The sequence below is a fragment of the Streptomyces nigra genome (assembly GCF_003074055.1).
GTDB lineage: Bacteria > Actinomycetota > Actinomycetes > Streptomycetales > Streptomycetaceae > Streptomyces > Streptomyces nigra.
Genome location: NZ_CP029043.1, coordinates 2,225,088 through 2,281,590, shown reverse-complemented (window position 1 = coordinate 2,281,590; position 56,503 = coordinate 2,225,088). Strand labels below are relative to the sequence as shown.

48 protein-coding genes, 3 tRNA genes and 1 pseudogene (2 of these 52 only partly in view) are annotated in these 56,503 nt (G+C 73.7%); 17 read left to right on the top strand and 35 right to left on the bottom strand.

The window, feature by feature from the left end:
- From DC008_RS10570 to DC008_RS10555, 4 genes and pseudogenes are all read right to left on the bottom strand, one after another.
- A pseudogene (locus tag DC008_RS10570) lies at window positions 1-83 on the bottom strand (class F sortase) (it extends 546 nt beyond the left edge of the window).
- 144 nt (window positions 84-227) lie between these two features.
- Entirely contained in the window at window positions 228-746 is a 519-nt protein-coding gene (locus DC008_RS10565; RefSeq protein WP_108706753.1) for a hypothetical protein, read from the bottom strand.
- A 267-nt stretch (window positions 747-1,013) separates the two neighbouring features.
- Window positions 1,014-1,940, bottom strand: a complete 927-nt coding sequence (locus DC008_RS10560) for an aminoglycoside phosphotransferase family protein (protein ID WP_108706752.1) — start codon at window positions 1,938-1,940, stop codon at window positions 1,014-1,016.
- A 111-nt stretch (window positions 1,941-2,051) separates the two neighbouring features.
- Complete coding sequence (locus tag DC008_RS10555; RefSeq protein WP_108706751.1) at window positions 2,052-3,698, bottom strand: M4 family metallopeptidase; 1,647 nt, start codon at window positions 3,696-3,698, stop codon at window positions 2,052-2,054.
- Window positions 3,699-3,799: 101 nt separating this feature from the next.
- Here DC008_RS10555 and DC008_RS10550 point away from each other — a divergent pair, with 101 nt between their 5' ends.
- Entirely contained in the window at window positions 3,800-4,270 is a 471-nt protein-coding gene (locus DC008_RS10550; RefSeq protein ID WP_108706750.1) for a gamma-glutamylcyclotransferase family protein, read from the top strand.
- On the opposite strand, the gene DC008_RS10545 is transcribed toward DC008_RS10550, so the two are convergent.
- Window positions 4,230-6,395 carry a molybdopterin oxidoreductase family protein gene (locus tag DC008_RS10545; RefSeq protein WP_108710638.1) on the bottom strand — a complete coding sequence of 722 codons (2,166 nt, stop codon included), beginning with the start codon at window positions 6,393-6,395 and terminating at the stop codon, window positions 4,230-4,232. The two genes, DC008_RS10550 and DC008_RS10545, sit on opposite strands and share 41 nt — an antisense overlap.
- Before the next feature lie 103 nt (window positions 6,396-6,498).
- Window positions 6,499-7,176 (bottom strand): SanA/YdcF family protein, encoded by a 678-nt coding sequence (locus DC008_RS10540; protein WP_108706749.1) that lies wholly within the window; start codon window positions 7,174-7,176, stop codon window positions 6,499-6,501.
- Window positions 7,177-7,399: 223 nt separating this feature from the next.
- On the opposite strand from DC008_RS10540, the gene DC008_RS10535 reads away from it, so the two are divergent.
- From DC008_RS10535 to dnaG, 4 genes are all read left to right on the top strand, one after another.
- Window positions 7,400-8,269, top strand: a complete 870-nt coding sequence (locus tag DC008_RS10535) for a sirohydrochlorin chelatase (protein WP_108706748.1) — start codon at window positions 7,400-7,402, stop codon at window positions 8,267-8,269.
- 46 nt (window positions 8,270-8,315) lie between these two features.
- Complete coding sequence (locus tag DC008_RS10530) at window positions 8,316-9,569, top strand: deoxyguanosinetriphosphate triphosphohydrolase (protein WP_108706747.1); 1,254 nt, start codon at window positions 8,316-8,318, stop codon at window positions 9,567-9,569.
- Window positions 9,570-9,686: 117 nt separating this feature from the next.
- The gene (locus DC008_RS10525) at window positions 9,687-10,952 is read left to right on the top strand and encodes an NAD(P)/FAD-dependent oxidoreductase (RefSeq protein ID WP_108706746.1); all 1,266 of its coding nucleotides are present in this window, start codon (window positions 9,687-9,689) and stop codon (window positions 10,950-10,952) included.
- A gap of 29 nt (window positions 10,953-10,981) precedes the next feature.
- Entirely contained in the window at window positions 10,982-12,886 is a 1,905-nt protein-coding gene (dnaG, locus tag DC008_RS10520) for a DNA primase (RefSeq protein ID WP_108706745.1), read from the top strand.
- On the opposite strand, the gene DC008_RS10515 is transcribed toward dnaG, so the two are convergent.
- Complete coding sequence (locus DC008_RS10515; protein ID WP_425276566.1) at window positions 12,857-13,558, bottom strand: hypothetical protein; 702 nt, start codon at window positions 13,556-13,558, stop codon at window positions 12,857-12,859. The two genes, dnaG and DC008_RS10515, sit on opposite strands and share 30 nt — an antisense overlap.
- Before the next feature lie 102 nt (window positions 13,559-13,660).
- Between DC008_RS10515 and DC008_RS10510 the strand changes: the two genes are divergently transcribed.
- Window positions 13,661-14,953 carry an RNA polymerase sigma factor gene (locus tag DC008_RS10510; protein ID WP_108706744.1) on the top strand — a complete coding sequence of 431 codons (1,293 nt, stop codon included), beginning with the start codon at window positions 13,661-13,663 and terminating at the stop codon, window positions 14,951-14,953.
- A gap of 38 nt (window positions 14,954-14,991) precedes the next feature.
- Here DC008_RS10510 and DC008_RS10505 read toward each other — a convergent pair whose 3' ends face one another.
- From DC008_RS10505 to DC008_RS10490, 4 genes are all read right to left on the bottom strand, one after another.
- Complete coding sequence (locus DC008_RS10505) at window positions 14,992-16,920, bottom strand: ABC transporter ATP-binding protein (protein WP_108706743.1); 1,929 nt, start codon at window positions 16,918-16,920, stop codon at window positions 14,992-14,994.
- Window positions 16,920-18,653 carry an ABC transporter ATP-binding protein gene (locus DC008_RS10500; RefSeq protein WP_108706742.1) on the bottom strand — a complete coding sequence of 578 codons (1,734 nt, stop codon included), beginning with the start codon at window positions 18,651-18,653 and terminating at the stop codon, window positions 16,920-16,922. The genes DC008_RS10505 and DC008_RS10500 overlap by 1 nt, the downstream gene beginning before the upstream one ends.
- Before the next feature lie 179 nt (window positions 18,654-18,832).
- The gene (locus DC008_RS10495) at window positions 18,833-20,281 is read right to left on the bottom strand and encodes a xylulokinase (protein ID WP_108706741.1); all 1,449 of its coding nucleotides are present in this window, start codon (window positions 20,279-20,281) and stop codon (window positions 18,833-18,835) included.
- Between the two features lie 47 nt (window positions 20,282-20,328).
- On the bottom strand, window positions 20,329-20,637 hold the full coding sequence (locus tag DC008_RS10490; protein WP_055620812.1) for a hypothetical protein: 309 nt from the start codon (window positions 20,635-20,637) through the stop codon (window positions 20,329-20,331).
- A gap of 162 nt (window positions 20,638-20,799) precedes the next feature.
- On the opposite strand from DC008_RS10490, the gene DC008_RS10485 reads away from it, so the two are divergent.
- The 3 genes from DC008_RS10485 (at window position 20,800) to DC008_RS10475 (ending at window position 21,207) form a co-directional block, all read left to right on the top strand.
- Window positions 20,800-20,872 (top strand) — tRNA-Asn (locus DC008_RS10485).
- Between the two features lie 5 nt (window positions 20,873-20,877).
- Window positions 20,878-20,950, top strand: a tRNA-Asn gene (locus DC008_RS10480).
- A 180-nt stretch (window positions 20,951-21,130) separates the two neighbouring features.
- A tRNA-Ile gene (locus DC008_RS10475) sits at window positions 21,131-21,207 on the top strand.
- 47 nt (window positions 21,208-21,254) lie between these two features.
- On the opposite strand, the gene DC008_RS10470 is transcribed toward DC008_RS10475, so the two are convergent.
- The 7 genes from DC008_RS10470 to DC008_RS10440 form a co-directional block, all read right to left on the bottom strand.
- Window positions 21,255-22,994: a VanW family protein gene (locus DC008_RS10470; protein WP_108706740.1), complete on the bottom strand. Its 1,740-nt coding sequence runs from the start codon at window positions 22,992-22,994 to the stop codon at window positions 21,255-21,257.
- Between the two features lie 196 nt (window positions 22,995-23,190).
- Window positions 23,191-24,303 (bottom strand): DUF475 domain-containing protein, encoded by a 1,113-nt coding sequence (locus tag DC008_RS10465; protein WP_108706739.1) that lies wholly within the window; start codon window positions 24,301-24,303, stop codon window positions 23,191-23,193.
- Window positions 24,304-24,402: 99 nt separating this feature from the next.
- Window positions 24,403-24,687: a DUF1876 domain-containing protein gene (locus DC008_RS10460; protein ID WP_108706738.1), complete on the bottom strand. Its 285-nt coding sequence runs from the start codon at window positions 24,685-24,687 to the stop codon at window positions 24,403-24,405.
- A gap of 358 nt (window positions 24,688-25,045) precedes the next feature.
- Window positions 25,046-26,080 carry a rod shape-determining protein gene (gene mreB, locus DC008_RS10455; protein WP_108706737.1) on the bottom strand — a complete coding sequence of 345 codons (1,035 nt, stop codon included), beginning with the start codon at window positions 26,078-26,080 and terminating at the stop codon, window positions 25,046-25,048.
- Window positions 26,081-26,524: 444 nt separating this feature from the next.
- Complete coding sequence (locus DC008_RS10450) at window positions 26,525-27,868, bottom strand: carboxyl transferase domain-containing protein (RefSeq protein WP_108706736.1); 1,344 nt, start codon at window positions 27,866-27,868, stop codon at window positions 26,525-26,527.
- Window positions 27,865-29,307 (bottom strand): acyl-CoA synthetase, encoded by a 1,443-nt coding sequence (locus DC008_RS10445; protein WP_108706735.1) that lies wholly within the window; start codon window positions 29,305-29,307, stop codon window positions 27,865-27,867. Before DC008_RS10445 ends, DC008_RS10450 begins: the two co-directional genes overlap by 4 nt.
- 74 nt (window positions 29,308-29,381) lie before the next feature.
- On the bottom strand, window positions 29,382-30,767 hold the full coding sequence (locus DC008_RS10440; RefSeq protein ID WP_108706734.1) for an SLC13 family permease: 1,386 nt from the start codon (window positions 30,765-30,767) through the stop codon (window positions 29,382-29,384).
- A gap of 197 nt (window positions 30,768-30,964) precedes the next feature.
- Here DC008_RS10440 and DC008_RS10435 point away from each other — a divergent pair, with 197 nt between their 5' ends.
- The gene (locus DC008_RS10435) at window positions 30,965-31,672 is read left to right on the top strand and encodes a FadR/GntR family transcriptional regulator (RefSeq protein WP_108706733.1); all 708 of its coding nucleotides are present in this window, start codon (window positions 30,965-30,967) and stop codon (window positions 31,670-31,672) included.
- Here the strand turns inward: DC008_RS10435 and DC008_RS10430 are convergent.
- Both DC008_RS10430 and DC008_RS10425 read right to left on the bottom strand, forming a co-directional pair.
- Complete coding sequence (locus DC008_RS10430) at window positions 31,669-32,274, bottom strand: O-methyltransferase (protein ID WP_108706732.1); 606 nt, start codon at window positions 32,272-32,274, stop codon at window positions 31,669-31,671. The genes DC008_RS10435 and DC008_RS10430 overlap by 4 nt on opposite strands.
- Window positions 32,275-32,315: 41 nt before the next feature.
- On the bottom strand, window positions 32,316-33,377 hold the full coding sequence (locus DC008_RS10425) for a MerR family transcriptional regulator (RefSeq protein WP_108706731.1): 1,062 nt from the start codon (window positions 33,375-33,377) through the stop codon (window positions 32,316-32,318).
- 135 nt (window positions 33,378-33,512) lie between these two features.
- Between DC008_RS10425 and DC008_RS10420 the strand changes: the two genes are divergently transcribed.
- Window positions 33,513-34,379: an ATP-grasp domain-containing protein gene (locus tag DC008_RS10420; protein ID WP_108706730.1), complete on the top strand. Its 867-nt coding sequence runs from the start codon at window positions 33,513-33,515 to the stop codon at window positions 34,377-34,379.
- Here DC008_RS10420 and DC008_RS10415 read toward each other — a convergent pair.
- From DC008_RS10415 to pgfA, 10 genes are all read right to left on the bottom strand, one after another.
- A complete protein-coding gene (locus tag DC008_RS10415; protein ID WP_425276534.1) occupies window positions 34,376-34,984 on the bottom strand; it encodes a hypothetical protein in 609 nt (202 codons plus the stop codon). The two genes, DC008_RS10420 and DC008_RS10415, sit on opposite strands and share 4 nt — an antisense overlap.
- Window positions 34,959-35,777: an FkbM family methyltransferase gene (locus DC008_RS10410; protein WP_108706728.1), complete on the bottom strand. Its 819-nt coding sequence runs from the start codon at window positions 35,775-35,777 to the stop codon at window positions 34,959-34,961. Before DC008_RS10410 ends, DC008_RS10415 begins: the two co-directional genes overlap by 26 nt.
- A 28-nt stretch (window positions 35,778-35,805) precedes the next feature.
- Window positions 35,806-36,015: a Trm112 family protein gene (locus tag DC008_RS10405; protein WP_108706727.1), complete on the bottom strand. Its 210-nt coding sequence runs from the start codon at window positions 36,013-36,015 to the stop codon at window positions 35,806-35,808.
- On the bottom strand, window positions 36,012-36,917 hold the full coding sequence (locus DC008_RS10400) for a hypothetical protein (protein ID WP_108706726.1): 906 nt from the start codon (window positions 36,915-36,917) through the stop codon (window positions 36,012-36,014). Before DC008_RS10400 ends, DC008_RS10405 begins: the two co-directional genes overlap by 4 nt.
- A 23-nt stretch (window positions 36,918-36,940) precedes the next feature.
- Window positions 36,941-37,678, bottom strand: coding sequence for a class I SAM-dependent methyltransferase (locus DC008_RS10395; RefSeq protein WP_108706725.1), 738 nt, complete (start codon window positions 37,676-37,678; stop codon window positions 36,941-36,943).
- Window positions 37,675-39,051, bottom strand: a complete 1,377-nt coding sequence (locus tag DC008_RS10390; protein WP_108706724.1) for a condensation protein — start codon at window positions 39,049-39,051, stop codon at window positions 37,675-37,677. The genes DC008_RS10395 and DC008_RS10390 overlap by 4 nt, the downstream gene beginning before the upstream one ends.
- Window positions 39,048-43,370 carry a DUF3367 domain-containing protein gene (locus DC008_RS10385; protein WP_108706723.1) on the bottom strand — a complete coding sequence of 1,441 codons (4,323 nt, stop codon included), beginning with the start codon at window positions 43,368-43,370 and terminating at the stop codon, window positions 39,048-39,050. Before DC008_RS10385 ends, DC008_RS10390 begins: the two co-directional genes overlap by 4 nt.
- A complete protein-coding gene (locus DC008_RS10380) occupies window positions 43,367-44,146 on the bottom strand; it encodes a class I SAM-dependent methyltransferase (RefSeq protein ID WP_108706722.1) in 780 nt (259 codons plus the stop codon). Before DC008_RS10380 ends, DC008_RS10385 begins: the two co-directional genes overlap by 4 nt.
- Window positions 44,127-45,287, bottom strand: coding sequence for a glycosyltransferase family 4 protein (locus tag DC008_RS10375; RefSeq protein ID WP_108706721.1), 1,161 nt, complete (start codon window positions 45,285-45,287; stop codon window positions 44,127-44,129). The genes DC008_RS10380 and DC008_RS10375 overlap by 20 nt, the downstream gene beginning before the upstream one ends.
- A 222-nt stretch (window positions 45,288-45,509) precedes the next feature.
- Window positions 45,510-46,496, bottom strand: coding sequence for a cell envelope lipid trafficking protein PgfA (gene pgfA / locus DC008_RS10370; protein WP_108706720.1), 987 nt, complete (start codon window positions 46,494-46,496; stop codon window positions 45,510-45,512).
- 205 nt (window positions 46,497-46,701) lie between these two features.
- Here pgfA and DC008_RS35405 point away from each other — a divergent pair, with 205 nt between their 5' ends.
- A complete protein-coding gene (locus DC008_RS35405) occupies window positions 46,702-46,854 on the top strand; it encodes a hypothetical protein (RefSeq protein ID WP_164492285.1) in 153 nt (50 codons plus the stop codon).
- 2 nt (window positions 46,855-46,856) lie between these two features.
- Window positions 46,857-48,104 carry a PucR family transcriptional regulator gene (locus tag DC008_RS10365; RefSeq protein ID WP_108706719.1) on the top strand — a complete coding sequence of 416 codons (1,248 nt, stop codon included), beginning with the start codon at window positions 46,857-46,859 and terminating at the stop codon, window positions 48,102-48,104.
- 5 nt (window positions 48,105-48,109) lie between these two features.
- On the opposite strand, the gene DC008_RS10360 is transcribed toward DC008_RS10365, so the two are convergent.
- Window positions 48,110-48,679 carry a DUF2269 family protein gene (locus DC008_RS10360; RefSeq protein WP_164492284.1) on the bottom strand — a complete coding sequence of 190 codons (570 nt, stop codon included), beginning with the start codon at window positions 48,677-48,679 and terminating at the stop codon, window positions 48,110-48,112.
- A gap of 187 nt (window positions 48,680-48,866) precedes the next feature.
- On the opposite strand from DC008_RS10360, the gene DC008_RS10355 reads away from it, so the two are divergent.
- Together DC008_RS10355 and DC008_RS10350 are read left to right on the top strand one after the other, a co-directional pair.
- Window positions 48,867-49,640 carry an IclR family transcriptional regulator gene (locus DC008_RS10355; RefSeq protein WP_108706718.1) on the top strand — a complete coding sequence of 258 codons (774 nt, stop codon included), beginning with the start codon at window positions 48,867-48,869 and terminating at the stop codon, window positions 49,638-49,640.
- Window positions 49,637-50,485, top strand: coding sequence for an SMP-30/gluconolactonase/LRE family protein (locus DC008_RS10350; RefSeq protein WP_108706717.1), 849 nt, complete (start codon window positions 49,637-49,639; stop codon window positions 50,483-50,485). Before DC008_RS10355 ends, DC008_RS10350 begins: the two co-directional genes overlap by 4 nt.
- Here DC008_RS10350 and DC008_RS10345 read toward each other — a convergent pair whose 3' ends face one another.
- The 3 genes from DC008_RS10345 to DC008_RS10335 are packed head-to-tail and all read right to left on the bottom strand — an operon-like array spanning window position 50,486 to window position 53,731.
- Window positions 50,486-51,892 (bottom strand): FAD-dependent oxidoreductase, encoded by a 1,407-nt coding sequence (locus DC008_RS10345; protein ID WP_208645840.1) that lies wholly within the window; start codon window positions 51,890-51,892, stop codon window positions 50,486-50,488.
- Window positions 51,885-53,120, bottom strand: coding sequence for an MAB_1171c family putative transporter (locus DC008_RS10340; protein WP_374207439.1), 1,236 nt, complete (start codon window positions 53,118-53,120; stop codon window positions 51,885-51,887). The genes DC008_RS10345 and DC008_RS10340 overlap by 8 nt, the downstream gene beginning before the upstream one ends.
- A complete protein-coding gene (locus DC008_RS10335) occupies window positions 53,117-53,731 on the bottom strand; it encodes a toxin-antitoxin system, toxin component family protein (RefSeq protein ID WP_208645839.1) in 615 nt (204 codons plus the stop codon). The genes DC008_RS10340 and DC008_RS10335 overlap by 4 nt, the downstream gene beginning before the upstream one ends.
- 234 nt (window positions 53,732-53,965) lie before the next feature.
- Between DC008_RS10335 and arfA the strand changes: the two genes are divergently transcribed.
- Both arfA and DC008_RS10325 read left to right on the top strand, forming a co-directional pair.
- Window positions 53,966-55,474 carry an arabinosylfuranosidase ArfA gene (arfA, locus tag DC008_RS10330; RefSeq protein ID WP_108706715.1) on the top strand — a complete coding sequence of 503 codons (1,509 nt, stop codon included), beginning with the start codon at window positions 53,966-53,968 and terminating at the stop codon, window positions 55,472-55,474.
- A 222-nt stretch (window positions 55,475-55,696) separates the two neighbouring features.
- Window positions 55,697-56,356, top strand: coding sequence for a DUF4360 domain-containing protein (locus DC008_RS10325; RefSeq protein ID WP_108706714.1), 660 nt, complete (start codon window positions 55,697-55,699; stop codon window positions 56,354-56,356).
- A 95-nt stretch (window positions 56,357-56,451) separates the two neighbouring features.
- Here the strand turns inward: DC008_RS10325 and DC008_RS10320 are convergent, their stop codons facing one another.
- Window positions 56,452-56,503, bottom strand: partial view of an Hsp70 family protein gene (locus DC008_RS10320; protein ID WP_108706713.1) — the end only. The gene runs 1,784 nt beyond the window's last position; the window shows 52 of its 1,836 coding nt (coding positions 1,785-1,836); the start codon falls outside the window, past its right edge; it ends in the stop codon at window positions 56,452-56,454.

Here is a 56,503-nt window from a genome sequence, read left to right as displayed (position 1 = left end):
TCCTCGGCGGAGCCGTCGGCCAGCAGCAGCACGGCACAGCCGAGGGCCAGCACACTGACCGCGGCTATCGCGGCGTCGCCCATCCTGCGGTCACTGCGCACCTGTGCCACCTGTACCTCCTGAGACTCTCCTCATCCGCCCTCGTCCCCCTCCGGGCCGCGAGGGGCGTCGGACCCGGAGGGGGAGGGGACGTGCGGTACCGGCGGACGGACAGCGGAGGGTGTCCGTCAGATCCCGTCGCCTCTCGCCCGGCGATGCAGGAGCCAGGTACCGCCCGCGGCGGCGACGGCGAGAGCCGTCACACCGGCCGCGGTCTGTACGGGGTCGCGGCCGAACGCGCCGCCGACCCCCGTCTTCACACTGCCGCGCGGATGCGTCTGCCCGCGCGGCGCGGTCAGCGTCACCTCGAGGTCGCCGGTGACCTTCCGGCCGCCCTCCGCGCAGGTCGCGACGATCTCGTACGTCCCCGGCTGCGCGCTCGGCGGCACGCGGAACCGGCCGGCCGCCTGCTCGTCGTGCGTGCTGGGCGACAGCGTGAACGTTCCGGCGCCGACCGCGCTGGCGTCACCGGCGGCGGCGCCCCGCGGGCAGAACTCCGTGTGCACGGTGACCTCCCCGCCCGGCTCGACCGAGGACGGGAACACCTCGAGGCCGCCGCTGTCACCGCCGTACGCGGGACCGACGAGAAGCCCCACGGAACCGGCGGCCAGCGCGGCCCCGGTCAGCAGACGGGCGGTACGTCGCATCGATGCTCCTCCGAGTGGGAGCACGGCCCGCGGCATCCCCATGTGCCGCCGTCTCGGCCGAGTCCCTGCCCTTCCGAGGAAAGTCGCAGCGGCGCGCGGGCGCTTGTCGAGAGCGGTCCGGGGGAGGGGTGGACGGGTGCCGCACGACCCGCCCGTGAGCCCGGCACGGACGCCGTTTCAGCAGGTCACCGGGGCAGCGGCGGAATCACCGGAAGCGATTCGGTTGTCCGGGGGGACACGCGTGTGAACGGGTGACGCGGGCCGGCGTCACCGGTCGGCCAGCACCTCGGCCACCGTCCGCCGGGCCACGGCCGCCAGCACCGGGTTGGTGCCGTTGCCGCAGACCTCGCCGTAGTAGTGCTCGGCGGTCAGCCCGAAGCGCAGGGCCCAGCCCCGGCCCCGTTCCCAGGTGGCGTCGTCCGCGCCGGCCGCCGCGCGGAAGACCTCGCGGGTCCCGGCGTCGAGGACGGCCCAGGCCGGCAGGAGGTCGGCGGCCGGGTCGCCGGTGCCGAAGCAGCCGAAGTCGATGACGGCGGTGAGCCGTCCGGAGGAGGTCAGCAGATTGCCCGGCAGGAGGTCGCCGTGCAGCCAGACGGGGGCGCCGCCCCAGTCGGGGACCCGGAGCACGTCCTCCCAGACCCCGGTCGCCGCCCGCGCGTCCAGCGCGCCCGCCGCCCCCAGGTCACGGATCGCGGCCCGTACGTCCGCGTCGCCCGCGCGGACCGGGCCGCCCCGGTACGACGGCGGGCCCCCGGCGGCGTCCACCGAGCGCAGCGCGGCCACGAAACGCCCCAGCTCCCGGGCTGCCGCGGTGAGATCGGCGGGCGGGGCGTCGAAGGCGTCGGTGCCGTCCAGCCAGGCGTACACCCCCCACGGCAGCCCGTACCCGGCGCCCGGCTCGCCCAGCGCGAGCGGCGCCGGAACCGTGAGCGGGAGGTGCGGGGCCAGCCGGGGCAGCCAGTGGTGCTCCGTGCCGATCTGCCGCGCCCCACCGGGCAGCCGGGGCAGCCGTACGACGAGGTCGGGGCCGAGGCGGAACATCGCGTTGTCCGTCCCGGCGGACGTCACGCGCCGCACCCCGAGCCCCGCCCAGCGCGGGAACTGCCCGGCGACCAGCCGCTCCACCAGGCCCTCGTCGACGTCCAGTTCGTCGGCGTGCATACGGACCGGCGGCGACTCGGGGCGGGACGGCATACGGCTCCTCGGGGCACGCGGACGGACGGGACGCGCCGCCAAGGTACGGGTGCACACAGCGGCGCGGCCAGCCGTTTTCGCACCGGCCGGCCGCGCTCATCTCCCATGCGGTCAGGCCACGTTCACGGCCTTCCAGGCGGCGGCCACCGCCGCGTACTCCGCGCCGCCGGTCCCGTACAGGTCCTTCGCCGCGTTCAGCGTGGCCGTGCGGGCGCCCGCGTAGGTCGTGGAGGACGTCATGTAGACCGTCAGCGCCCGGTACCAGATCTTGCCGAGCTTGGCCCGGCCGATCCCGGTGACCGTGGAGCCGTCGCAGGTGGGGGAGTCGTACCGGACGCCGTTGACGGTCTTGGCGCCGCTGCCCTCGGCCAGCAGATACGCGAAGTGGTTGCCGACCCCGGAGGAGTAGTGGACGTCGAGCTGTCCCGTGGAGGAGTCCCAGCAGTCCGCCGACTGCCCGTCCCGCGAGGGCTTGTCCATGTAGCGCAGAGCGTCCCGGCCGAGCCCGGAGCGCACGACCCGCTCGCCGATCAGATAGTCGCCCGGCTCGGAGGAGTTGTCCGCGTGGAACTCGACCAGTGTGCCGAAGATGTCGGAGGTCGCCTCGTTCAGCCCGCCCGACTCGCCCGAGTAGGTCAGGGCCGCCGTCTTGGACGTCACGCCGTGCGACATCTCGTGCCCGGCGACGTCCAGCGAGACCAGCGGGCCGAGCTGGGTGCCGTCACCGTCGCCGTAGGTCATGCAGAAGCAACTGTCGTCCCAGAAGGCGTTGTTGTACTTGTTGCCGTAGTGCACGCGGTTGAACGAGCCCTTGCCGTCACCCGCGATGCCGTTGCGGCCGTGCACGTCCCGGTAGTAGTCCCAGGTGACGTCCGTGCCGTACTGCGCGTCCACCGCGACCGTCGAGCGGTCGCCCGTGGTGCCGTCGCCCCAGTGGTCGTCGGCGTCGGTGAACACCGTGGCCGGGGCGCGGTTCAGACAGACCGTCAGAATGCACAGGTCCGTCTTGTTCGCGGCGTCGCCGGTGTACGTGTTCCCGCGCGTCGGGTCCTTCAGCCGGTACGCCGGCTGGGAGCCCGAGGTGGTGAGCGGGACCGTGCCCGAGTACAGCGACCTGCCGTCGCCGTTCGCGGTCTCGATGCCGTCCCACGCGTCGATCCGGGCGCCGGTGCGGGCGTCGGTGAGCACCGTGCGGGCGACCGGGTTGCCGAGGGAGTCCTGGGCGACGGCGTCGGTCCGCCAGGCCAGCTTCGGCGTCCCGTGCAGGGCGTCGACGACCAGCTCCGGCCGGGCGGTCAGCCGGCGCAGTGTCTGCCCGGCGTTGGCGGCGCGCAGCACGCCCGCCGCGAGGTCGGCGGCCTTCGGTGCGGCGATCCGGGGGGTGACGCCGGTCAGGGAGAGGGCCTCGCGGGTGGCGCGGGAGGCGCCCCGGTAGGTGCCGTCCTTCGCCAGGTGGACGACGAAGTCGCCGCCGAGGACGGGCAGTCCGCGGTAGGTGCGGTCGTAGCGGACGTGCTGGGTGCCGTCGGTGTCGACGACCACGTCCCGCACGGTCGTGTCCTGCCGGGGCGTGAGGCCCAGGGCGTCCGGGAGGTCCGCGAGGACCGCCGCCGCGTTCTTCCGCGCGGTGGCCCGGGTGGGCGTCTCCACCGCGCCGGCGGTGGGGGACAGGGCGGTGGCCATCAGGGCGGCGACGGCGACGGCGACACCCGCCGCGGCCGGACGGGGACCCTTGAAGTACAGCCGTATTCGGCTCATCGCTCTCCTTGATCTCGGCGGTGACCAAGATTCAAGAGGGCGTGCACATGCCATGGCCAGGGTGAGGTCGTGGAGGTGTGTGAGGGGTCAGAATCGGTTCCGTGACCCCTTCTCCCCGACTGCCGTTCTTCGTCTACGGCACCCTGCGCCCCGGCGAGCCCCACCACGACACGCTGCTGCGCGGCCGCACCCTCGCCGAGGAACCGGGACGCCTGCGCGGAGCACTCCTGTACGACGGCCCCGGCTACCCGTACGCCGTGGAGGAGCCCGGCGCCGGCACCGTCGAGGGCGACCTCGTCACCGTCCGGCCCGACGACTATCCCGACCTGCTCGCCGCGCTCGACCGGCTGGAGGAGTACCGCCCGGGCGACCCGCGCAACCTCTACGAGCGGGTCGCCCGCGAGGTGCGGCGCACCGGCGACGGCACAGTGGTCCGGGCCTGGGTGTACGTCGCCGCGCCCGCCGTCGCCGCCCGGCTGCGCGCCCACGGCACACCGCTGGCGAGCGGTGACTGGAAGGCGCGCCGAGTCTCTAGCGGTCGACCGTCTCCAGGCGCACCGCGCACGTCTTGAACTCCGGCATCCGGGACGTCGGGTCGAGCGCCGGGTTGGTCAGGGTGTTGGCGCGGCCCTCGCCCGGCCAGTGGAACGGCATGAACACCGTGTCGGGGCGGATGGTGGTGGTGACCCGGGCCGGTGCCACCGCCCGGCCCCGGCGCGAGACCACGGCCACCGGTTCGCCCTCGGCCACCCCGAGCCGTGCCGCCAGCCGCGGATGCAGCTCCACGAACGGCCCCGGCGCCGCGCTGTTCAGCTCCTCGACCCGCCGGGTCTGCGCACCCGACTGGTACTGGGCCACGACCCGGCCCGTCGTCAGCAGCACCGGGTACTCCTCGTCGGGCTCCTCGGCCGCCGCCCGGTGCGCGACCGGCACGAACCGGGCCCGCCCGTCGGGCGTCGCGAACCGGTCCAGGAACAGCCGGGGCGTGCCCGGGTGCGGGACGGCCCCCGACTCGTCGCCGGCGGCGTCGTCCTCCCGGGCCGGGTCGTCCACGTGCTCGGTCACACCGTCGCCGTCCGGCGGTGCGGGGCACGGCCAGAAGACGCCGTTCTCCTCCGCCAGCCGCTCGTAGGTGATCCCCGAGTAGTCGGCCGGACCGCCCGCGCTCGCCCGGCGCAGCTCCGCGAAGACCTCCTCCGCGTCCACGGGGAAGCCCTTCTCCAGGCCCTCGTCCGCGCCGAGCCGCGCCGCGAGCTCGTGCAGCACCTCCAGGTCGCTGCGCACCCCCGGCGGCGGGTCGATCGCCCGGCGGCGCAGCAGGACCCGGCCCTCCAGATTCGTCGTCGTCCCCGTCTCCTCCGCCCACTGCGTCACCGGCAGCACCACGTCCGCGAGTTCGGCCGTCTCCGACAGCACGACGTCGCACACGGCGAGGAAGTCCAGCGACCTGATCCGCTCCTCGACATGGGCGGCGCGCGGCGCCGACACCACCGGGTTGGACCCCATGAGCAGCAGCGACTTGATGTCGCCGCCGAGCGCGTCCAGCAGCTCGTACGCGCTGCGGCCGGGCCCTGGGAGCCGGTCCGGGTCCACGCCCCACACCCCGGCGACGTACTCGCGGGCCGCCGGGTCGTCCAGCTTGCGGTAGCCGGGCAACTGGTCGGCCTTCTGGCCGTGTTCGCGCCCGCCCTGCCCGTTGCCCTGCCCGGTCAGACAGCCGTAGCCGGACAGTGGCCGGCCCGCCCGGCCCGTCGCCAGGCACAGGTTGATCCAGGCGCCCACCGTATCGGTGCCCTTGGACTGCTGCTCGGGCCCGCGCGCGGTCAGCACCATGGCGTGCTCCGGCGCGCAGAACATCCGGACCGCCTCGCGCAGTTCGGGAACGGACACCCCCGTGATCCGCTCCACGTACTCCGGCCAGTGCGCCATCGCGGCGGCCCGCGCCTCCTCCCAGCCGGCCGTGCGCGAGCTCACGTACTCCTCGTCGACCCGGCCCTCGGCGACGACCAGGTGCAGCAGCCCGAGGGCCAGCGCGAGATCGGTGCCGGGGCGCGGCGCGAGATGCAGGTCGGCCTGCTCGGCGGTCCGGGTGCGGCGCGGGTCGACGACGATCAGGGTGCCGCCGTTGTCGCGCAGCTCCTGGAAGAACCGCAGCGACGGCGGCATGGTCTCCGCGAGGTTGGAGCCGACGAGGATCACACAGCCGGTCCGCGGGATGTCCTCCAGCGGGAACGGCAGCCCCCGGTCCAGGCCGAACGCCCTGATCCCGGCGGCGGCCGCCGACGACATGCAGAACCGGCCGTTGTAGTCGATCTGCGAGGTGCCGAGCACGATCCGCGCGAACTTGCCGAGGCTGTACGCCTTCTCGTTGGTCAGCCCGCCGCCGCCGAAGACCGCGCACGCGTCCGGGCCGTGCTCGGCGCGGGTGCGGGCGAGCCCCTCGGTGATCCGGTCCAGCGCCTCCGGCCAGCTCGCCTCCACCAGCGCGTCGCCCGACCGCACCAGCGGCGTGGTCAGCCGGACCCCGGAGGCCAGCACCGCGGGCGCCGTACGGCCCTTGCCGCACAGCGCGCCCCGGTTGACCGGGAAGTCCGGGCGCTCGACCACCGCGACGCCCCCGTCCTGCGTGGGCGTGAGGTTCATACCGCACTGCAGGGCGCAGTACGGGCAGTGCGTGGGCGTCGCGATGTTCGGCATGCCGTTCAGCGTGCGTCGCACGTGTTACATACGCGCAGGCTCCCCGGTTACACGAGCGGCACGGCGACCTCCCCGCGCGCCGGGTGCCACCGTGAGGCCCCGGTCACCTGGCCTGCGCCAGCGCGTCCGCGACCCCGGTCTCGCGGCGCCCGAGGAAGCGGGGGTCCGGTTCGACGACCGCGTCCAGCGCCGCCTTGCCCGCCGCGAACAGCTCCCGCACCCCGCCGTAGTAATAGGTGACGTCGTGCCGGGCGGCCACGCCGACGCCGTACGAGGTCACCCCGGCCTCCTGGCAGAGCGCCACCGCCCGCCGGATGTGGAAGTCCTGGCTGATCAGCACCGCCTCGTCGACCCCGAAGATCCGCTTGGCCCGGACACAGGAGTCCCAGGTGTCGAAGCCCGCGTAGTCGCTGACGATCCGGGCGTCGGGCACCCCGTGCCGGACCAGGTACGCCCGCATCGCGTCGGGCTCGTCGTAGTCCTCGCGGCTGTTGTCCCCGGTGACCAGGACGACCTCGATCCGTCCCGCCCGGTACAGCTCGGCCGCCGCGTCCAGACGGTGCGCGAGATACGGGGAGGGCTCGCCGTCCCACAGCCCCGCCCCGAAGACGACGGCGACATCGGTGCGCGGCACGTCCGCCGCGGTGCGCAGCCGGCCGTCCGTGGCCAGCCGCGTCCAGGTCGCCGGCAGCAGGGCCAGGACACTCACCGCCGTCACGGCCTGCACCAGCCGTCGGCGCCCGGCACGGGTGCGCGGCAGGCGCGGCCTCCGCAGACGCATCCGCCGGCCCCCTCCCCGGGCGGCTCCCCGTGAGCCCCCGCCTCAAGGGACGCCCCCGCAGCGGGCACGGTTCACCCGCCCCGGCGTGACCGGCCTCACGCCGGTCGACGGAACCGCAGGTCAAGCCGCCTCACACCGGCCCGGGGCCGGACCGTGAACCGGTCGTAAGAACCCGTCATTCCCGTGAAACGGGACAGCAACCTCGCCCCGCCACCATCGGTCCATGACGGCGTCGAACCCCGTGCACGACCAGTCCCCGACGGCCCCCCTCGACAGTACGGCGCACCTCATGAACCGGATCAGCAGCCAGCTCGCCCGCCAGCTCAGCCTCGTCGGCCCCGACGGCAGGCGCCGCCCCGAGCCCCCCGCGCTCGTCGTCGTCGCCCACGGCAGCCGCGACCCGCGCGCCCTGCAGACGGTGACCGCGCTGCTCGACGAGGTCCGGGCGCTGCGCCCGGGACTGCCGGTCCACCTCGGGCACATCGAGCTGAACGAGCCCCTGCTCGCCGACACCCTCGCCGCGCTCGGCGACCGCGAGACGGTCCTGGTGCCGCTGCTCCTCGGCCGCGGCTACCACATCAAACGGGACATCCCCGAGACGGTTGCCGCGTCCCGGGTCCGCGCCCGGTTCGCCGGAGCGCTCGGCCCGCACCCGCTGCTCGCGGAGGCCCTGCACGCCCGCCTGACCGAGGCCGGCTGGCACGCCCCCGAGGACGAGGCCACCCGCCGCGGGACCGCCGTCGTCCTCGCCGCGGCCGGCTCCCGAGACCCCGAGTCGAAGCTGGACACCTCCCGCACGGCCCGCCTCCTCGCGGCCCGCCTCGGCGTCCCCGTCGTCCCGGCCTACGCCACGACCGCGTCCCCGTCCGTCCCCGACGCCCTCGCGGCGCTCGCCGCGCGAGGCCGCACCCGGGTCGCGGTGGCGTCGTACTTCACGGCCCCCGGCCGCTTCGCGACCCAGTGCGCCGAGGACGCCCCCTGGATCGCCTCGGCCCCCCTGGGCACCCATCCGGCCGTGGCCCGCCTCCTCCTCCACCGCTACGACCACGCGACCCCCTCGACGGCACCGACACGGGAACTGGCCACCGCCTGACCCGCCGACGGCGCCCACCCCGCTCCTCTGGTCGTACTGTCGACGCATGTACTACGACGAGTCGGCAGTCGAACGGTGGGCCCCGGAACCCGACAAGCGCCCCGGGCGCACGGCCTTTCAACGGGACCGCGCCCGTGTGCTGCACTCGGCCGCGCTGCGCAGGCTCGCCGGCAAGACACAGGTGGTGACCCCCGGCACCCACGCCAACGCCTGGGACCCCAGCCCCCGTACCCGCCTCACCCACTCCCTGGAGTGCGCCCAGGTCGGCCGGGAACTCGGCGAGGCCCTGGGGTGCGACCCCGATCTGGTGGAGGCCGCCTGCCTCTCCCACGACCTCGGCCATCCCCCCTTCGGGCACAACGGCGAGGTCGCCCTCAACGAGTTCGCCGAGGACTGCGGCGGTTTCGAGGGCAACGCCCAGTCCCTGCGGCTGCTCACCCGGATCGAGCCCAAGCGGTTCACCCCGGAGGGCTCCGTCGGCCTCAACCTCACCCGGGCCACCCTCGACGCCGCCACCAAGTACCCGTGGCCCCGCGGCGGCCACCCCACCGACCCGCACTCGCGGAAGTTCGGCGTCTACGAGGACGACCGGCCCGTCTTCGACTGGATCCGCAAGGACGCCCCCGGCACCCGCACCACCTTCGAGGCCCAGGTCATGGACTGGGCCGACGACGTGGCGTACTCCGTGCACGACGTCGAGGACGGACTGCACGCCGGTCACATCGACCCCAACTATCTGCACGCCGAGCCGGAGAGGCAGGCCGTCTTCGCCGTCGCCGTCGGCCGCTACGTCCCCGCGGACACCGACCCGGAGGAGCTGGCCGCCGCCCTCGACCGGCTCCAGGACGAACCCTGGTGGCCGCACGGCTACGACGGCTCGGCCGTCGCGCAGGCCCGCCTCAAGGACGCCACCAGCCAGCTCATCGGCCGCTTCTGCCTGGCCGCCGAGGGCGCGACGCGTGCCGCGTACGGCGGCGGACGGCTCACCCGGTACGCCGCCGAACTCGTCGTGCCCAGGGCGGCCCGGATGGAGTGCGCGGTCCTCAAGGCCGTCGCCGACCGGTACGTCATGCAGCGCGCCGAGCAGGAGCGGCTGCGCGCCGACCAGCGGGTCGTCGTCGCCGAACTGGCGGAGGCGCTCACCGCCCGCGCCCCCGACGGACTGGACCCGCAGTTCCGCGCCCTGTTCGACGCGGCGGGCGACGACCGGGCCCGCAAGCGCGTCGTCGTCGACCAGATCGCCAATCTGACGGACGCCTCGGCGCGCGCCCTGCACGCCCGGCTCGCCGGGCGGACCTGACCCCCCGCCCGGGCACCCGAAAGTGACCCTGCGTGGCCTGATCGGGTCACCCCCCCCTTCCCGCATCACGCTGCGTGCGGGACGCTCGTGGGGCGGCACCTTACGAGGAGGCATGAAGTGGTCGACGCGGATCAGACATTCGTCATCGTCGGAGGCGGCCTGGCCGGCGCCAAGGCGGCCGAGACACTCCGCGCGGAGGGCTTCACCGGGCGGGTGATACTGATCTGCGACGAGCGCGACCACCCCTACGAGCGGCCCCCGCTGTCCAAGGGGTACGTCCTCGGCAAGGAGGAGCGCGACACCGTCTTCGTGCACGAGCCCGCCTGGTACGCGCGCAACGACATCGAGCTGCACCTCGGCCAGACCGTCGACGCCATCGACCGTACGGCGAAGACGGTCCGGTTCGGCGAGGACGGCACCGTCGTCCACTACGACAAGCTGCTCCTCGCGACCGGCGCCGAGCCCCGCCGCCTGGACATCCCCGGCACCGACCTGGCCGGCGTGCACCATCTGCGGCGGCTCGCCCACGCCGAGCGCCTCAAGGGCGTCCTGACCTCCCTCGGCCGGGACAACGGCCACCTGGTGATCGCCGGCGCCGGCTGGATCGGCCTGGAGATCGCGGCGGCGGCCCGCGAGTACGGCGCCGAGGTCACCGTGATCGAGCACGGCCCGACCCCGCTGCACGGCGTGCTCGGCCCCGAGCTCGGCGCGCTCTTCGCCGAGCTGCACCGCGAGCACGGGGTGCGGTTCCACTTCGGGCGGCGGCTCACCGAGATCGTCGGGCAGGACGGCATGGTGCTGGCCGCCCGCACCGACGACGGCGAGGAGCACCCGGCGCACGACGTCCTCGCGGCCATCGGCGCCGCCCCGCGCACCGCCCTCGCGGAGGCCGCCGGCCTGGAGATCGCCGACGCCGCGCACGGCAGGGGCGTCGTGGTCGACGAGCGGCTGCGCACCTCCGACCCCGACATCTACGCCGCCGGGGACGTGGCCTCCTTCCCGCACGCCCTGTTCGACACCCGGCTGCGGGTGGAGCACTGGGCGAACGCGCTCAACGGCGGCCCGGCCGCGGCCCGCGCCATGCTCGGGCGGGACGTCGTCTACGACCGTGTGCCCTACTTCTTCTCCGACCAGTACGACCTGGGGATGGAGTACAGCGGATGGGCGCCCGCCGGGTCGTACGACGAGGTCGTGATCCGCGGGGACGCCGGGAAGCGCGAGTTCATCGCGTTCTGGGTCAAGGCCGGACGGGTGCTCGCCGGGATGAACGTCAACGTGTGGGACGTGACCGAACCGATCCAGAAACTGATCCGCTCCAGGGCCCGGGTGGACACCGATAACCTGGCGAACCCCCACATTCCACTCGAAGACCTCATCCCTTGAGTGTCCGACCGGCCCCGTAGAATTCACGCGTGGCAGGACGGATCAACGACGACGACGTGAAGGCGGTACGGGACGCGGTCCCGATCGACGCCGTCGTCTCCGAGTACCTCCAGCTGCGCAACGCCGGCGGCGGGAATCTGAAGGGGCTGTGCCCCTTCCACGACGAGAAGTCGCCGTCCTTCCAGGTCAGCCCCAGCAAGGGTCTCTTCCACTGCTTCGGCTGCCAGGAGGGCGGCGACACCATCACCTTCGTGATGAAGGTGGACCACCTCTCCTTCTCCGAGGCCGTCGAGCGCCTCGCCGCCCAGGCCGGCATCACCCTGCGCTACGAGGAGGGCGGCTACAACCCCTCCCACCAGCGCGGCGAGCGCATCCGTCTGGTCGAGGCCCACAAGATCGCCGCCGACTGGTACATGGAGCAGCTGGCGACCAGTCCGGAGGCCGACACCGGCCGCCAGTTCCTCGCCGAGCGCGGCTTCGACCAGGCCGCCGCCCAGCGCTTCTCCGTCGGCTACAGCCCGCAGGGCTGGGACCACCTCACCCGCTTCCTGCGCGGCAAGGGCTTCACCGACAAGGAGATCATCCTCTCCGGCCTGGCCCAGGAGGGCCGCCGCGGCCCCATCGACCGCTTCCGGGGCCGCCTGATGTGGCCGATCCGCGACATCGGCGGCGACGTCGTCGGCTTCGGCGCCCGCAAGCTCTACGAGGCGGACAACGGCCCGAAGTACCTCAACACCCCCGACACGGCGATCTACCGCAAGTCCCAGGTCCTGTACGGCATCGACCTCGCCAAGAAGGACATCGCCAAGGCGTCCCGCGCGGTCGTCGTCGAGGGCTACACCGACGTCATGGCCTGCCACCTCGCCGGGGTCACCACGGCCATCGCGACCTGCGGCACCGCCTTCGGCGGCGACCACATCAAGATCCTGCGCCGGCTCCTGATGGACAACGGCTCGGCCCGCGTGATCTTCACCTTCGACGGCGACGCCGCCGGCCAGAAGGCCGCCCTGCGCGCCTTCGAGGACGACCAGAAGTTCGCCGCCGAGACGTACATCGCGATCGCCCCCGACGGCATGGACCCCTGCGAGCTGCGCCTCGCCAAGGGCGACGACGCCGTTGCCGACCTGGTCGAACCGCGCACCCCGCTCTTCGAGTTCGCGCTGCGCCAGATCGTCGTCCGCTACGACCTCGACACCCCGGCGGGCCGCGCCGCCGCCCTGGACGAGGCCGCCCCGATCGTCGCCCGCATCAAGAACAGCGGCGCGCAGCACGAGGTCGCCGTCCAGCTCGCCGGCATGCTCGGCATCCTCGACACGCAGTTCGTGGTCAAGCGGGTCGCCCAGCTCGCCCGCTGGGCCCGCGACCGGGGCGGCCGCGGCCCTGCCCCCTCCTCCCGGGGCCGGCAGCAGCCGTACGACGCCGCGCCCCGGCCCCGCGCCACCGGCCCGGCCCTCACCCTGCGCAATCCCGTCTACGCCACCGAGCGCGAGCTGCTCAAGCTGGCCCTCCAGCGCCCCGAGCTGGTCTCCCCGGCGTTCGACGCGTACGGCGTCGACGAGTTCACCGCCGCCCCCTACGCCGCCGTCCGCCAGGCGATCATGGACGCGGGCGGCGCGGAGTACGGCATCCAGGACCCGCAGGAGTATCTGGTCCGCGTCCGTGACGCCGCCCCCGACGACCAGGTCCGGGCGATGGTCACCGAGCTCGCCGTCGAGGCGATCATGCGCAGGACCGTCGACGAGAACTATGCGGGCGAACAGCTCGTGACCGTCCGCCGCCGCGCCGTCGAGCGCCGCGTCCGCGACATCCAGAGCCAGCTGACCCGCCTCGGCGCGGGCGGCGACCCGGCCCAGCTCGCCGCCGTGCAGAACGAGCTGTGGGTCCTCCAGCAGTACGACCAGGCCCTACGCACCCACGGCGCCACCGCCCTCTGACCGCCCGGCGAAGGCGGGCGCCACCGCCCGCTTCAGCCGCTCCACGAACGCCCGCTCGTCGTCCGCATACTGCCGATACTCGGTCACGAACTCCCGCTCCACGTCCACCACATCGAGCCCCGCCAGCTCGGCCGGCAGCCGCTCCAGCTCCCGACGGGCGCCCGTGGCGTCCACCCCGCGGCACCGCTGCGTCACGAACCGCTCGTGCCGGGCGCCGACGGTCCGCCGCGCGTTCCACGACAGATGCGCGCCGTACGGCACCACCCGGGCGGTCAGCGCCCCGAGATCCGTGCCCGCGGGCAGCCGCAGCTTCACATGGTGCTCGAAGTACTGCCCACCGCCGCACGGTCCGGCCGGCACCTCCGGCGCCCAGGGCGCCGACTCGACCTTGACGCGCACCGGGACGAACCCACCCGCCCGCAGCCGGGCCGCGCCCTCCTCCGCGCTCGCCTGCGCCGCGGCCCGTGAGGGCGCGCCGGTCAGCGTGAGCATCGGCTGCGACGGCGTACGGTCGCGCGCCAGTTCGATGACGGTGAGCTTCAGACCCTCCGCGGCGGCCCAGCGACGCAGCCGCCCGGTCTCCGCCGCGTCGGCGCAGCGCACCGTCACATGGGTTTCGTACAAAGATCCGGACACCGTCGCATGGTGTCGGAGCCCGCTCAGTACGGGCATCAGGGTTTCGCGCGGCCATATCCACGTGGTCACGAGTCGAACGCAAAAAGTCACCGCACGCCCCTCGTGGCGGTGATGTGTCGTACCCCACACTGGGGGGCGGTGCCTGAGTCCTCGGAGCGCGGCCGGTCCGTCCCCCACGGATCCCACACCCCCGCGGTTCCGCTCATCGCGTACGGGACGGACAGCGGCGAGGCCGCCGACTCCGCCCTCGAAGCAGCGCTGCCGTACGCCTCGGCAGCGATCACCCTGGAGGTCGCCCCCGTGCAGACCCAGACCCTCGTCGAGAACGACACCCGTACGGACGGCGCGGCGCCGGACGCGGACGACGGCGTGCTCGCCGCGGTCCCCCCGCAGAGCCGCGTCGCGCACCACCCGGAGAGCGAGCCGCAGGGCCCACCCGACCCGCCCGCGGAGGCGCTCGACGACGCCACCGAGCCGGTCGAGGCACCGCTCCCGGCCCGGGTCCGCCCCGACACCAGCGGACCCACCTCCGACCTGTTCCGCCAGTACCTGCGGGAGATCGGCCGTATCCCGCTGCTCACCGCGGCCGAGGAGGTCGAGCTCGCCCGGCGCGTCGAGGCCGGCCTGTTCGCCGAGGAGAAGCTCGCCCGCACACCCGACCTGGAGAGCCGGCTCGCCCAGGACCTGGACCGGCTGGTCGTCATGGGCCGGATGGCCAAGCGGCGGCTCATCGAGGCCAATCTGCGGCTCGTCGTGTCCGTCGCCAAACGGTACGTCGGACGCGGCCTGACCATGCTCGACCTCGTGCAGGAGGGCAACCTCGGACTCATCCGCGCCGTCGAGAAGTTCGACTACGCCCGCGGCTACAAGTTCTCCACCTACGCCACGTGGTGGATACGGCAGGCCATGTCCCGGGCCCTCGCCGACCAGGCCCGCACCATCCGGGTGCCCGTACACGTGGTCGAGCTGATCAACCGGGTCGTCCGCGTCCAGCGGCGCATGCTCCAGGAACGCGGCTACGAACCCACCCCGGAGGAGGTCGCCGCCCATCTCGACCTGCCGCCCGAGCGGGTCAGCGAGGTGCTGCGCCTCGCGCAGGAGCCCGTCTCGCTGCACGCCCCGGTCGGAGAGGAGGAGGACGTCGCCCTCGGCGACCTCATCGAGGACGGCGACGCCACCTCGCCGGTGGAGTCGGCGGCGTTCCTGCTGCTGCGCGAGCACCTGGAGGCGGTGCTGTCGACGCTGGGCGAGCGCGAACGCAAGGTCGTGCAGCTGCGGTACGGGCTCGCCGACGGGCGCCCGCGCACCCTGGAGGAGATAGGCCGCATCTTCGGCGTGACCCGGGAACGCATCCGCCAGATCGAGTCCAAGACCCTCAACAAGCTCCGCGACCACGCGTTCGCGGACCAGCTGAGGGGCTATCTGGACTGAGAAGGGGCCGTCCCACGACGGCGGCCCCCTCCTGCCCCCTAGTCGACCTCCGCGACCGCCTGCGCGAACTGCGCCTTGTACAGGCGCGCGTAGGCCCCGTCCGCCGTCAACAGCTCGGCGTGCGCGCCCTGTTCGACGATCGCGCCGTTCTCCATGACGAGGATGGTGTCCGCGTCCCGGATCGTCGACAGCCGGTGCGCGATGACGAACGACGTCCGCCCGTGCGCCAGTTTGGCCATCGCCTTCTGGATCAGCACCTCGGTACGGGTGTCGACGGACGACGTCGCCTCGTCCAGCACCAGGATGACCGGGTCCGACAGGAACGCCCGCGCGATCGTGATCAGCTGCTTCTCGCCCGCGCTGACCCCCGACCCCTCGTCGTCGATCACCGTGTCGTACCCGTCGGGCAGCGTACGGATGAACCGGTCGGCGTGCGCGGCCCGCGCCGCCTCCTCGATCTCGCCGCGGGTGACGTCCCGGGCCGCCCCGTACGCGATGTTCTCCGCGATGGTGCCGCCGAACAGCCAGGTGTCCTGGAGCACCATGCCGATCCCGGACCGCAGTTCGTCCCGGGACATCCGCGCGATGTCGACGCCGTCCAGCGTGATCCGCCCCGACGACACGTCGTAGAACCGCATCAGCAGATTGACCAGCGTCGTCTTGCCGGCGCCGGTCGGGCCGACGATCGCGACCGTGTGCCCGGGCTCCACCGTCAGCGACAGATCCTCGATCAGCGGCTTGTCCGGCTCGTACCGGAAGGACACGTGCTCCAGCGCCACCCGGCCGCGCAGCTCCTCCGGCCGCACCCCCGGCACCGGGTCCGCCGACTGCTCCTCGGCGTCCAGCACCTCGAAGATCCGCTCGGCGGACGCCACACCGGACTGCACGAGGTTCGCCATCGACGCGACCTGCGTCAGCGGCATCGAGAACTGCCGCGAGTACTGGATGAACGCCTGCACATCGCCGATGGACAGCGCGCCCGACGCGACCCGCAGCCCGCCGACCACCGCGACCAGCACATAGTTGAGGTTCGACACGAACAGCATCAGCGGCTGCATGATCCCGCTGTTGAACTGCGCCTTGAACCCGGCCTCGTACAGCGCCTCGTTCTGCTCGGCGAACTGCCGCGCCGACTCCTCCTGCCGGCCGAACACCTTCACCAGGGTGTGCCCGGTGTACATCTCCTCGACATGCGCGTTGAGCCTGCCGGTCGTGCGCCACTGCTGCACGAAGTGCGGCTGCGACCGCTTGCCCACCCGGGTGGCCACGACGAACGACAGCGGCACGGTCACCAGCGCGACCAGCGCCAGCAGCCACGACACCCAGAACATCACGGCCAGCACACCGATGATGGTGAGCACCGAGTTGATCAGCTGGCCCATCGACTGCTGCAGCGTCTGCCCGATGTTGTCGATGTCGTTGGTCGCCCGGGACAGCACCTCGCCGCGCTGCCGCTTGTCGAAGTACGACAGCGGCAGCCGCGACAGCTTCGTCTGCACGTCCTCGCGCATCCGGTACATCGTGCGGTTCACGGCCCGGTTCACCAGCCGCGTCGCCACGGCCATCAGCAGACCCGCGGCGGCGAACACCGCGAGCGCGACCAGCAGGACGTTCCCCACGGCCGTGAAGTCGATGCCCTGGCCGGGGGTGAAGTCGGTGCTGCGCAGCATGTCGGCGATCCGGCCGTCACCGCGCTCCCGCATCGCCGCGAGGACCTGCTCCTTGGACATCCCGGGCTCGAACTGCCGCCCGACGATGCCCGCGAAGACCAGGTCGGTGGCCTTGCCGAGGATCTTCGGCCCGGCGACCGACAGACCCACGCTCACCACCACGCACAGCAGCAGCACATAGATGGTCAGCCGCTCCGGCGCGAACCGCGCCACGAGCCGGCGGCCCGACCCCTTGAAGTCCAGCGAACGCTGGTCGGGACCGCCGCCGGCCATCATCCGTCCCATGGGCCCGGCCATCAGGCGGCCTCCGCTTCCGTCAGCTGGGAGAGCACGATCTCCCGGTAGGTCTCGTTGTCCGCCATCAGCTCGTGGTGCCGGCCGGTGCCGACCACCTGCCCCTCGTCCAGCACGACGATCCGGTCCGCGTCCCGGATCGTCGCCACCCGCTGGGCGACGATGACGACGGTCGCCTCGGCGGTCTCCCGCGACAGCGCCGAGCGCAGCGCGGCGTCCGTGGCGTAGTCGAGGGCGGAGAAGGAGTCGTCGAACAGATAGATCTCGGGGCGCTGCACCAGCGTCCGCGCGATCGCCAGGCGCTGCCGCTGCCCGCCGGAGACGTTCGTGCCGCCCTGCGCGATCGGCGCGTCCAGCCCGCCCTCCAGCCGCTCGACGAACTCCCTGGCCTGCGCCACCTCCAGCGCGTTCCACAGCTCGTCGTCCGTGGCGTCCGGATTGCCGTACCGCAGATTGGTGGCCACCGTGCCCGCGAAGAGGTACGGCTTCTGCGGCACCAGGCCGACGGTGCGGGCGAGCAGCCGCGGGTCGATCCCGCCGACGTCCTCGCCGTTCACGAGGACCCGGCCCTCTGTCGCGTCGAACAGCCGGGGCACCAGCCCCAGCAGGGTCGACTTGCCGCTGCCGGTCGAGCCGATGACGGCGGTCACCTCACCCGGCCGGGCCTCCAGGTCGATCGACGTCAGCACCGGCTCCTCGGCGCCCGGATAGCGGAAGCCCGCGCCCCGGATCTCCAGATGCCCGTGCCGGCGCAGCTCGGTCACCGGAGCCTTCGGCGGGACCACGCTGGAGGAGGTGTCCAGGACCTCCTGGATGCGCTCGGCGCACACCTCGGCGCGCGGCACCATCATGAACATGAAGGTGGCCATCATCACGGACATCACGATCTGCATCAGATAGGCGAGGAACGCCGTCAGATCGCCGATCTGCATCCCGCCGCTGTCGATCCGGTGCGCGCCGAACCACACCACCGCGATGGACGACAGGTTCACCACCGTCATGACGATCGGGAACATCAGCGCGAGCAGCCGGCCGGTGCCCAGCGCCATGTCGGTGAGCTCCGTGTTGGCCTTCCGGAACCGCTGCTGCTCGTAGTCGTCGCGGACGAACGCGCGGATCACGCGGTTGCCGCTGATCTGCTCGCGCAGCACCCGGTTCACCGTGTCCAGCCGCACCTGCATCGCCCGGAACAGCGGCCGCAGCCGGCGCACGATCAGCGTCACACAGATGCCGAGCACCGGGACCACAGCGACCAGCACCGCCGACAGCGGCACGTCCAGACCGAGCGCCAGCACGATCCCGCCGACGCACATGATGGGCGCCGACACCATCAGCGTGAACGTCATCAGCGCCAGCATCTGCACCTGCTGGACGTCGTTCGTCGTCCGCGTGATCAGCGAGGGCGCCCCGAACTGGCCCACCTCGCGCGCCGAGAACGACTGCACCCGGTCGAAGACGGCGGCCCGCACGTCCCGCCCCAGCGCCGAGGCGGTCCGGGCGCCGTAGTACACGGCACCGACGTTGCACACCACCTGCGCCAGCGAGATGCCGATCATCAGCGCCCCGAAGGACATGATGTAGCCGGTGTCGCCGTTGACGACGCCCTTGTCGATGATGTCGGCGTTCAGGGTGGGCAGATAGAGGGTGGCGCAGGTCTGCAGGAACTGCAGCAGCACCAGCCAGCCGATGGAACGGCGGTAGGGCCTGAGGTAGGTCCGCAGGAGTCGTATGAGCACGCTGCTTCTCTCGCAGTGGTCGGGTCGGCGACGGGGCGCGGGCTTGGTTGCCCCTGGCCCCTATCGTCCGACACTCCCGCCGCGTTACCTCAACCGATTAAGCCGTCGGCGCCGCTCCGTACGGCCTTACGGGTACGGCTTCCTACCGGTCTCTTACCTTCCGCACCCCACTCGGCCCGCTACCGGAACGCCCCGGGATGCGTCTGCTCGCGCACCGACACGTACTGCTGGCGCACCGCCTGGCCGACCGCCAGCTCGTCGCCGGGGTCCAGCACCTGCGCCGCCGGGCCCTGCCAGAGCGGCGGGGTCCGCGGGTCGAGGGTGCCCTGGGTGGCGCCCAGCGCCCACGCCGCCTGCCGCGCGGCACCGATCGCCGCGTAGTCCGCGGGCTGCGGTACGACGACCTGCGCGCCGAACAGCGACGGCGCCGCCGCCTGCACGGCCGGCAGCTCGGCGGCCGCCCCCAGCAGGAAGACCCGCCGCACCTCGACACCCCGGCCCCGCAGCACGTCCAGCGCGTCCGCGAGCCCGCACAGCATGCCCTCGAACGCCGCCCGCGCCAGATGCTCCGGCTTCATCGACTCCCGGCGCAGCCCCGACAGGGTGCCCGCGGTGTGCGGCAGATTCGGGGTCCGCTCACCCTCCAGATAGGGGAGCAGCACCAGCCCGTGGGCCCCCGGCGTCGACTTCATCGCCAGGTCGGACAGGCTCTCCAGGTCGGGCAGCGAGAGGAGTTCGGCGGTGCCGCGCAGCGTGCGCACCGCGTTGAGCGTGGTGACGACCGGCAGATGCATACCGGTCGCGTCGGCCAGCGAGGTGATCATCCCGGAGCCGTCCATGAGCGCCTCGGGGTGGACGGCCATCACGGACCCGGACGCGCCGAGCGAGACGACCGCGTCGCCCAGCCCGATGCCGAGCCCGAACGCGGCGGCCATGGTCTCGCCGGTCCCGGCGGAGATCAGCAGCCCCTCCGGGGTCGTACCGGCCGCCTGCGAGGGGCCGATCACCTCCGGCAGCATCGCCGGATGGCCGAGAGCCAGCTCCACCAGATCGGAGCGGTACGCACCGCCCGCCGCGGACCAGTAGCCGGTGGAGGACGCCCCGCCCCGATCGGTCGTACGGCGCACCGGCCGGCCCAGCAGCTGCCACACCAGCCAGTCGTGGGCCTGCAGTAGGACCGCGGTGCGCGCCGCGTGCTCCGGCTCGGTCTTGGCGAGCCAGCGCAGCTTGGTGACCGGCTGCGCCGCCTGCGGCACACACCCCACCGCCTGCGCCCACGCCTCGCGCCCGCCGAGCGCGTCGATCAGATCGGCCGCCGCGACCTGGGCCCGCTTGTCGCCGCCGACCATCGCGGGACGCACGGTGTTGCCCTGCGCGTCCACCGGCACCAGCGCGTTCTGCTGCGCGGACACGCCGATGGCCTGGACGCCCTCGAGGAGGCCGCCGCCGGCGGCCTCACCGAGGGAGAGCAGCCACGCCTGCGGGTCGACGTCGGAGGGGCGCGCACCGTCCGGCGACTCCACCGGGTGCGGGGCATAACCCTGCCTGAGCACGGCGCCCGAGTCCGTGTCACAGACGACGATGCGAGTGAAATCGGGCGAACTGTCCAACCCGGCGACTATCCCCATGGGCCAAATTGTGCCGCAGGGCGGCGCCTGCTCGGGCCGCGGGCCGCTCAGGTGTTGCTGGTGCCCCAGTCGTCCTCGGCGCCTCCGTTGTGGGCGCTGCGTTCGCGGAGGTTGCGGACGCGATCGGCGACGGACGCGGGAACGCGGTCCCCGACCTTGTCGCTGACCGTGTGGTACGCCTTGCCCGCGAAGACCCGGCCCTGCTGGGCCGCCGTCTCGGCGGTGTTGCGCACCGCCGGGTTGTGCGAGATCTCCCGGGCCGTCTTCTTGAGCTGCTCGTAGCGCTCGCGTCCGGCGCGAGTGCCGAGCACGTAACCGACGGCGAGTCCGACGACGAACGTGAGCCGGTAGCGCATGGCGGCCACCCTTCCCTTTGCCTAGGTCCCTGATGCGGCGTCGGCGCCCCGGGGGGAACCGATTGGCGGAGCACCCCCCTGCTTGCGCTAATGTATGTGTCGCAGCGAGCGCACGCCCCCTGGCGAATACCCAGGTAGGTACGTTCGATGCAAACGAGGCATTCCTCCGTAGCTCAATTGGCAGAGCAGCCGGCTGTTAACCGGCAGGTTACTGGTTCGAGTCCAGTCGGGGGAGCTCGGTCCTCCGTAGCTCAATTGGCAGAGCAGCCGGCTGTTAACCGGCAGGTTACTGGTTCGAGTCCAGTCGGGGGAGCATGCTGAACGAGGACCCCCGTCGGGGTCCTTTTTCATGCCTTCCCACCTGCGGCGGGAACCGTGCAGGTCGCAGCGGTGTCCTTCAGGGCATGCGAAGTCGACCATACGAAGCAGGAGATCGTATGAGCGGCTATGCTGCGGCAGACGGCGCGCACACATGTACGCGACACGCCGCTATGGGGCGGTAGCTCAGCCGGTTAGAGCAGCGGACTCATAATCCGTCGGCCGTGGGTTCGAGTCCCACCCGCCCCACCAGGCGCCACCCGTGCAGAAACGATGCGACCAGGCCGTTGCCGGGAGGATCACTCGCAGACGATCTCGTTCCGCGGGTCGTAGTGCGTGCGGAACGGCTCCCGCTTCACCACGCGGCCGTCCTGGACGAAGACCCGCTGCACGGTCACGTCGAATCCCTCCAGCGGAGTCTGGGGGACGCACCGGTCGCCGCTCAGGACCTTGCGCTCGGGCTGCTTCACGTTGGTGCGCGGGCCCTTCACGGAGCCGATCTCGTCGTACTTGCGGGTGCCGAGGAACGAGATCGTCACCGAGTGGTCGGTGGACTGGGCCTGGATGTAGAGGGCGTGCCCGGAGTCGTTGGCGAAGCGCAGGTCCAGGCTGCCCCAGGCGACCGTGGCCTCCCGGCCCTCCGGGTAGCGCTCGATGTAGAAGGAGTGGGCGCCGTGCTCGACGGGCTTGACGCCCGCGAACCACAGCGCGTTGAAGACGGTCGTGGCGACCGCCGAGACACCGCCGCCGGGCGCCTTCCGGAACTCGTCGTCGTAGATCATGATGCCGTCGACGAAGCCGTTCTCCGGGGTGCGTTCGCCGACCCTGCGGTTGAAGCTCCAGGTCTCGCCCGGCATCACGACCGAGCCGTTGATCAGCTCGACCGCGCGGCCGATGTTCCGGGTGCGGTACGGGGCCGGGTCGAAGTTCACGGTGAACGACGACATCTTCTCGCGCAGGCCCAGCCGGTCCACGTTGGCCCGGGTGACCTGAGGCTCGCTCACCCGGGTGGCGATCTCGCCGCTGCGGGCGGCGCCCCGGTTCGTCAGCAGCGGCAGTACGGCCTTGCCCAGCGCCTTGTCGGTGACCACATGGCCCGCGTGGCCGTCCTGGACGACGCCGACCCGGTCGCCGACCAGGCGCAGCTCGGCGTTGGCGGCCCGGGTGGGCAGGGCGGACAGCGGTTTGGCCACCGCCGGGTCGGCGCGCAGCCCGGCCGCGTCCAGCTTCGGTACGAGCTTGCCCGTGTCGTCCGGGCGCATCGTCAGATACCGGCCCAGGACGGGCTGCTCGACGGTGAAGCGGTGGTCGGCGGCGGTCAGGGTGACCGGGGCCGACATGGCCGGCTCGGCGAACTCGCGCACCGCACGGTCGACCTCGCGGTCCGTCACCTTCGGCGCGGTCGCGCGGGCCGGCAGCTTCGTGACGGCCCGGGCGTCGCCGCGGGCGAAGGCGTCGCGCAGCGGGCCGACGGCCGCGTCCGTGTCCAGGGCGTAGCCCTGGTGCGGGGCGACCCGGTGGACCTCGCCGTCCTCGAAGGTGACGCCGCCCTCGCGGACCTTCTGGTCGGCGTCCCGCGCGACCTTCTTCAGTTCCGCGTGCGCCTTGTCCTCGTCGACGCTCACCGAGGGCTCGACCGGGCCGCCCGAGCGGAACAGGCCGCCGATCACGGTGAACGGGTCGAGGGCGCCGCTGCGGCTCGCCCGGTCGACGGTGGCCTCGTGGTCGAAGGTGATGCCCAGGCGGCGCGGGTCGACGGTGCCCTCGCGGTCGCCGACCGTGACCCGCAGGCTGCGGGCGGCGGCCGGGGCGAGGCGGTCGTCCAGCCGGTGCACGGCCTCGGCGCGGCCCAGCCCGCCGATGTCGACACCCCGCACCGTCGTCCCGTCCTCTATGTCCCCGCCCGCGGCGAGGAGCCCCGCGAGATACAGGCCGCCGAAGCCGACGGCGAGGGTGCCGCCGGCCAGGGCGTACGGACGGACGGAGGCCACGCGGGACGACGGGCCCTTTCGCGGCGAGGAGGGGGCGCGCAGACGCATGGAACTCCCGGGCGGACGGATCGGCTGGACGGAGCGTCGCTCGATGCGGCGCTGTGCGCGAAGGCAAACACATCCACCTAGCCATAAGCGGATGAAAACGCCTATGTCGAACACCACGTATGGTCCGGATCACGCCGGAGCCGTAGCCGCCCGGCCCCGTGAACACGCCCTCACGCCGTGCGTGGCGTGATCCGACTCACGGCCCCGTCGGGGCTTCCCCGGCCGCCGCGAGTGCCCTGTTGCGGCGGACGGACGCGAGGAAGGAGGAGGCGATGAGGACCACGCCGACCAGGCCGGTGACGACCTCGTTGAGCTCGTACCGGATGGTGACCAGCAGGATCACCGCGAGCGCGCCGATGGCGTAGTGGGCGCCGTGCTCCAGGTACACGTAGTCGTCCAGGGTGCCCTGGCGGACCAGGTAGACCGTGAGGGAGCGGACGTAGAGGGCGCCGATGCCGAGGCCCAGCGCCATCCAGAAGATGTGGTTCGTGATCGCGAAGGCGCCGATCACCCCGTCGAAGGAGAACGACGCGTCCAGGACCTCGAGGTAGAGGAAGAGGAAGAAGGCCGCCTTGCCGGCGAGGGCGGCCACCGGGCGTCCGCCCCCGGCGCGGGCCCGTCGCTCCTCCTCGTGCTCGCGCTCCTCCTCCGCCTCGATGCGGTGCTCGAAGTGCGAGGACAGACCGCCGACCGCGAGATAGGTGACCAGGCCGGCGACGCCCGCCAGCAGGACGGTGGCCGCCTTGTCCGCGTGGCCCGTGCTGACGTGCGCCTGTCCGGCGACGGTCGTGGCCGCCACCAGCAGCACGATCAGCGCCGTACAGGGCGCCAGCAGGTCGATCCGCCCGAGCCGGGCGAGCGGGCGCTCCACCCAGGTCAGCCAGGTGATCTCGCGCTCCGCCAGGATGAACTCCAGGAAGATCATCAGCAGGAACATGCCGCCGAAGGCGGCGATCGCCGGATGCGCGTCGGTGACGAGGGCCTCGTAGCGGTCCGGGTCGTCGACCGCCAGCCGTACGGCCTCGACGGGACCGACCCTGGCGCTGATCGCGACGATCACGACCGGGAACACCAGCCGCATCCCGAACACGGCGATGAGCACGCCGACGGTCAGGAAGATCCGTTGCCAGAAGGGGTTCATCCGCTTCAGGATCCCGGCGTTGACGACCGCGTTGTCGAAGGACAGGGAGATCTCCAGCACGGACAGGATCAGCACGACCCCGAACGCCTCCCAGCCCCACACCCAGGCCGCGAAGACGAGGCCGAGCACCGTGACGCCCATCGACCAGCCGAAGGTCCTCAGCAGCATCGCTCTCCAGGGGGTCGGGCGGCGCCGAGGGCGCGCGGCGGACGGACGACGGTCACACCAGTACCAGGGGGATCACCGGGTAAACCGGGCCGTCGCGGCTCAGGGGCGTTCCCAGGCTCCGCCCGTCGTCCGCTCGGCGGGACCGGCCAGAGCGACGATGTCGTCGTCGGCGACCTCGTGCAGCCGCAGCGCGAGGTCCTCCAGGGCGCGGCAGGCGGCCAGCTCGTCGCCGATCTCGGGGACGGGGCGGTCGACGGGGTTGCGGTGGGCCGCGCCCCGGCCGGTCACGGTCGAGGTGTCCGGGGTGGTCAACACGGCCTCGGCGACGGTGTCGTCGCCGTCCTCGGTGATGTGGATGTGGACGGTCCAGTTCTTGTCATCCATCGAGATCACTTCCGTGGGAAGAGTGCCCTATGGACGAGCGTGCGCCTGTTCCCCCGGCGGGGTCCACTCCGCCCGCGGGAAGGGGCGTCTCCGCCCGTGGGAGGACGCCCGCTTCCAACCGCTCCCCCTGCGGAGGCATGACAAGTGCCTGCGTGGGCACGATGTGCCGAAAGGTTGCGGAGAGAAGGCTGGTCGCAACGGACCCGGAGACGAGGAGGGCGCCATGAAGGGCCAGACGTACGTTCGCGTTCGGGTCACCCGCCGGCCGTCCGCCCCCCGGGACACCAGGGGCGAGATCGACCGGCGCACTCCCTCGGGCCGGATCCTTCCGTACTGAGACCTGCTGAGACCGGGCCGCTCAGGTCGCCGGGGCCAGCTCCAGCGGCTCGATCCGGCCCTCCAGCATGGTGCCCAGGCCCTGTACGGCGCAGACGTCGGGCCGCTCCGCGATGTGCACGGGCATGCTGGTGGCCTGCCGCAGCATCTCGTCGAAGCCGGGGAGCAGGGCGCTGCCGCCGACCATCATGATCCCGCGGTCGGCGAGGTCGGCGACCAGGTCGGGCGGGCAGTCGCGGAGCACCTTGCCGATGCTGTCGAGGACGGCGGTGAGCGGGGTCTGGATGGCGTCCCGCACGGCGGCGGTGTCGACCCGTACGGAGCGGGCGAGCCCGGTGCAGACGTCCCTGCCGTGGATCTCCGTGGAGGCGGGGCCCTGCGCGGTCAGGCCGTTGCCGGACAGCGCCAGCTGGAGCGGGCGGACGTTCTGGCTGGGCAGCATCAGCTCGTGCTGGTGGCGCAGGTGCTGCACGATCGCGTGGTCCACGGCCTCGCCGCCGACCCGGACCCGCTCGGCGGCCACGATGCTGCCCAGCGACAGCACGGCCACCTCGGTCGCGGCCGCCCCGCACACCATGATCATGCTGGCCTCGGGCTGCTCGACGGGCAGTCCGCAGCCGACGGCGGCGGCGATCAGCGTGTCCACCAGCTCCACCCGGCGGGCGCCGAGGCCGACCAGCGTCTCGATGGCGGCGCGCTGGGCGAGTGGGTCGGCGTCGTGCGGGGTGCAGACGGCGGCCCGCAGGAAGGGCCGGCGGCGCAGACTGCGGCGCATCTTGTCGCCCAGGAGGTGACGCAGCATCCGCTGCGCCATCTCGATGTCGACGACGGTGCCCCCGGAGACGGGCCGTACGACGCGGATGTAGTCCGGGGTGCGGCCGGTCATCCGCTCCGCGAACTCGCCGACCGCGATGAGCGCGCCGGTACGGGTGTTGACGGCGGCGGCCGAGGGCTGGTCGACGACGAGACCGGCCCCCTTCACGTAGACGCGGGTCCTGGCCGCCCCCAGATCGACGGCGAAGTGGCAGCGTCGCAGCTGTTCCAGCGTGGCGGTCATGGCGGTCCTCCCGAGAGCGCGAACCAAGGGTCCGCCGGGTGGGTGGCGGGCCTCGCGTGGGGTGCGTGGTCGTGTGGTCGCAAGGCCGTTGGTGTGCCGGCCTCCCTCGCATCGTGCGGGCCGCCGGGCGGGCGGCGCCTTCTGGAGGGGGCCGGGTGGGGTGCCGCTGAATGGGGGTTTCTGTCCCTGAGGGGGCGTCAGGCGGCGTGTCGCAGCACGGGGAGCGGGGCCGGGTCGGGTACGGCCGCGGAGGGTGCCCGCGACCGTACCCGTGTCGCCACCAAGGGCTGTCCCGTGATTCCCGGCGGGCGCGCGACGCCGGCCACGGCACCTCGCCGCGTTGTCAGGTCGTCCGCGTACATCCGGTATGCGGACGGCCCTCCGCCTTGCGATGCACCGCATCCGGCGCCGCACGCTGATCCACCGGGAATCACGGGACAGCCCTTAGCTTCCGACGACGCTCAGGATCACGCCCGCCTCCACCAGGTCCTGCGGGCGCAGACGGAGCTGGTCCGCCGTCGCGTCGACCTCGTCGGGGCCGCGCTTGAGGATCGCCGCCGCGAGCTCCGGCGCGATGACGGAGAAGTAGCTGTCCGGTGTGGCCCAGGTGTTGCCCGGTGCCGCGAGGGCGAGCGCGCCGCCCGAGCCGCCCTCGCCGATCAGCAGGGTCGTCACCGGCGTGCGGACCGACGCCAGCACCGTGAAGAGGTCCGCGATGGCCGCGCCGACGCCCTGGCGCTCCGCCTCCGCGTCGTTCGCCGCGCCCGGCGTGTCCACCAGGGTCAGCACCGGGATGCCGAGCCGGTCGGCGAGCCGGATCAGCCGTGCCGCGGTGCGGTATCCGGCGGGGCGGGTGGCCGTCCCGGTCTGCGCGGCGTACGCGACCGTACGGCCCTCGTGCTCGCCGAAGCCGCACAGCATGCCCTCGGGGTCCGCGCCGCCGCACCGGTCGCCGGTGACGGTGACGCGGTGCGCGAAGTAGGCGTCCAGATAGCGCGCGGCGCGTGGCCGCTCGGGGGAGCGGGCCCGGCGTACGGCGTCCCGGCCCGAGTCCGGCGCAGCGGTGCCGCCGAGCGCGCGTGGCGGGGGTGCCGCCGCCTGGGAGGGCGCCGTCAGCAGCCGTAGCCAGCGGCCCAGTTCGCGGCGCAGCAGGCCCGGCCGGACCAGCGCGTCGATCGCGCCGGACGCCAGCTGGGCCTCGGCCGTGTAGGCGGCCGGGTCGGCGTCCGGCGGGCGGACCCGGGAGCCCGCGAAGCCGACCTGGGCTCCGGGCAGCGCGAGCGTGACGTCGGCGCCCGCGCCGAGCGTGGCCCAGCCGCCGCCGGTCGTCGGGTCGCGCAGCACCGCGATCTGCGGCAGCCCGGCGGCCCGGGTGAGTGCGGACTCGCGGGCCACGCGCTGCAGCTGGGTGAGCGCGTGCATGCCCTCCTGCATCCGGCTGCCGCCCGTCGCCACCAACGGCACCACCGGCAGGCGGTGTTCACGGGCGTGCCGGTACGCCGCCTCCAGCCGGTCGCCGGTGCGCACGCCGAGCGAGCCGCCCAGATAGCCGAACTCGAAGGCGATCAGCACCGCGCGGGTGCCCTCGACGCTTCCGGTGCCGCACACCACGGACTCCCGCTCGCCGGTGCGGGCGGCGGCCAGGGCACGGGCGTCGCCGTACCCCTCCCAGTCCAGCGGGCCGTCGGGCCGGTCACCGGACGCCGGGCCGCCGTCGCCGGGACCCAGTTCGGTGAAGTCCTCGGCGACCAGGGCGATGACCTGGCGGGCCGTCAGGCGCTCCGTCATGCGCCCAGCGCCCGCTTCATGATCTTCCCCATGTCGTTGCGGGGCAGGACGTCCAGGTAGTGGACGCGGCGCGGGCGCTTGTGCGGGGCCAGCCGCCCGGCGACATGATCGGCCAGCTCGTCGGCCGACGGGGGCGCCTGCGGGTCCGCCGGGACGACCCAGGCCACGATCCGCTCACCGAGGTCCGCGTCCGGCTCCCCGGTGACGGCCGCCTCCCGCACCCCGGGGTGCTCCAGCAGTGCGTTCTCGATCTCCCCGGCGCCGATCTTGTAGCCGCCGCTCTTGATCAGGTCGGTGGCCTTGCGGCCGACGATCCGGACGTAGCCGTCGGGGTCGCGCACCGCCACGTCGCCGGTGCGGAACCAGCCGTCCGCCGTGAAGGCGTCCCGCGTGGCGTCGGGCCGGTTGAGGTACTCGGTGAACAGGTTCGGGCCGCGCACCTGGATCTCGCCGACGCTCTCCCCGTCGTACGACGTCAGCGGGGTGCCGTCCTCCTCGACCAGCCGCAGCTCCACCCCGGGCAGCGGGACGCCGACCGTGCCGGCCCTGCGCTCGCCGTCGGCGCGCACACTGGTGTTCATCAGCGTCTCCGTCATGCCGTACCGCTCGACGACCCGCTGCCCGGTCGCGGCCGTGATCCGCTCGTGGTCGTGGACGGGGAGCGCCGCCGAACCCGACACGAGCAGCCGGGCCTTGCCGAGCGCCTGCGCCAGGCCAGGCTCGTGCGGCAGCGCCTGCGCGATGCGGTGGTACATCGTCGGCACGCCGAACAGCATGGTCGCGCCCTCGTCCAACTCCCGGGCCACGCCCTCGGTGCCGAACCGGCCGAGATGGCGCAGCGATCCGCCGCGGCGCAGCGGGCCGAGCACGCCGAGGACGAGACCGTGCACATGGAACAGGGGCAGCCCGTGCACGAGGACGTCCTCGCCGGTCCACTGCCAGGCGTCCGCGAGCGCGTCCAGGGTGTGCGCGACGGCCCGGCGGGGGATGACGGCGCCCTTGGGCGGGCCGGTGGTGCCGGACGTGTAGACGACCAGGGCGGCGTGCTCGTCGGGCACGTCGGTGCCGGGCAGCTCACCGGCGGCGTGCACGTCGACGTCGGCGCGCTCCAGACCGGCCAGCGGGGCGGGCAGTTCGTCCCCGGGGGCGGCGAGCACCACCGACGGGGCGCTGTCGGACAGGATGTGCCCCAGCTCCCGGTCGCCCGACTTCGGGTTGAGCGGCACGGCGGCGGCACCGGCCTCCAGCGCCGCCACCACCGCCACGGCCGTCTCCAGCGCGGGCGTCGCCCACACCGCGACGCGGCCCGCGCCGCCGATCCGTGCGGCGAGGGCACCGGCGGCGGCGCCCAGCTCGCCGTACGTCAGGGCGCGGTCGCCGAACCGCAGGGCGGCGCGCCCCGCCGGGGCGTCCACGAGGGCCGGGAAGAGAGAGGACACGCGTCGTACTCCTTGACTGCTCGACGGGGACGGCCGGGCGGCCGTCCGACGGACACCGTGCACCGGGTGCCGGTTCACCCCCAGCCCGGCACGACCATCGCCAGCCACACCACCGCGGGCACCACGGCCACCACGATCCCTCCGTACACCATCAGCCGGCGGAAGAAACGCTCCCGGTCCACATCGGGCGCGGCGGCCAGTACCAGGGCGCCGTTCGTCGAGAAGGGGCTGACGTCCACGACCGTCGCCGACACCGCGAGCGCCGCCACCATCCCGATCGCGCCGATCTCGCCCTGGGCCAGGAACGGCACGGCGAGCGGGATGAGCGCGCCCATGATGCCGACCGAGGAGGCGAACGCCGAGACGATCGCGCCGATGTAGCAGAGCAGGACGGCGGCCAGCAGCGGGACGCCGATGCCGCCGACGCCCTCGCCGGCCCAGGTGATGGTGCCCATCTCGTCCAGCACGCCGACGTATGTCAGCACACCGCAGATCAGCAGCACCGTCGGCCAGGCGATCTCGCCGACGGCCCGCTTGCTGTCGTCCGGCCAGACGGTGCTGAGGACGACGGCGAGGGTGATCGCGGTGAGGCCGGCGTCCAGGTCGAACACGAGGACGGCGACGACCAGGGCGACGAGGGAGATGAGCGTGGCGACTCGGGCGGGGGTGAGACGGGCGGCGACGAGGTCGGTGGCCGTGGGGGCGGGACGGGTGAGGGTCGTGCCGGTATCAGGTGCTGAGCCCGTGCCGCCGGGTTGCGGCTGGTCGCCGGGACCCGTCGCCGTCCCCGTGCCGCCGGGTTCCGGCCGGTCGCCCGGTTCCCCGCGCCCCTCGGGGGCGTCCACCGAGCCCTGCCGCCACAGCTTCGGGCCCCCGCACACGGTGAACACGATCGCCGCGATGACGAGGTTGACGACCAGGGAGGCCAGGAACAGCGTGATCTCGCTGCCCGGCAGCTTCTCCCGCTCCACGATGCCGTTGACGATCGACCCGTAGATGCTGATGGGGGAGAAGCCGCCGGCCTGGGCGCCGTGCACCACCATCACGCCCATCAGCAGTGGGCTGATGGAGTAGCGGGCGGCGAAGCTGAGCGCGACGGGCGCGACGATCGCGACGGCCGCCGGGCTCACCGCGCCGATCGCGGTGAGCGCGCCGGTCAGCGCGAACATCACCCAGGGGATCAGGGCGACCCGGCCCCGCACCAGCCGGACCGCGGCGTGCACCAGCCAGTCCGTGGTGCCGTTGGCCCGCGCGACGGCGAACAGATAGGTGACGCCGACGAGGACGACGAACAGGTCGCCGGGGAAACCGGCGAAGATGCCGTCCGCGTCGAGGTCGGCGACGAGCGTGCCGACCCCGAAGGCGGCGGCGAAGGCCAGCGCGCCCATGTTGATCGAGCGGGTCGTCGCGATGACGAACACCACGGCGAGGACGAGGATCGAGAGGAGTTCGGGGGACATACGGGCTCCCGTCTTGGGTCCCGGAGCGGGTTGGGGGGACGGCTCGCCCAGTGGCCCATTGGCTGAGCCAATTCAGGGGTGCTGGCTGGACAGCGTGGAGCGCGCACCCGGCCCCGTCAAGGGGTCGCACCGGAATTGGCTCAGCCACTTAGCCACGGCGGGTGCCGGTGCTACGCTCCCGTCGAGAGGGGGACTCCGTGACCGACGCCCTGCGCCCCATGACCCGGCAGCGCCTCTACGAGCAGGTGCTCGACCGGCTGCGCGCCTATGTCGCCGAGGGCGGCCTCGGCGCCGGGGACCGGCTCCCGACCGAGCGCGACCTCGCCCAGCGGCTCGGAGTGAGCCGGGCCTCCGTGAAACAGGCGATCGTCGTCCTGGAGGTCCAGGGCCTGGTCGAGGTGCGGCACGGCGGCGGCACCTACCTGGTGCGGGACACCCTCGACGTCGAGCCGGTGGAGCGGATGGTCGAGCGGCGCCGGCGCCTGCCCGACGTCCTGGAGGCCCGCGAGGCCCTGGAGACCAAGCTCGCCGAACTCGCCGCCGAGCGCCGTACGTCCGAGGACCTCGCCGCGATGCGCGCGGCCCTCGAGCACATGGAGCGGGAGATCGAGGACGGCGGCCACGGCGTGGAGGGCGACCGCCTCTTCCACGCCGCCGTCACCGCGGCCGCGCACAGCAGCCTCCTCGCCGAGTTCATGCGCTCCATCGCCGGGCAGATCGCCGAGAGCCGCACCGAGTCGCTGCGCCAGCCGCACCGCCCGGCCCGCTCGCTCGCCCAGCACCGGGCCATCCTCGACGCCATCGAGTCCGGCCTGCCGTCCCGCGCGGCCGCGGCGATGCGCCGCCACGTCCGCACGGTGGCGAAGGTCCGCCTCCTCGACTGGGAGCCGGACGACACCCCCTAGTCCCGGCGCCGCACCCCCACCATCGCCGCCAGGTCCCCGGCGAGCGGGAGTTCCACGGTGTCCAGTGCCGGGTGCCGCAGCCAGTGCATCCGGGGCCGGTCCACCTCACCGCCGTACCGCGGGGGCCAGGCGGTGGCCGGGGTGAAGTCGTCGACCACGACCCGGCCGCCCGGCACGAGCAGCCGGGCCGGGTCGGCCGCGCCGTCGGCCCCGCCCTTGGCGGCCCCACCCCCGTCCAGCACCAGTAGGTCGTACGGCCCCCGCTCCCCGATCCGCCGCCAGTCGCCGTGCAGGATCTCCACCTCGGGCCGCCCGGCGAACACCTCGGCGGCGAGCCGGGCCCGCTCCTCGTCCCGCTCCACGCCGACCAGCCGAACGCCCGGCCGGGCGCCCTCCGCCAGCCAGGCGAGCCCCACCCCGCAGCCCGTGCCCGTCTCCCCGATCAGCCGCCCGGCGCCGCCCGCCAGGGAGTACAGCAGCCGGCCCTGTTCCGGGCGGCAGGAGTGGGGGAACCCGTGGGCGCGGGCCACGGCGAGCGCGCGCTCGACCAGCGGCGGAAGGTGAACTTCCGTGGCGTAGGCGTCCGTTCCGGCGATCGACATGGCCTCGATCCTGCCGTACGGGGCGACCGCCGGGGGCGCGGTCAGGCCGTGCGGTCGACCACGTCGGCCACCACACAGCTGACGTTGTCCGGGCCGCCGGCCTCGTTCGCCGCCGCGATCAGGGACCGTACGGCGTCGTCGGGGCCCTCGGCGGAGGTGAGCAGGGCGCGGACGCGGGCGTCCGGGACGGTGGTGGTCAGGCCGTCCGAGCAGACCAGATACCGGTCGCCGGGCTGGGCGTCCTGGAGCCGCAGGTCCGGCGGGGTGCCGGCGGACAGGGCCTTGACCAGCAGGGAGCGCTGCGGGTGCGTGACCGCCTCCTCCGGGGTCAGCCGGCCCTCGTCGATCAGCGACTGCACCACCGTGTGGTCCTCGGTGATACGGAACAGCGCCCCGTCGCGCAGCACATAGGCGCGGCTGTCCCCGATGTGCACCAGCGCCAGCCGCGACCCCGTCCACAGCAGGGCCGTCAGCGTCGTCCCGGCCTCCTCCCCGCCGTCCGCCGCGTCCCGGACCGCCTCGGTGGCGCCCCGGACCGCCTCCTCCAGCACGTTCAGCACATGGCCCGCCGGTAGTTCGTCCGTGTCCAGGAAGCGCAGCGCCTCCACCGCGGCGGCGCTCGCGGGCGCGCCCGCCGGGCCGAAGCCGTCGGCCACGGCGAGCAGCCTGCCGCCCGCGTAGGCGGTGTCCTGGTTGGCGGGCCGGACCAGGCCCCGGTCCGAGCCGGCGCAGTAGCGCAGTTCCAGCATGGTGTCGTCCTTCCTCGGTTCCGTCAGCAGATGCCCGACGAGGAAGGCGGCGAGATCCCGCCGTGCGGCCGTGTCCGCCTCGACCCCCGCCCAGTAGGCGCGGATCTCCCGGGCGGCGTCGGCGGCGGGCAGTGCGCGGACCTGACGGATCCGGGCCAGCGGCATGCCCAGCCGGCGCAGCCACGCCACCAGCCGGGCCTGCTCCAACTGGGCCACGGTGTAGTACCGGTAGCCGGTGTCCGGGTCGACGCGGTGCGGCCGCAGCAGCCGCAACTCGTCGTAGAGCCGCAGCGCCTTCGGCGACAGCCTGCTGGCCCGGGCGAACGCCCCGATCGTCAGCTCGTCCTCGCTCATCCACTTCCCCCTCGCTCGTGCGCCTCGATGCTGCGGCTTCCCCGAAGGTGAAGGTCAAGCGGCCCGTTCCGGTTCCCTCCCGCACGCTTGTTAGCCTGCGGTTTCCGCCCCGTCAGCCCGCCCGGAGGAACCGCCGTGCCCCGCATAGCCCTGGTCACCTGCCGTCCCCGACCCGACGTCAGCGAGGACCGGGACCTGCCGGTGCTCGTGGCCGCGCTGCGGGAGGCGGGCGCCGACGCCGGGGCCGTGCACTGGGACGACGACGGTGTCGACTGGGGCGCCTACGACCTCGCCGTGATCCGTTCCACCTGGGACTACAGCTGGCGGGCCGCCGAGTTCCTGGCCTGGGCCGAGCGCTGCGGCGCGGCGACCCGGCTCGCCAACCCGGCGGCCGTGGTGCGCTGGAACGCCGACAAGCGCTACCTCGGCGACCTCGCGGCGGCCGGCGTCCCCGTCGTCCCGACGCGGTACGTCGCCCCGGGCGACGCCCCCGATCTGCCGGACGGGGACGAGTTCGTCGTGAAGCCCACCTCCGGCGCGGGCGCCCGGTTCGCCGCCCGGTACACACCCCAGGAGCTCGACACCGCGCTGCGGCACCTCGCCCGGATGCACGCCGACGGCCTCACCGCGATGGTCCAGCCGTATGTGCGGGGCATCGACAGCGGCGGCGAGCGGGCCCTGCAGTTCTACGGCGGGCGCCTGCTGCACGCCAGCCGCAAGGGCGCCGTCCTCACCGCCGGCACCCCCTACGACCAGCGCAAGGTCGCCCACCCGAACCTGGAGCCCTGGACGCCCACTCCGGCCGAACTCTCCGTCGCCGAGCGCGCCCTGGCGGCCGTACCGGACGCGGACGGGCTTCTCTACGCGCGCGTGGACCTCGTCGACGGGGACGACGGGCAGCCGTGCGTGATGGAGCTGGAACTCGTCGAGCCGAACCTGTTCCTGTCCGTGCACCCCGGCTCGGTGCCCCGCGTCACCGAGGCGATCCTGGCCGCCGCCTAGACGGCGACCGTCACCCGCTGCAACAGGCCCCACGTGAACTCGGCCGTCGCCTCGTGCGGCACCCCCTCCGCGTCCGGTGCCGTGAACGCCAGGCCCCAGCGGGTCGGGGCGCTGCCCTCCAGCGGGCGGGCCGGCGCGAAGGCGCGGGCCGCCTCCTCGACCGTGCACGACCAGGGCGTGAGGTCCTCCAGGGTGCGCAGCTCGGGCGCCGGGGCGCCCGGGGCGCGCACCAGCCACTCGTTCCACACCGCCCCGCCCGGCGCCAGCACCACCTCGAACCGCAGCGTCGGCCACAACGGCAGAGGCCACCGCCACGCCTCGCAGTCCAGATCCCCGATCCTGCGGGACACCACCGACTCGGACGGGCCCAGCACCGAGCGGTAGCGGGCCGCCGAGCCGCGCGCCCGGGGCGAGCGGACCATCGCCTGCCAGCGTTTGTTCGCCTCGCGCATCTCGGCCTGCGACACGCCCAGCTCCCGGCGCGCGTCCTCGACCAGATCGGGGTTGTGGTCGGCCATGCGGCGCAGCAGGACGAGCTGGAAGTGCAGCGGGGTGAACGGACCGGGGGCGTGCGGTCCGTCAGCGGGGCGTCTCGCGGAGGGCATGGGACCCATGCTCGCGCACCGGGCCGCCCGGGCGGCGTCCGTCGGGCAGGAACAGCACCGAGTTGACGTAGCGGGGGCCGTGGAACGGCAGGACCCGGCGCAGCAGCCCCATGCCGACCACGTACGACGTCGCCGCCTGGTGGGCCTGGAGGGGGAACGACGCCAGCGGCACCCAGGAGCGGCCCGGCAGCACCCAGCCGTCGTAGCCGAGCATCGACAGATACGTCAGCACCGGGCCGGGCGGCTGGATCCGGGACTCCAGCTCCACGAACAGGGCGGGCCGGTCCCGGGCGAGGATGCCGGTGGCGCCGCGCAGCACGGACAGTTCGGCACCGTCCACGTCGACCTTCACGAAGCCGACGTCCCGCAGCCCGAGATCGTCCAGGGCGACACAGGGCACGCGCAGCGCCCGTCCGTGGATGTCCCGGCGCACCAGGGACGACACACCCCGGTCGCCCTCGTCGTCCGGCGGCAGCCACAGGCGGGCCGTGCCGGGGCGGTCGGCCGCTGCGGCCTGCACCACCCGCAGGTTCGCCGGGGCGCCCGCGGCGAGCAGCCGCGCCAGCCGGGGGACCGGTTCGACGGCCACCACCTGCCGGGCCCGGCCGCACAGCCGGCGCGTCCAGGGGCCGTACCAGCCACCGACGTCGACGGCCGTGCCGCAGTCCGGCGGGCACAGCTCGCCGAGCCGGGCCAGCTCCGGTTCGAAGCGGGGGTAGACGGCCCGGGCGGTCGCGGCGACCAGGCGCGCGGGCAGCAGCGGCGCCAGCCGGGCCGTGAGGGTGGGGGTCATGGATCCGTCCGGGTCGTCGTCGGGGCGGTCAGGGGGCGAGCCGTCTCAGCAGGTCCTCGTGCTCGTCGTCGGTGACCTGCTCACCGGAGTCCGGCAGCAGTTGCGGGACGCCGTCCACGATCGGATAGCGGCGCCGCAACCGTGGGTTGTAGAGGGCCTCGTCGGGCGGTACGAGGTGCAGGGGCCCTTTGTCGAGCGGGCAGGCCAGGATCCGGAGCAGCGGGTCGTCGGGCTTCATGGAGGGGTCAACTCCTCGACGCTTGCGTGGGGTTGCGTTGCCGGGTCGTGCTTGGGCATGGCCAGCAGGACGGCGACGGCGAGCACCGTGCCCGCGAGTCGCAGCGCGAGCCGCGCCGGGTCGTGGGGCAGGGACTCGCCGAACGAGAGCGTGCCGAGCACCGCCGTGTACAGGCAGGTCACCGTCGTGCACACCGGCACGATCAGCGAGGCCCGGCAGCGCTGCAGCGCCGCCTGCGACATGACCAGCCCGAACGCCCCGGTGAACAGCAGCAGATACGGGTACGGGGAGCGCAGCAGGTCGAGCAGCGCGGCGCCCGGGCCGGACGTGGTCAGCCGGCTCGACACGCCCTTGATGGCCAGCGAGCTGACCCCGTACAGCAGGCCCACCGCCACGCCGTACTCGACACCGGTCGTCGGCATGCGGTGCCGGTGCCGGGTGCGCCGCTCGGCGGAGCCGTACAGCCACACGCCGGCCGCCAGCGAGGGCACGCACACCAGCAGGATGAGCGGGTACGGGGCGTCGCCGCCGACCTGGTCCGCGCCCTCCTCCAAGGACAGCACGACCATCAGCAGGGCCAGCAGGATGGCGGCGAGCGCGTACCGCTCCCGCCCGGTCGTCTCCTCGCCCAGCAGCCGCGCCGACAGCAGGACCAGCAGCACCAGACCGGAGACGAAGATGCCCTGCGCGGCCGCGATCGGCAGGGTCCGGTACACCGCGAGCTGCGCCGCGAACCCGGCCGCCAGCGCGAGCGACCCGCCGATCCACAGCGGGCTGCGCAGCACCAGCCCAAGGAGCCGGGCCGGCCGCCGGATCGACACCTCCGGCAGGGCGCCCAACGCCCGTTTCTCCAGCACGAACCCGACGCTGTACAGGGTGTTCGCCAACAGGGCCGCCGCCACTCCCCACCACATGGCCCACGCCCCTACGTCCTGCGCGCGTGCAGCAGCAGGATCGAGGAGAGGGACGGTCTGGCACACGCCAGCCGGTCCAGCGCCCGCAGCGGACGCGGCACCCCGTGGAAGGGCGCCCCCGCCAGCCGTACGACCTCGAAGCCGGACGCGGCCACGAACTCCCGCAGCGCACGGGCCGTATAGAGCCGCAGATGTCCCACGACCTCGCGTCCCGGCCGTCCGTGGATCGCCCGCAGACTCACCTCCGAGAACACCGGCTGGACCCCGGCGAGCAGCAGTCCGCGGTTGTACCAGGCGGCGAGGTTCGGGGTGGACAGCATGAGATGGCCTCCGGGGCGCAGGACGCGGCGGATCTCGTCCAGCGCCGAGTCCGGGTCGACGAGATGCTCGACGACCTCGCTGAACAGCACGGCGTCCACACAGCCGTCCCGGAACGGCAGCCCACCGCCGGTCAGTTCACCTCTGATCGCGTACGGCAGCCGGGTGCGGGCCCGCCTGAGGGCGTCCTGGGACCAGTCGACGCCGACGATCCGGTGACCGGTGAGGAGCGGGGCGGCGGTGGCGGCCGCGGTGCCGTCGCCGCAGCCGATGTCGAGGACGGTGCACGGTGCGCTGCCGGCCGTGCCGAGGGCGGCGGCCAGCATGCGGGCCTGGCGCAGGGACCGGGGGGTGCCGGAGGCGACGGGGACGGCGGGATCCTCGTAGAAGTCGCGGAGGCCGCCGTGGCGCGGGGGCGCGGTGGTGTTCACGGTGCCATCTCCGTGGTGTGCAGATAGTGCTCGAACAGGTCCCGCAGATGGGCGCCGTCGCCGTGGCCGAGCAGGGCCCGTGACCAGCGCAGGGCGAGATGGAGCCGGCCCGCGGTGGAGGCGGTGGTGACGGTGAGGCCGCGCGGCATCCGGGCGGGCGCCGAGAACCACACGGCGTGCGCGCGCCCCGCCTCCTCGCCGAAGTCCAGGGCGTACGGGATCCGGCCGATGTTGCTGAGCAGCGTCGTGGACGTCCAGGGCGCGGCGGCCCGGCGCAGCCCCCGGGTGAGGGCGGCCCGCCAGGCGACCGGTGTCACCGGGGCGGTCAGCAGCGCCGCCCCGCGCCCGAGCTGGGGCCGGGGTTGAGCTTTGAGGGCCCGTGTCCGGGTGGCCGTGCGCTGGAGGAGGGCGGGCATCCGGTCCGCGTCCGTCGTCAACTCCTCGTGCGCGAAGGCGACTTCGACCAGACGGGTGCCGTTGCCGATGGGCATGCCGGCGTCACGGGGGCGGTCGTCCACCGGCATGGTGATGCGCAGGGGGCGGGGACGGGCGCCGTGCTCGCGGTTCCAGTGGGCGAGGGTCAGGGCGGTGGTCACCATGAGCTGGTCGTTGACGGTGTAGGGGGCTCCCCGCGGGCGGCGGGGCAGCGGCAGTTCGGTGACGAGCAGACCGTTGCCGGGGGAGGGCTCGGGGGAGCCGGGGGCGACCCGCGCGGGCCGGGCCCAGGAGGACGGGGCGTCGCCGGCGGGCGGTACGCCACCGGGGGCGCCGCGTACGGGGGGTGAGGCGGGGGAGTTGTCCCGGCCGCCGTACACCTCGGCGGCGGTGGCCAGCACCCGCAGACAGGCGGGGCCGTCGAGGGCCGTGTGGTTGATGGTCAGGAACAGCACGGTGCCGGACGCGGTGTCCGGGGCGGGGCGGTCCGCGCCCCTTGCCGGGAGCCCGACCGCGTCGCCCGCCTCGCTGCCCTCGACCGGGCCCGCCGCCCGGACCACCTCCAGCCGGACCGGCGGCGACGCCGACAGCGCGGGCGCCTCGGTCAGCGCCCGGGTCCGCGCGCCCCGCAGCGCGTCACGCTCCGGCGCCGGGAAGCGCACCACCTCCACATCGGGCTCCGCCGTCAGCTCCCAGGTGTAACGGCGCCGGTACCACCGCCCCGGTGCCTCCCGCATCAGGATGCGCGGATGCCGGCGCAGCGCCTCGGCGAAGGCCGCGCGCAGCCGTGCCTCGTCCAGCCGGCCCGGCAGATGCACCTCGATGTGCACGGTCTCCGGCTCCTCCTCCTGGAGGCAGTGCCGGGCGACCTCGTCGACGACGGGGAACGGCACCCGCACGGGCGCCCCGGCCCGCACGGGCCGCTGCAGCGCGGTCATGGGGCCGGGTCCTTCCGGTCGCGGTCGATACGGGTCTCGGGTTCGGGGGCGCCGGGGCCGCGTGCGGTGACCGTCGGGCCCGCCGCGGATCCCGGTGGTGTGCCCAGGGGGCTCTGCCCGCGTTCCCGGTGGGGGAGGTCCGGCAGCGGACCGGCCGAGGACTGCCCCGCCGATGGCCCACCGACAGGCGCCCGGCTCTCCCCCGGTCGCTCGCGCACACTCACCAGCGCCGCGAACAGGCCGATCAGCGCCAGCAGTTGGGCCGTGTGCCCGAACGCGCCCCGCCCCGCCGCCACCGGTTCCCCGCCGCCCACGGCCGCGACGATGCCCGCGCCCGCCAGTGCCGTGAACGCGATCGGGACGAGCAGGGTGTGCCGGCGCCACGCGAGCAGCGCCAGTGCCGGGACCAGCAGCGCCAGCCACCCGGCGACGAGCACGGCCACCACCGTCAGCGCGACTGTGCCCGGCCACAGCCCCGGCAGCGGGGGCGCGGGGCTCGGGCCGTCCGGGTTGGGTTCCCTGCGCCGCCACAGCACCAGGCCCACGAGGATCGCGAGCCCGACCGCACTGCCGATCAGCCCGGCCTCGTACGTCACCGCCGGTTCGTACGACAGCCGGACCGTACCGCCGGCGCCCGCCGGGATCCGCCAGCCCTGCTGCCAGCCGTCCAGCCGGACCGGCGTCAGCTCGTCGCCGTCCAGTGTGGCCCGCCAGCCGTCGTTGAAGTTCTCGTACATGGTCAGATAGCTCGCCGCGCCGGAGCCCACCGTCAGGGTGCGCCGGTCACCCAGCCAGTCCCGGACCGTCAGCTCCCGTGCGGCCGCGGGGGCCTCGGCGACCGTGCCGCGGGTCAGCGTCACCTCGGTGAGCGCGAGCGGGCCGGCGTCGCCGCCCTCGACCCGGTGGTCCCCGGCGGACAGCGACAGCCCGGCGTCGCCCCGGCCGCGCTGACACAGCGTCACGTCGATCCGCCGGCGCTCCACGAGATCCCGTACGGTCCCGCGCGCGCCCGTCTCGTACAGCTCACCGTCCACCGCGACCACCGGGCCCTTGCCGCACGGCAGGGTGAACTCCCGGTCGGTCTCCGGCTGCGGGGTGCGGTACCGGTCGAGCGCCGGGACGTACGCCTCCGTCAGGCCGACCGGGAGACGCAGGTCCTCGTCCACGACCGGGTTGTGCAGGGTCAGCGGGGCCGACTCGGTGATCGTGATGTCCAGCCGGTCCGTGGTGATCGGCGGGAAGCGGACGATACCGTTCTTGTCGACGCCCGCGATCGCCGCCCCGTCGGGCGAGGAGATGTGCACCTCGGTCGGCCTGGTGGACAGACCGCCGGCCGCCGCCAGCACGATCTCGCCGACCGCCTGCTTCCCCGGCCAGGACAGATGGACCACCGGCCGGTCGCCCGCGATCCACGCCGTGGTCAGGTCGCCGTCGGTGAGGTTGCGCGCGGACAGTCCCGCGCCGAGCCGGGCCGTGGAGTCGGCGGTGGCGGTGATCCGCTCCCGCTGCTCGGGCGCCACCGTGTACAGCAGCCGGTCCAGGGCCTCGCCGGGCACCGGCACCGCCTGCGCCCGCACCTCGTACGTCCCGGCCGTGGCGGTCGTGAACCGCCGGTGCAGGCCCGCCTCCGTGCCCGTCGCGGACAGCCCGGTGGGGTCGGCGGCCCGGGACAGGGAGACGATCTCCGCGTCGGCGGAGGCGTTCCCGGCGTCGGTGGGCAGCCGCAGCAGCCGTGTCACCTGGACGTCCGGCAGGGAGATCTCCGAGAAGCCCGCACCGGTCAGGCCGGCCCGCCGGGACACCGAGTCCGTGATCGTCAGCTTCATCCAGCGGGTCGCGCCCGTGGGCGCCTTCACCGACTGCGCCGACCCGTCGGGCCGCAGGACGCTGTCGCGCGTCCCCTTCTCCGTCTCCACCCGCACCCGCGTCGGCGCCGCCCGCACCCCGTCCTGCGGCAGCGGCGCCACCTCGAACGACGACGGCATGTCGTACGCGCCGCCCGCGAAGGCGATCCGCAGCCACTCGCCGTCCGGCGACCCCGCCGAGCCCTCGGCCCACGCGGTCCCCGGATCGCCGTCGAAGGCGTGCACCGGGTCGAACTGCGGCAGATGGAAGAGCCAGTTGCCGTACGAGGACGCCGTCACCGAGCGGGCGCCGCGCAACTGGGCCACCGTCTGGTGGGCGAGACCGGTCACCGGCAGGATCTGGTGCGGCGGCTCGCCCGCGTCCTGCGAGGCGCCCGGCGCGTTCCGCTCGTCGGCGGTGTACGTGTACGACGTGTTGGCGTTGACCAGCCCGAACCGGGTGTCCGCGCGCCGCATCCCGTCGCCGGTCACCCGTACCTGCGGCGAGCCGAGCCCGGGGTGACGGTCGCCGGTGAGGACCGCGGCGCGGCCCCGCAGCTCCGACGCCAGCGGCAGCAGCGCCTCCGGGCCGCCGGACACCACGGCCGCGGAGGCCACCGGCAGCAGCCCCGCCTGGTGCGGACGGGGCACGTCCGCGCCGGTCGGCCGGTAGATCTCCACGGCACGCTGCCGCGCGTACAGCCCCTCCACCTGGAGCGGGGTGTCCGGGGCGATCCGCCCGCCGGTCATGACCGGACCGAAGCCCGTCACCCGCTCGTACCCGGACTGCTCCAGGGTCCGCTTCACCGTGGTGGTCGGCACGGCACCGATCTGGTCGGGGTCGAGGTCGTTGCGGACGACGACATAGTGGATGCCCGCCCGGCCCAGGAAGTCGGCGAGTCCCGGCACCTGGCTCCCGGTCATCAGGGCCTGCTCGACCGCGTCCATCGCGCGCCGGTTGCCGGGGGTGCCGAAGGGCACGTAGTCGCGCTGCGCCCAGCGCGAGGCGGCGACCACGTCCAGCGGCTGGTCGACGGTGGTGCCCCAGGTGTGGATGCCGTGCGCGGTCGCCGGGGCCACCAGCACCCGGGCGTCCGGCGAGTACTTCTCCATCCAGCCGGCCGTGGCCCGCCAGTACGCGGGGATCTCCTTGAACGACCCCGGGTTGAGGATCGAGCCGTTCAGATACGGCCATATGAGCCCGGGCAGCACCAGCACGGCCACGGCCGGCGGCGCGAACCGGCGTCCGCGCACCGGCCGGGCCCCCCGCGCCTGGGCTGCCACGCCCGCCAGATGCGCGAGACCCAGCACCAGCGCGAGCGCCAGCCCGGTCTGGAACTTGTAGATGTTGCGGAAGGGGGCGAGCCCGCCGTCCAGCCAGTCCTGCACGACCCCGTGGAAGGGCGCGCCGAACGCCCCGCCGTACCCGGCGAGCAGCACCGGCACGACCGTCAGCGCGGTCAGCACCAGCCACCGGCGTTCCGGCATGTCCCGCCGCGCGAGCCCCGCGAGGCCCAGCCCGGCCGCCAGCGCCGAGCAGACGATCACCACGGCGGCCGAGACGACGGTCCAGCCGGCCGGCAGCCACGCCTCCCCGAAGTGCAGATACGCCACCCAGTTCCCTGCGCCGCGTAGCGCCTCCGTGGCCGCCATGGTGTCGGTGGTGGTCTGCGAACTCTCCACGTACGGGAGGAAGTTCTCGCCGTACATGCCGAGGAGCAGCAGCGGGACGACCCACCAGGCGGTGGCCAGCAGCACCCCCGGCACCCACCAGGCGATGAGCTTGCGCTGCCGCGGCCCGGGCGGCCGGGACAGCAGATACAGCGCGGCCGGCAGCAGCGAGGCCAGTGTGGAGGCGGCGTTGACACCGCCCATGAACGGCACGACGAGCGCCGAGCGCAGCGCGGCGACCCGTGCGCTGTACCGTTCGTCGGCCAGCGGCAGCAGCACCCACGGCAGGAACGCGCCCGGCAGCGCGGCCGCCGAGGTCGAGCCGATGACGACGGTGAACACCGGCCACAGCGCGTAGGCGGTCGCGGCGACCAGCCGGGAGCCGCCGTTGCCCACCCGCAGCCGCTCGGCCAGCCGCAGCGCGCCCCAGAACGCGACCGACACGATCAGCGACATCCACAGCCGCTCGGCCAGCCACACCGGCAGCCCCACGGTGTCCGCCAGCCAGTGGAACGGCAGCATCGGCCAGAGATAGCCCGCGTACTGGTCCTGCAGACCGCCGAAACCGCCCTGGTCGTGCCACAGCTGGCCCAGGTCGCCGAGGAAGCGTCCCGGGTCGGTGGTCACGCCCAGCTTGGTGTCGAAGGTCTGCCGCCCCGGCCGCACCGCGAGGAACAGCGCGAACACCACGGCCCAGAACCCCAGCAGCCAGCGCCGCGACCGCGGGCCCTCGGGCGGGCCGGCGGAGGGCGCGGAGGTGGGCACGGCCGCCGGGGGAGGGGTCTGGACCGTGGTCGTCGTCATGGTGGACACCGCCTGAGGATGAGGAGGAGGTTCCAGGTGGCGAACTCGCGCAGGCCGGGCGCCTTCACGACGGCCTCCGCGAGGAACGGCCAGTAGCGGGAGCGCGCCGACACGATCTCCACGTCGTGCCGGGCGCGGACCTGCCGCAGGGTGCTGCCGACGTGCACGGCGAACAGGTTCTCGCCGAGGGTGTGCTTGGCGTCGCGTCCGGTGCGCCGCCGGTAGCGGGCGCGGGCCCGCTCGGCGCCCAGGTAGTGCCAGGGCGCCCACTCGTGACCGCCCCACGGGGACAGCCAGTTGGTGAACGACACGTAGAGCAGCCCGCCGGGACGGGTCACCCGGACCAGCTCGCTCAGAAAGGTCCCCGGGTCGGCCACATGCTCCAGCACATTGGAGGAGAAGGTGACGTCGGTGGCCCCGTCGCGCAGGGGCAGCAGATAGCCGTCGGCGACCACGGCCCCCTCGGGCGGCCGCGCCCCCAGCTCCCGGGCGTCCGGTTCGAAGAGGTACGCGTCGGCGCCCCGGCGCCGGAACTCCTCCAGGAAGTACCCGCTGCCGCCGCCGACGTCCACGACGGTCCGCCCGGCGAGGGGACCGCCGTACGCCTCGAGCTGGTCGGCGGCGTCCCGGGCGAGCAGCGTGTAGCAGGACACGGGGTCGTCCTGCTCGTGCAGGAACGCGCGGAACAGGGCGAGGGACCGGCGCAGCGACGGGTCGCGGACGGGCCGGGTCTCGGGGGAGCCGCGCGGCCGCCCGCTACGGCGTACGGTCGCCACGGCTCACCGCCTCCGCGGCCACCGCGCGGAACTGCCGCACCGTCCGCTCCCAGCGGTAGCGCGCCGCCCGGTCCCGCGCGGCCTTCCCCATCAGCTCCCGGCGGTGCCCGGACAGCGCCAGCGTGCACCAGGCGGCGGCGAACGAGGACTCGCCGCGTGCCAGCACCCCGGTCTCGCCGTCCACGACGGAGTCCCGCAGCCCGGGCACGTCGAAGGCGACGGCAGGTGTCTCACGGGCGGCGGCCTCGGTGACGACGAGCCCCCACCCCTCCACGGCCGAGGGGTGCAGCAGCAGCCAGGCCGCGCACAGCAGCCGGTGCTTCTCCGCCTCGGAGACATGGCCGGTGAACTCCACGCCGGGCCCGGCGAGTTCCTCCAGCCGTCGCCGCTCGGGTCCGTCGCCGACGATCACCAGCCGCCCGCCGGTCACGGGCCGCACCCGTTCCCACAGCCGCAGCAGCAGATCGATCCGCTTGTACTCGACGAGCCGTCCGACGGCGACGAACAGCGGCTCGGGCGACCGCTCGCCGAGCGGCCCCGGCTCCTCCACACCGTTGTGCACGACGCGGATGCGCTCCCGCTCGACGCCGATGGCCCGCAGGGCGTGGGCGGTGGACGGGGAGACGGCGACCAGCAGGCCCCGCTGCCGGGTCCCGGCGAGCGCCCAGTGCTCCAGGCGCCGGCCGAGCCGGGCGGCGGGGGTCAGCGGGCCGCCGAACCGCATCGGCCACAGATCGGTGTGCACATGGTTGACCAGCCGCAGCGTCGGTCCGCGGTGCCACAGCGGGGCGAGATAGGGCATGCCGTTGCAGACCTCGACGAGCAGGTCGCAGTCGCCGACCTGGCGGGCGAAGGCGGATCTCGCCCGCAGATAGTGGTCGAAGGGGCCGCCCGCGGAGACGACCCGGTAGTCGCGGTAGGCCGCCGGGCCCCCGCACAGCAGGGTGACCTGGTGGCCGAGCCGGGTGAGGCCGTCGGCGAGCCGGTCGACGAGCAGCTCGGAGCCGCCCGCGGCGCGGTTGCCCAGGTCGCGATGGGCTAGAAAAACGATTCGGCGCGGTTGTGGGGGGAGCGTCGAAGGGTGCAGCCGCGACGCGCAGGGGAGTGTCGCGCGCAGCGGCGGAGGCACGTGCTGGGGCATCGGTGCTCCAACTCGTCAGGGTGCGGAACTCGGTGTGGGGAGCGAGGTCGGGTTCCTGTGGGGGGAGTCGAAGATCCTGTTCGGCGTGCGGGGATGATGCGGACGACGCGAAGAACATGGACAGGCTGTGTCCGGGTGGGAGGGGACAGTTTTCGCCCAGCCGTCCCCCCGCGGCTACTCACCGAGGTGACAATTTCGGCCCCGAACGGAGCTGACGTTATGTCACATCGTGAGAGAAGGGTGGGGCGTCTCCGGCGTACCGGTCGATTCCGGGTGCCTGCGTCCCCGGACCACCAGTACGGCACCGGCCACCGCGAGCACACCGCCCGCCACGGCCGCCCCGATCGGCAGCGTCACCCCGACCGTGCGGAGCATCCCGCTGTCCCGCTCGGCCTGCCGCACGGCCTCCTTCTGCGTGGCCGTGGTGAACGCGATCTTCCGGCTGTCCAGCAGGACCGCCGCGTCCCGCTCGCCGCCCGGTGCCCGCAGGGTGCGGCGCGGACCGGTCTGCGCGTAGAGCACCCGGCCCGTGCGCTGGTCCACGACCAGCTTGAACCCGTGGTTGGCGTACCACTCCTCGGCCAGCACCTGCGGCCGTTCCGGCTGCCCGACGATGCTCCCGGGGACCAGCCGGGTGCCGACCTTGCGGGGCGCGACCTCGGCCGTGAACCGGTAGCCGCTGTACCCCTGGACCTTCTCGGTGCCCGAGTACCGCATCGTCACCGTCGTCCCACCGGTGTTGTCCCACCACTGGTAGTCGCGTTTGCGCACGTCGAACGGGAACTTCAGATACGCCTCGCCCTCGATGTACGGGCTCTCCTGGCAGCAGTGCACCGGCCGGGTCGTCCTGCGGTCCATCACCCAGCGGTGCGGCGCGAAATCCAGCGCGTCGTGCGGATCGGCGGCCGGCAGCGAGTCGTCGGTGTCGACGGTCGTGATCACGTCCCAGACGGCGTTGCCGCTGCGCTCGCTCGCCGCCACGTCGCCCCGGACGCGCTGGGTGACGGTGATCGTCCTGTCCGGCACGGTCTCGATGCGCTCGGTGTCGAAGACGCTCCCGGTGCCCTTGTAGACGGCTGTGGTGTCGATGTCGACGGGGTTCACGGCGGCCCGCGGTGTCACGTACCAGGCCAGCATCGGCGCCAGGACCAGCAGGAACGTGCCGAGACCCAGCAGGATCAACGAGAGGGGTGAGGCTGTACGGCGCATCCGGCACTCCTGGGGTCGACGCGTGGACGATGCCTGGCCGTGCTCTGGGCGGGGAACCGTAGGGCGGGCCGGACCGGGGTGTCAACGGTCTTGACGGACCATCACGCGTTGTCGACACTGGCCGGACAGGCAGAGGTCGGGACCGGACGGGCGACACCCGGGTGGGGACAACTCCGGGATCTCGGACAGAGAGGCTGACCCTGCGATGTCCAGACTGCTCGCCGCCACGCTGACCGTCGTGCTCGCCGCCCTGCTCGCGGTGGGCGCCGCGCTCGGCGTCGTCGCGCTGCTGGAGGCCACCCCCGACCAGCCGAACACCCCGCTGATCACCAATGAGCAGGCCGGTCAGGGGAGTTGACGGTGGCCGTCCCCCGCACCGCCACCGGGCCGGCCGCACTCACCCGCTCGGCCTGGCACGACGTGCCCCGCTTCCAGGTCCGCCGCTTCGCCCAGCTGGTCCTCGCCGACGCCCCCGTGCTCGCCGAGGAGATCCTCGCGGAGATCCGGCGCGAGTACCCCCATCTGCCCGTCGTGCTCGACGAGTCGGGCGAGCCCATGGCCCTCATCGGCATCCGGCGCGCCATCGAGGTCTTCATCGGGCACCTGGAGACATCGGAGGGCCGGCCCACGGTCCCGCCCGGCGTCTTCCAGGACTTCGGCCGCGGCGAGGGCTACAACGGCCGCTCCCTCGACTCCCTCCAGGCCATCTACCGGCTGGGCGTACGGCTGGCCTGGCGCCGCTTCGCGGAGATCGGCCAGCGCGTCGACATCCCGCCGCCCGCCATGTACGAGCTGGTCGACGCCGGTTACGAGTATCTGGACGGCCTGGTCGACCAGTCGGTGCGCGGCTACGCCGAGGCCGCGGCCCGCCAGGCCGGTGAACGCCTGCGGCTGCAGCGCCGGCTGATGGAGCTGCTGCTCGCCGAGCGCCACCGCGGAGACCCCGCCGACGCCCTGGCCGAACGGGCCGCGCGGATCGGCTGGGCGCTGCCCGCCAAGGTCGCCGTCGGCGTGCTGCTGCGCCCGGCGCGGGAGGCGCTCGCCCCCGCCGTCGGGGAGGGCGTGCTGCTCGACCTGGAGTACGAGCGGCCGCGGATGGTCGTCCCCGAACCGGATGCCGCAGGGCGTCACGAACTGCTCGGCCGGGCGCTGAGCGGCTGGTCCGGGGCGATCGGACCGCCCGTGCCGCTGGCCGAGGCGGCGAAGTCGCTGCGCTGGGCCGAGGCCGCCGTGGGGCTGATGGAACGGGGGCTGCTGCCGGCCGGGGAGGTCCTGCACTGCACCGAGCACACCGAGGCGCTGGTGCTGCTCCAGCCCGAGGAACTGATCGACGACCTGGCGGTGCGCTGTCTGGCGCCGCTGGAGCACTGCGGTCCCTCGCACGGACGGCGGCTCGCGGAGACCCTGCTGGCCTGGCTGGAGACCAGGGGCGGGGCCCCGGAGGTGGCGGCCCGGCTCGGGGTGCATCCGCAGACCGTGCGCTACCGGCTGCGGCAGATCCGCGAGCTGTGGGGCGCCGAGATCGACGACCCGGACCGGCGCTTCGAGCTCGAACTGGTGCTGCGCGCCCAGCGGTTGCGCGGGGTGCTCGGCGAGACGCCCCGGTAGCCGGGTCAGGCGTCCTGGCGGACCGGCCGGTCCCGGCCGGAGCGGGCGCGGGCGGCCTCGGCGCGCAGCCGCCGCCCCCGCCGGGTGAGCCCCCAGGGCTTCAGCACCGAGATCATCGTCATGAAGGCGTACGCCGACAGGGACACCACCGGGCCGAACAGGACGTCCCCGGTGTCCGGCAGCGGCCCGCCCGCGGCGACCTCCGCGACGGCCGTGTCCACGGCGGGCCGCAGGACCAGGGCGGTGGCCGCGGTGGTGCCCAGGGTCAGCCAGAACTTGGTGAACACCCAGCGGTGCCGGGCCAGCCCCCAGTGCGTGCCCAGCGCCAGCACCAGCCCGCTGACCAGGGTGAGCACCGCGAGTGGCAGCAGCAGCCGGTCGGCGAACAGCTTCATGCCCCGTACGGACGCCTCCACGGCCGCCGCGGACCCGGTGGTCGCCGCGGTGGCCCCGAGCGCCAGCAGTCCGAGCGTGAGCCCGAGCCAGCCGGCGGAGGCGAGGACATGGACGACGAGGAGGCCCCGGCGGACCCGGCGGCCCAGCCTCATGACGGTGATGGACGCGGTGGAGGTCATGGACACCACGGTGCCGCGAGGGAGCCGAGGTGACGTCCGACGGCGGGAGTAACCCGGCGTACCGGCGAGGGAGTACCCACGCGGCCATTGCCGGGGCGGAGGGCTCGGACTAGCCTGTGTTCGTCATTCCGATCGGCTGTTGAAATATCGAACGCAGCCTCTTCGACCCCCAAGGAGGAGGCCGGACGTGGGACGCCTCGTACCTGCCGTGACCCGGGCCCTCGACATACTCGAGCTCTTCCTGGACGGGGACGGCACACTCTCCGCCCCCGACATCGTGCGCCGGCTCCAGCTGCCGCGCACCACCGTGCACGAGCTCGTGACCACCCTCGCCGCCCGGTCGTACATCGTGCAGGTGCCGGGGCAGCCGGGACGGTACCGGCTGGGCGTACGGCCGTACCAGCTCGGCAGCCGGTACGCCGAGCAGCTCGACCTCGCCGCCGAGGGCCAGCAGGTCGCCCGGTCCGTCGCCGAGACCTGCGACGAGACCGTGCACGTGGCCATCCTCGAGGGCACCGACGTCATCTACATCGCCAAGGTCGACTCGACGCACGCCGTGCGCATGGTGTCCGCCGCCGGGCGCCGGCTGCCCGCCCACTGCACCTCGGTCGGCAAGATGCTGCTCGCCTCCCTCCCCGAGGGGGAGCTCGCCTCCCGCCTCCCCGACGACGCCGAACTCACCGCGATGACACCGAACAGCATCACCGACCCCGCCGTCCTGCGCGAGGCCCTCGCGGAGATCCGCGAGCGGCAGCTCGCCGTCGAGACCCGCGAGTCCAACCCGGACGTCTCCTGTGTGGCCGCGCCCGTACGGGACCGCACCGGGCAGGTCGTCGCCGCCCTGTCCATCTCCGTCCCCATGATCCGCTGGGGCGACGAGCGCCGCGCCGAGCTGGAGCAGCTCGCCGTGAAGGGCGCCGCCGAGCTGTCGGAGCGTCTCGGCCACCGGAGCGCGGCATGAGCGCCCCCTACGAGGTGGCGGTGCGGGCCGAGGCCCAGCTGGGCGAGGGCCCGACCTGGGACCCCGCGAGCGGCCGCCTGCTGTGGATCGACATCCTGGGCTCCCGCCTCCACACCTACGACCCCGTCTCCGGCCGGCGCTCCGTGCGGACCGTCTTCCAGCACATCGGCGCCGTCAAGCCGCGCGCCGGCGGCGGACTCGCCCTGAACCTCCGGGACGGCGTGGGACTGCTGGACCCGGACGGCGCCTTCCGCTGGCTGCACCACGAGCCGGTGTCCGGCCGCCGCGCCAACGACGCCGCCGTCGCCCCCGACGGCTCGCTGTGGGCCGGCACCATGCGCTACGACGAGGCACCCGGAGGCGGCACGCTGTGCCGGATCACCGGGGACGGCACGGCGGAGGTCGTCCTCGACGACGTGACGGTGAGCAACGGCACCGGCTGGAGCCCCGACGGACGGCTCCTGTACTACATCGACACGCCGACCCGCCGGGTGGACGTCTTCGACCACGAGGACGGCCGGGTGACGAACCGCCGCACCTTCGCCGAGATCGAGGACGGCGCCGGGTTCCCCGACGGGCTGACCGTCGACGCCGAGGGCGCCGTCTGGGTGGCCCTGTGGGACGGCTCCGCGGTACGCCGGTACACCCCCGACGGCGTACTGGACCGGGTGATCGCGTTCCCGGTGCCCCGGGTGACGGCGTGCGCCTTCGGCGGCCCCGGACTGACCGACCTGTACGTCACCACGGCCCGCGTCGGCCTCGACTCGCCCCCGCCGCTGGCGGGTTCGCTGTTCGTGGTGCCGGGCGCGGGGAGGGGAGCGGCGCAACCCGCCTTCGCCGGTTGATCAGGGCAGCAGCCCCGCCTTCTTCATCTCCTCGGCGGTCAGCGGCGGTCCGGTGAGCCGGGGCTTCAACGGCCCCACCGCCGCCGCCAGCAGCACCGACGGGTCCAGCAGCACCTCCGCCCGCCGCTCCAGCGACGTCACGTCGGTCACGCGGCGGGCGATCCGCCCGTTGCCGGTGGCCGTGTGCATCAGGCGGTCCACGTACCCGGCCACCAGCCGGTCCCGCAGGGTCGGCCCGGTCTCCGTGGCGCCCGGGTAGAACACGTCCTGGCCTATCGCCAGGTCCCAGGCGGCCCCGACCGGCCGCGCCACCGCCTTCTGAACCCGCCGCGCCAGCCCCGCCGTGCCCCAGCCGTACCGCCGGACCGTCTCACGCAGGATCAGCGCGCTCTGCGCGCCGACCGACAGCCCGTGCCCGTACACCGGGTTGTACGCGGCGAGCGCGTCGCCGAGGACGGTGAGGTTCTCGGGCCAGTCCGGCATCCGCTCGTAGTAGTGGCGGCGGTTGGCGGTGGTGCGGGTGAAGGCGACGCCCGACAGCGGCTCGGCCCGCTCGATCAGCTCGCCGATGACGGGGTGCCGCAGCTCCTCCCGGGCGAACCGCGCGAACTCCTCGTCGGACGTCCCCGGTTCACCACCCCGTGTGCCGCTGAGCGTCACCAGCCAGCGGCCGTGCTCGATCGGCAGCAGCACCCCCGCCCGGCCGGGGCCGCCCGCGCGCGGGTCGGCCTGCACATTGACCACCGGGAAGCCGTCCCGGGCCGGCTCGGGCGCGAGAAACAGCCGGCTCGCGTACGCCAGCCCCGAGTCGACCTCGCGCCGCACGGGCGCGGGCAGCCCGAGCGCGGCCAGCCGGCGGGGCGCCGACGGGCCCCGGCCGGTGGCGTCCACGACCAGGCCCGTCTCCAGGGTGCTCTCCCGCCCGTCGCGCCCCCGCAGCCGTACGCCCGTGACCGCCCGCGCGTCGCCGAGGAGGTCCAGGACCTCGGTGCCGTCGAGGAGTTCGATCCGCTCGTCGGCCAGGACCCGGGAGCGGACCGTCGCGTCCAGCAGATCCCGGCCGGCCAGGACGATGTGGTGCGACTCGGGCCAGCGGCGGAACCAGCCGCGCGGCGACAGCGCGACCATGTCCGTGGTGATCGGCGCCCGGCGCGCCCCGGCCGCGCGCAGGTCCGCGCCGATGCCCGGAAGCAGCTCCTCCAGCGCCCGCACCCCGCCCGACCACAGCAGATGCACATGCCGGGACTGCGGCAGGCCCTTGCGGGGGTCGGGTCCGGACGGCAGCACGTCGCGCTCCACCACGACCACCCGGTCGGCGGACCCCGCCAGGGCCTGTGCCGCGAGCATGCCGGTATGGGATCCCCCGAGGACGACGGCGACTCTGGCGGGGGAGGGTCGTTCACTCATGCGCGGACATGCTCTCTGCCGGGACGGCCGCGCGGGCGCGGACCGCCTTGATCTCGTCGGGCCTGCGCAGGACGCCGGAGACGGCGTGGATCTCGCGCAGCAGATAGGTGGTGTCGGGCTCCGCGGCGCCGTCGCCGTCCGGCACCCGCCGTCCGCTCTCGACGGCGTCGAGGATCGTCACGGCGACCGCGAGGGCCTGGGCCCGGCCGGGCTCGGCGCCGAGGGTGAGCGCGGCGGTGTGGGCGCGCCGGCGCAGGTCCTCGTCGAGATGGCGGGAGAGCTGGAGCAGCGCGTCGCGGATGTAGGTCTCCCGGCGGATCAGCCGGATCTCCGGCGCCGCCCGCAGCACGAACGGCTCGTGGCGCCCGGCGACCGGCCGCAGCAGCCGGGCCAGCGGCTTCAGGCCACGGCGCCGGCGGCGGACCAGCAGCCGCTCCTGGAGGTACTGGCCGGCGTGCGGGACGATCACGCCCACGGCGACCATGGTGGCGCCGATGCAGGCGGCGGACGGCGCGACGTTGGTGTTCAGCCAGTCCAGGTCGTGCCCGGTCCAGCGGGCCACGATCGCGGTGAACTTGGCGGCGCTGAACAGCAGGTTGGTGACATAGCCGACGCTCAGGAACCGCAGCCCCCAGCGCAGCCAGCCGTCGAGGCCGTCGGTGCGGATCCAGGTCCAGATCAGCCGGGCCGTGATGAGACAGGCCACCGTGTGCACGACCAGGTAGAGGAGGATCTCCTCCCGCATGAACGGCGTGGACGCGTAGTAGGTGTCGAGGTCCTCGATCTGCTCCACGGGGACGTCGGCCAGCGCGAACAGCACCCACAGCGCGACCACCACGGTCGCGTACACGGAGACCACCCAGCGGGTCGCGCGCCGGGTCCGCTCCCGGCGGTCGGTGTGACCGCCGCCGCGCCAGTGCACCACCAGCAGCAGCCAGGACGCGGACAGCGCGGTGATCAGGGAGTACACCCAGGGCGCGGCGATGTTGGGGACGCCGATGACCCGGTTGGTCCAGGCGATGGTGCCGGGGGCCGCGAACACGAACACCATGCAGGCGAGCAGCAGCAGTCCGCCCACGGCGCGCAGCAGCGGGTCACGCCACAGCTTCACGATGCTGGGCAGCTTGATCGCCAGGGCCGCGCCGAGGACGAGGCCCGGCAGCCAGAAGGAGATGTACAGGCCGGACAGGAACTCCACCGGCCCGTCCGCCAGCTGCAGAGGTGTCACCGCGCCCTGCCTCCGCGTCCGCGGTACCCGAGCGAGCGGTGGACCGGGTCGGCCGACCCGCTCCCGTTCTCACCGGAGACCAGCTCCCGGACGGCGGCGGCCAGCCGGTGCCCGAAGTCGTCGGCCTCGGCCTCGTCGCTCTGCCGGGAGCCGTCGCGCGCGGCCACGGTGAGGGCCACGTCGTCCCAGCCGGGCCGGCCGGCGAGGGCGTGCGCGGCGGCCGTGCCGATGCCGTGGTGATGGTGCCGGTGCCCGGCGTGCATGTGCCACAACTCGTGCCCCAGGATGACCAGTTGCTGGACGGCCTCGGCGCGCTCCTCGACGATGACGAGGTCGAAGTCCTGGAACTCCACCCAGAGTCCGGTCACCTCGATCTCGTCGGGGAACCGCTCGAAGCGCAGTTCGACGGGCCGGCCGCCGCGCCGGGCGCTCATCCGCGCGCACAGCGCCTGGCACACCTCGTGGACACCGGCCGGGGGGCGGGGCCCGGAGCGCAGCGCGGCACTCAGGTCGCCGGCCAGGTCCCGCATGGCGACGGCGGTGTGGGCACGCCGCGGCCGTAGCGCCGAGACGAACCGGGCCGCCGTCGTCCGCGCGCCCGCGATGTCCATCGCACCCCCTGTTCCTCCCGTCGCCTCGACGGGTTGTTCGAGCCTACGCGGAGCCCGGTGTCCTCGTCATGCGCTCCGGCGACCGTAGTTCAACCCCGAACGACCGTCACCGCCCGCGATCGTCCCCGGCTGTTGACGGGCAAGCGCTTGCCCCTTACGGTCCCGTCCGAAGTCACGTACAGAGTCCGGTATTTCGTACAGACGGCAGCCCGTCCCGCACTCAGAGAGGCGCCCATGCGCACCGCCCGCTTCACCCTCGACCCCTCCTTCACCGTCGGTGACGTCGACCCCCGGCTCTTCGGGTCCTTCGTCGAGCACCTCGGCCGCTGCGTCTACACCGGCGTCTTCGAGCCGGGCCACCCCACCGCCGACGACCGGGGACTGCGCCGGGACGTCCTCGCGCTCGTCCGGGAACTCGGCGTCACCGTCGTCCGCTACCCCGGCGGCAACTATGTCTCCGCCCACCGCTGGGAGGACTCCGTCGGACCCGCGCACGAGCGCCCCCGCCGCCTCGACCCGGCCTGGCACTCCACGGAGACGAACCGTTTCGGCCTCTCCGAGTACCGGGACTTCCTGCGCAAGGCGGGCGCCGAGCCCATGATGGCGGTCAACCTCGGCACCCGCGGTGTCGCCGAGGCCCTGGAGCTCATGGAGTACGCCAACCACCCCTCGGGCACCGCCCTGTCGGACCTGCGGGTCGCGCACGGCGACAAGGACCCGTTCGGCATCCGGCTCTGGTGTCTCGGCAACGAGATGGACGGGCCCTGGCAGACCGGGCACAAGACCGCGAGCGAGTACGGCCGGATCGCGGCGGAGACGGCCCGTGCCATGCGCCAGTTCGACTCCGCCGCCGAACTCGTCGTCTGCGGCTCCTCCAGCCGGTCCATGCCGACCTTCGCCGCCTGGGAGGCGACGGTCCTGGAGGAGACGTACGACCTGGTCGACCACATCTCGCTGCACGCCTACTACTGGCCCGAGGACGGCGACGTCGACTCCTTCCTCGCCTCCGCCGTCGACATGGAGTCCTTCATCGAGGCCGTCGTCGCCACCGCCGACCATGTGGGCGCCCGGCTGAAGTCGAGCAAGCGGATCACCCTCTCCTTCGACGAGTGGAACGTCTGGTACCTGCCCGAGTGGGTCGCCCGCTCGAAGACCTTCCAGCAGGACGAGTGGCCCGAGGCCCCGCGCCTGCTGGAGGACGGGTACAGCGTCACGGACGCCGCGGTCGTCGGCTCGCTGCTCATCGCCCTGCTGCGGCATGCCGACCGGGTCGCCGTCGCCTGCCTCGCGCAGCTCGTCAACGTGATCGCCCCGATCATGACCGAGCCCGGTGGCCCGGCGTGGCGCCAGACGACCTTCTTCCCGTTCGCGCAGGCCGCGCGGTACGGCCGCGGCCGGGTGCTGGACGTCCGTGTGGACGCGCCGACGTACGAGACCCGCAAGTACGGCGAGACCGACCTGCTGCACGCCACCGCGGTCCGCGCCGAGGACGGCTCGGTCACCGTCTTCGCGGTCAACCGCGGCCGTACGGAGCCGCTGCCGCTGGAGGTGGCGCTGCACGGCCTCGACGTCACCCGGGTCGTGGAGCACAGCGCCCTGGCGGACGCGGACCCGGACGCCCGCAACACCCTGGACGACCCCGACCGTGTCGCCCCGCACCCCGTGCAGGGCGCCACCCTCCAGGACGGCCGCCTCACCGCCCTCCTGGAACCGCTCTCCTGGAACGTGATCCGGCTGGCCTGAGGACCGCGACTCGGACCGGCCCCGGGCGACGGCTGCACACTACAGTCGATTTACCTTCAACTACCAGATAAATGGCCGGAGTTGGCCCCTGCGGAGGGCGCTTTCCGCCCCCTACGATGCGTACGCCTCCGGCCTTCACAGAAACCCCACTCTTTCTTCAAAGGTTCAACCAGAGTGGGCCGGGCCTGGGGCGCAGCCACCCCCCATCCCGAGGAGAGATCCATGGCACGTGGACTCCTGAGACTGCTGCTGAGCGGAGGCGCGCTGACCGCTCTGCTCACAGCCGCCCTGCCCGCCCACGCGGACCCGGCGTTCGAGGACCCGCCGCCGGACAAGATCGTCATCAAGGTCGCCACCGTGAACGGCTCCGGCTGTCCGCAGGGCACCACGGCGGTCGCCGTGTCCGAGGACAACACGGCGTTCACCGTGACCTACAGCGACTATCTCGCCCAGGTCGGCGGCAACTCCGACCCCACGGCGTTCCGTAAGAACTGCCAGCTCAGCCTGGTCGTGCACGTCCCCGGCGGGTTCACGTACGCCATCGCCAGCGCCGACTACCGAGGCTTCGCCGCCCTCCAGCCCGGCGCCAACGCCATCCAGCGGGCCTCGTACTACTTCCAGGGCTCCCCGAACACCCAGTACCGCAACCACCCGTTCTCCGGCCCGCTCAACGACAACTGGCAGGCCACGGACGAGACCGACTGGGCCCAGCTGGTCTGGGCGCCCTGCGGGGTCCAGCGCAACTTCAACATCAACACCGAGCTCCGGGTGAACCTCGGTTCGTCCTCCCCGAACAAGGTCAGCTTCATGACCATGGACTCGACCGACGGCGACATCAGCACGGTCTACCACCTGGCGTGGAAGGAGTGCCCCAAGAAGTGACTCCCGCCCCGCAGTGACACGGCCGGCCCCGAGACCTCCCGCCGGGGCCGGCCCTCACGCGGGCAGCGCCCGAGCGCGCGTAGCGGGTCCGCCGGTCAGAAGATCAGCCTCTCGATCTCGGTCAGACGCTCCAGCAACTGGTCACGG

Excerpts from the sequence above, each read along its gene's own strand:
- DC008_RS10470 (WP_108706740.1), bottom strand. The coding sequence starts at position 22,994 with ATGCGTCTGCGCGCCCCCTCCTCGCCGCGAAAGGGCCCGTCGTCCCGC.
- DC008_RS10490 (WP_055620812.1), bottom strand. The coding sequence starts at position 20,637 with ATGCGCTACCGGCTCACGTTCGTCGTCGGACTCGCCGTCGGTTACGTG.
- DC008_RS10410 (WP_108706728.1), bottom strand. The coding sequence starts at position 35,777 with ATGACCCCCACCCTCACGGCCCGGCTGGCGCCGCTGCTGCCCGCGCGC.
- DC008_RS10530 (WP_108706747.1), top strand. The coding sequence starts at position 8,316 with ATGTACTACGACGAGTCGGCAGTCGAACGGTGGGCCCCGGAACCCGAC.
- DC008_RS10430 (WP_108706732.1), bottom strand. The coding sequence starts at position 32,274 with ATGTCGATCGCCGGAACGGACGCCTACGCCACGGAAGTTCACCTTCCG.
- DC008_RS10440 (WP_108706734.1), bottom strand. The coding sequence starts at position 30,767 with ATGTCCCCCGAACTCCTCTCGATCCTCGTCCTCGCCGTGGTGTTCGTC.
- DC008_RS10415 (WP_425276534.1), bottom strand. The coding sequence starts at position 34,984 with ATGCCCTCCGCGAGACGCCCCGCTGACGGACCGCACGCCCCCGGTCCG.
- DC008_RS10425 (WP_108706731.1), bottom strand. The coding sequence starts at position 33,377 with ATGAGCGAGGACGAGCTGACGATCGGGGCGTTCGCCCGGGCCAGCAGG.
- mreB (WP_108706737.1), bottom strand. The coding sequence starts at position 26,080 with ATGACCGCCACGCTGGAACAGCTGCGACGCTGCCACTTCGCCGTCGAT.
- DC008_RS10505 (WP_108706743.1), bottom strand. The coding sequence starts at position 16,920 with ATGGCCGGGCCCATGGGACGGATGATGGCCGGCGGCGGTCCCGACCAG.
- DC008_RS10545 (WP_108710638.1), bottom strand. The coding sequence starts at position 6,395 with ATGCCGAACATCGCGACGCCCACGCACTGCCCGTACTGCGCCCTGCAG.
- DC008_RS10495 (WP_108706741.1), bottom strand. The coding sequence starts at position 20,281 with ATGGGGATAGTCGCCGGGTTGGACAGTTCGCCCGATTTCACTCGCATC.
- DC008_RS10560 (WP_108706752.1), bottom strand. The coding sequence starts at position 1,940 with ATGCCGTCCCGCCCCGAGTCGCCGCCGGTCCGTATGCACGCCGACGAA.
- DC008_RS10360 (WP_164492284.1), bottom strand. The coding sequence starts at position 48,679 with ATGACCTCCACCGCGTCCATCACCGTCATGAGGCTGGGCCGCCGGGTC.
- pgfA (WP_108706720.1), bottom strand. The coding sequence starts at position 46,496 with ATGCGCCGTACAGCCTCACCCCTCTCGTTGATCCTGCTGGGTCTCGGC.
- DC008_RS10465 (WP_108706739.1), bottom strand. The coding sequence starts at position 24,303 with ATGCTGCTGAGGACCTTCGGCTGGTCGATGGGCGTCACGGTGCTCGGC.
- DC008_RS10535 (WP_108706748.1), top strand. The coding sequence starts at position 7,400 with ATGACGGCGTCGAACCCCGTGCACGACCAGTCCCCGACGGCCCCCCTC.
- DC008_RS35405 (WP_164492285.1), top strand. The coding sequence starts at position 46,702 with ATGTCCAGACTGCTCGCCGCCACGCTGACCGTCGTGCTCGCCGCCCTG.
- DC008_RS10335 (WP_208645839.1), bottom strand. The coding sequence starts at position 53,731 with ATGGACATCGCGGGCGCGCGGACGACGGCGGCCCGGTTCGTCTCGGCG.
- DC008_RS10385 (WP_108706723.1), bottom strand. The coding sequence starts at position 43,370 with ATGACGACGACCACGGTCCAGACCCCTCCCCCGGCGGCCGTGCCCACC.
- DC008_RS10460 (WP_108706738.1), bottom strand. The coding sequence starts at position 24,687 with ATGGATGACAAGAACTGGACCGTCCACATCCACATCACCGAGGACGGC.
- DC008_RS10375 (WP_108706721.1), bottom strand. The coding sequence starts at position 45,287 with ATGCCCCAGCACGTGCCTCCGCCGCTGCGCGCGACACTCCCCTGCGCG.
- DC008_RS10345 (WP_208645840.1), bottom strand. The coding sequence starts at position 51,892 with ATGAGTGAACGACCCTCCCCCGCCAGAGTCGCCGTCGTCCTCGGGGGA.
- DC008_RS10405 (WP_108706727.1), bottom strand. The coding sequence starts at position 36,015 with ATGAAGCCCGACGACCCGCTGCTCCGGATCCTGGCCTGCCCGCTCGAC.
- DC008_RS10350 (WP_108706717.1), top strand. The coding sequence starts at position 49,637 with ATGAGCGCCCCCTACGAGGTGGCGGTGCGGGCCGAGGCCCAGCTGGGC.
- DC008_RS10515 (WP_425276566.1), bottom strand. The coding sequence starts at position 13,558 with ATGCCCGTACTGAGCGGGCTCCGACACCATGCGACGGTGTCCGGATCT.
- DC008_RS10390 (WP_108706724.1), bottom strand. The coding sequence starts at position 39,051 with ATGACCGCGCTGCAGCGGCCCGTGCGGGCCGGGGCGCCCGTGCGGGTG.
- DC008_RS10555 (WP_108706751.1), bottom strand. The coding sequence starts at position 3,698 with ATGAGCCGAATACGGCTGTACTTCAAGGGTCCCCGTCCGGCCGCGGCG.
- DC008_RS10565 (WP_108706753.1), bottom strand. The coding sequence starts at position 746 with ATGCGACGTACCGCCCGTCTGCTGACCGGGGCCGCGCTGGCCGCCGGT.
- DC008_RS10540 (WP_108706749.1), bottom strand. The coding sequence starts at position 7,176 with ATGCGTCTGCGGAGGCCGCGCCTGCCGCGCACCCGTGCCGGGCGCCGA.
- DC008_RS10325 (WP_108706714.1), top strand. The coding sequence starts at position 55,697 with ATGGCACGTGGACTCCTGAGACTGCTGCTGAGCGGAGGCGCGCTGACC.
- arfA (WP_108706715.1), top strand. The coding sequence starts at position 53,966 with ATGCGCACCGCCCGCTTCACCCTCGACCCCTCCTTCACCGTCGGTGAC.
- DC008_RS10450 (WP_108706736.1), bottom strand. The coding sequence starts at position 27,868 with ATGACGGAGCGCCTGACGGCCCGCCAGGTCATCGCCCTGGTCGCCGAG.